This is a genomic window from Enterovibrio gelatinilyticus (assembly GCF_028683095.1).
Lineage (GTDB): Bacteria > Pseudomonadota > Gammaproteobacteria > Enterobacterales > Vibrionaceae > Enterovibrio > Enterovibrio gelatinilyticus.
Genome location: NZ_JAJUBC010000009.1, coordinates 115,344 through 173,014, shown reverse-complemented (window position 1 = coordinate 173,014; position 57,671 = coordinate 115,344). Strand labels below are relative to the sequence as shown.

The window sequence follows — 57,671 nt, the reverse complement described above, 5'->3', positions numbered from 1 at the left end:
TGGCCTTTCTACCGTATTGTTGTGGTATCGCTTCCTTAAACCGCTAGACAACATTCGTCGTGTGATTGTAAGCAAAGTGCGTGACAAGCAGTTTGAATTCAAACTCGATGTAGAAAGCCAAGGTGAGCTGAAAGATCTTGCAGCAGCACAGAATGAGGTGTTGGGCGAAATCGCACAACGTTTTGAATTTAGTCGCCAGATTAAAGCGTTTTCTGATCTCATCCGTGGCTGCTCAGATACCAAAGATCTGGGTTTACAAGTCGCAAACTTTTACTCGCAACGCCTTGAATTGCCGTACGTGGCTATTTATGTTCAACGAAACGAAAAGCTTCACTTAGTGGGTGGCGTGGGGACCGACGAAACCACTAAAGAGATGGACGTGGAGTCAGTGTCTTTCCATCGCACCATTATGTTAACGAAAGAATTTCTACGCATTCGTAATGAGAAAGACAAGTTCTCATTGATGTTGCCAGCAGGTGAGTTGCGCTTGGAAGAGATGTACTTCATGCCACTTGTGGTTAACAACGATATGGTCGGTGTGCTTGAATTAGGCTCAACCCGTTCGTTCACCGATCAGGAAATTGATTGGTTGCTGGAAGCGCAGGAAGACTTGGCGGTAGGTATACAGCTTACGATTAACTCCGAACTTCAGTTAGAAGCCGAGAAGCGGGTATCTGAACAGCTCAAGCTCAACCAACAAATTATTAATGCGATTCCTAACCCTACCTATTTTAGGAATACCGATGGCATCTACATTGGCGTGAACGATGCGTTCACTGACTTTCTCGGATTGTTTTATGTCGATGTGGTGGATAAAGCGCCGAGTGAACTGTTCCCTAGTGATGTAGCGAGCATGTTCCGCGAAAAAGAAAGTGCATTGCTAGAGAATCCAGGGTCGAGTGTTTATGACATCGAATTGCCCAATCCCAGCGGTGATATACGCATATTGACGGTATACGAAGCCACATACTTTGGCAGTGATGGTGAGCCTTTAGGTATTGTCGGGCTGTTTGTTGATGTGACAACGCAAAAACGCTTGGAGTCGGATCTGATCTCCGCGAAAGATCAGGCCAACGAAGCCAGTAAAGCCAAAGGCGAGTTTCTTGCCAACATGAGCCATGAAATCCGTACGCCAATGAATGCCATATTAGGGATGTCACATCTTGCGTTATTAACAGATTTGAATGATAAGCAGCGTAACTATGTTGGCAATATAGAGAAAGCGGGTAAGTCTCTATTAGGCATCATCAATGACATTTTGGACTTTTCGAAAATTGAAGCTGGGAAACTTTCCGTCGAACACATTGGCTTCCGTTTCAGTGAAGTTCTGGACAACATCAGCAATATTATTTCGGTAAAAGCGAAAGAAAAAGATTTGGAATTGATATTCGATATTGATCCCGATTTGCCCGATGATTTGGTGGGTGACCCACTGCGCTTGGGTCAAATTATCATTAATTTGACGGGTAACTCCGTTAAGTTTACTGATAGCGGCGAAATTATCATACGGGCGAAAAAAATCTCCGAATGTGATGAGCTTGTTGAAGTTCAGTTCGATATTCAAGACTCAGGCATTGGTATGTCTGAAGAGCAGTTGAGCCGTCTGTTCCAATCGTTTTCTCAGGCTGATGGTTCTATCACCCGCAAATATGGTGGTACGGGATTGGGTTTAACCATCTCTAAGAGCTTTGTCGAATTGATGGGTGGACGTATATGGGTCGAAAGTGAACCAGGCCATGGTTCAACATTCTCATTCACTATTCGCTGTGGTCGCAGTGAAGCCAGTATCAAAGAGCAAGTCGCGAGAACCACGGTTCTTAATGACAAGCGCGTGCTGGTAGTGGATGACAACCAAGCTTCTCGAGACATCATGTATGCGCTACTAGATAATTTGGATTTGCGTGTCGCTGCGGTGTCAAATGGTGAAGAAGCGGTATTTGAAGTGCAATCCGCCGATGAAAGTAATGATGGTTTTGACGTGGTGGTGATGGACTGGAAGATGCCAGGCATTAACGGCGACGAAGCGACATTACAGATCCAAGCGTTAGACGTTAAGAAAACGCCGAAGGTGATTTTAGCCAGCGCTTATGGCGAGGATGCTGGGTTGATTGGGGATGATATCCAAAACATATTTGATGCCTCCTTGGTGAAACCGATTAACCCATCTTCGTTATTCGATGCACTAATGGAAGCGTTTGGGCAAGAGGAGCTGAAACTTCTCAGCAGCCGAGATGCTCATGACGAAATCTCTGAAGATATTGATTTCACAGGCTTGAATATCTTGCTGGTGGAAGACAACATGATTAACCAAGAAGTCGCCAAAGGGATACTAGAACAATTTAACCCATCCATTGAAGTTGCTGACAATGGCCAGATTGCGCTCGATATGGTGCAAGAGCAACGGTTTGATATTGTGCTCATGGACATGCAAATGCCAGTGATGGATGGTGTGACAGCGACTAAGAAAATCCGAGAGATAGATTCTCTTTCTGATATGCCCATCGTAGCAATGACAGCCAATGCAATGGAGCGAGACGTTAAGCAATGTAAAGAAGCGGGTATGAATGACCATGTTTCTAAGCCAATCGATGTTGATGAGTTGATATCTACTATCCGTCGTTGGACATCTGCATCAAAAGAAACAGTCAAAACGTCAGTTGTGATGAATGCGCCTAAACCTGAAACGGTTGAAATCAATACAGAATTGGGTGATATCGATCCATTAGTGTTGGATGCAAATGAAGGCATACAACGTATCGGTGGCAACGCCAAGGCATATTGGAAGGTGATTGGTGCGTTTACCGAAACTAAGCTGGCGGTGATAGACAAAATTCGACAAGCGTTGAGTGATGGAAATCGAGAAGACGTTGAAATGTTTGCGCATTCATTAAAGGGCGCGGCAGCTAACGTTTCCGCGAAGGGATTAGCGGTGATTGCTGGTACATTGGAAGATCAGTCGGGCTCTGATCTTAAAATGGATCCGGTGCTCTTAGACAAAATAGAAATGTGCCTGAAAGAAATTAAAACTTACATACCCGTTGAGAAAGAGAACAAGGTAGAAGAACAAGCAACTTTTGCTGGTTATACGCCGAGAGAGTTTCGCATCGAACTGGAGCAACTGAAAATCCTACTAAACAATTTTGACACGCAAGCCGTTGATTTTATTTCAGGGATCAAAGAAAGCTCGAAGAGTATGAATGTCGATCTTGAGTCTGTTGAAGATGCTATTCGTAAGTTTGAATATGAGGTTGCTGCGAAAAAGCTTGAGACTGTATTGGCAACTTTAGGTGTCGATGAAGAGGAAGATACACCTACGTTGTTTTAAAAGACAATGTGTTCAGCTAGATGAAATAAAAGGCCGCAAATGGTGACATTTGCGGCCTTTCTTATGTTTGTTTCACTGGCTATCTGACGTGTCGACTACACGCCAATATTGCCTATTTTGTCAGAGAACGACTACGCAGTTCGAAGATAAGTTTCTCAGCACTACATTCAAACTTAAGTCTGACATTCAATGGGTTGTGCGAAAACTCCGCCTCTTCATCGAGATCGTGAATCACTGCGTCATTGACTTCTTTTGCTAGTGCAAGGTATGCACCAAATTCAGCAAGGGCAGCAGCTTTATTTGTTGCAAAGATTTCGACTTCAGCAACGTCGTCACCTTCGCTGATCACGTAACCCATTTCAGCGGTTACACCGCAAGCATCACATACTTGAATTTCTTCCTGGCTCATTGATCACTCTCTCGATGTTAGGGATGAGTATCGTCATCACCTGATAGGTTTTACGTAATATTACTACACATGACAGTTCATTTTGTAGGGTTTTTTCAGCAGAAAGAGAAAGTAAAAATCAGACGAATGTTTGCCTCGAAAAATAAAAAACGGGCCGACTGGCCCGTTCAACTTATTGATGTTTAACAATGGTGAGTTGTTAGTCTTCCCATTGCACCAATTTATCCGAGGGCCAACTGGCACCAATATCGTGATATTGCTTCTCAAGTAAGTGGCGACGAATTTTCAGCGTAGGTGTTAGTAAGCCGTTTTCAATGCTCCACGCTTCCTTAATCATCAATACACCTTTGATTTTCGCGTGTGATTCCAATTCTTTGTTGATCGTCTCAATCACATGCGTCACTCGGCGTTCATAGCGTTCACGATCAAAGTTCGGAAACTGATGCGGAAGTGCAAGCAGAATTGGGCCTGGCATACCTGATCCCACCAAACACATCATTTCTACGTTACTTAGCTCAAATAAACGCTTTTCAATCGGAACAGGGCTAACAAACTTACCTTTGGCTGTTTTGAATGTATCATTCTTGCGCCCTTGGATGGTTAGGTAGCCATCCTGATCAATATCGCCGATGTCGCCTGTGTGAAGCCAACCGTCGATAATCGTTTCGGCGGTCGCTTCTGGGTTTTTATAATACCCAGCAAAAAGCCCCTGACTTTTTGCCAAGATTTCACCATCTGCTGCAATGCGCAGTTCAATGCCAGGGCCTGCATTACCCACCGTGCCGATTTTGTCTGCTCTGAACGGGTAATTTAGCGTGGTATAGGCAAAGGCTTCTGTCATGCCCCAAGCCTCGGTAATGTGCAGACCAAGCTTTTCATACCAATCTAGTAGCGCTGCAGAAACGGGGGCCGAACCACAACCTAATACGCGGGCTTGGTCTAAGCCCAAATTCTGTGCGATCTTCTTCTTGATGAGCCCTGATACGACGGGGATTTTAAGCAACAGATTCAGCTTGGCTGGTGGAAGTTTTTGTTGAATGCGTTGCTGGAAGAGTGTCCACAATCGAGGCACCGAGATAAACATAGTCGGGCGATGCATTTTCACGTCATCAATAAACGTGTCTAAAGACTCAGGGAAGGCGGTGCAAATACCTGAGAGCAAAGCAGTACCGAGAATGTATACGCGCTCAGTGATGTGAGCGAGAGGCAAGTAGGAAAAGAGTCGCTCTCCGTCCTTCATGCCAATGTGATTGATCAGTTGCTGAGATGACCAAGCAAATGCGCCGTGGGTGAGCATGGCGCCTTTCGGTAAGCCTGATGTTCCTGATGTGTAAACAATCGACATCAGGTCATCATCTTTGTGGTCAGGGTTTACTTCAGCACGGCTATGTTGCGCAATCAAATCCCCCCAGTCATAACCGCAATGAATCGTTGGATAGGGAAGCGCTATGGTCGGTAGCTTACTGCGGGTTTCTAGCGTCTCTTTTAACGCCTTAGTGTCATCCAGCTTGCCCACAAATAACAATTTGGCTTCTGAGTGGTCAATACAATGTCCAATGGTGTCGCTGCCTGCGGTAGGAAAAATAGGAACGCTGACATAGCTTCCAAGCATTAGTGCAAGATCAGTGATAAACCATTCAGCACAGTTCTTAGAGATAAGCCCGACTTTGTCACCAGGCTCCAATCCCATTCCCCTTAACGCCGACACCATTCTTAAGGCTTGGTCGACGACATCAGAATACGTGAAGTCCGTGAACTGGCGATTAATGATCTGGCGGAGAAAAATCTCATTAGGGCGTTCTTCAGCCCAGCGCAGTGCTTGTTGGTAAGGTTTTAATTGAGCCATAAAGGACCCCGTATAGCTGTAGGGAATAGAGTGATAGTTATAATTCTATGTTATCGAAGTGTTAAATTAAGGATTTTGTTGCGCCAACGTCAAGTGATTCATTCAAACGCTTGTTCAAATTTTGATGTAGGTAACGCTCAATGCTTTGAATGCTATTTTTAAGTGTAACAATAGCATTTTGCTTTCAGTACGTTACAGGATCGAGTGATTGGTATTTCGACAAATCTAACCCATTTCACGCTTCTCGGAATTTTGGCTTACTTTCACTCAAAAAATAGACACATGTACTATCTTTAAGATCGTTAGCTTAAGGGTTGGTGGTCGGTAACTCTTTTGTGTGATGCAGAATCAAGACATACAGTAAAGCGACATCAATATTAAAAGCGCTCGCGGCAATCGTCGCAATGTCTTGGTTTCTTATGAGTTACAGAAGCCATGAAACAGGGATATAACGATGCCAAAGAGAAGCAAAGAAGACACGGAAATCACCATTCGCTTGATACTAGATGCTGTAGTCGATCAACTGGTCACGTTGGGGTATGACAAGATGTCATACACGACGCTTAGCCAGCAGACGGGCATATCACGCACAGGGATCAGCCATCATTTTCCCAAAAAGACCGATTTCATCACTCGGCTCGATGATAGGCTGCTTGGAATATTGATCGATCGACTCGATCTTGAGGGTGACAAAAGAACTTTTATCGAAAGCTGGTTGACAGCACTTCGTTCGGATAATCGTTTTACCGCGGTACTTCGTCTCTTTTTCCTGCACACTGTTTCGTCAGAGAATGCCGTCGAGTTCACAAGTCACGCGAGTCAGAAGCTGCATGATGTTTGCTGCAATCGATATGGTGAAGAATTCGAAAAAGAATTTGAGTGGTTACTGGGTAAATCACTTCTTACCATGGCGTGACGGTTTCTTCTGCGATAAACCGCGAGAACACTGCTTTTAAAAGGCGTCCCGAGTGGGCGTTTTTTGTTCATCTGTCTTTATTAATGCGGTGTTTTTTTACGAGAAATGCACTCATTGTTGATCTGAGACAGTAAAAGGCTAAAAAACAATTAATCGTTCAAATAAAAGTTGAGTAGCTCAAAAATAATTGAATAATGGGGATTCTGAATGTTCCGTATCACCCATTTGCCAACGAGATTTTTCATGAGCAATTCACTAGTACTCGTCCTGAACGCAGGCAGTTCCTCTCTTAAATTCGCATTGATGGATGCACAAACCGGCGAGGCGATGTTATCTGGCCTTGGTGAGTGCTTCGGCCTTGACGATGCGCGTATTAGCTGGAAGCGCGAAGGACAAGACAAGCAAGAAGTTATGCTTGAGCAAGGTGGTAGCCACCACGAAAAAGCGGTGGGTCTCATCGTTGAATTGGTCGAAAGCATGGATGTGGGTAGTCGACTGGTTGCTATTGGTCACCGTGTTGTGCACGGTGGCGAGAAATTTGCTACTGCAACCCTGCTTGATGAAAGCGTTGTGGCAGAGATTGATGCACTGAGCGACCTAGCTCCGCTGCACAACCCTGCGAACGTCATGGGCATTCGTGCCGCAATGAAAGCATTCCCAAGCCTGCCACAAGTGGCGGTGTTTGATACTGCATTCCACCAAACCATGCCTGAGAAAGCCTTCACCGGCGCAATCTCTAACGAGCTTTACAAAGAATACGGTATTCGCCGCTACGGCTTCCACGGCACAAGTCACTTCTTCGTTAGCCGTGAAGCTGCGAAGCAATTGGACAAGAACATTGATGAAGCAAACTTCATTTCTGTTCACTTGGGCAATGGTGCTTCAGTGTGTGCTGTACGCAACGGTCAGTCTGTTGATACCTCAATGGGCTTTACTCCGCTTTCTGGTTTGATGATGGGCACGCGTTGTGGTGACCTAGACCCTGGCATCATTGAGTTCCTGCTGAAAAAAGGCTGGAGCCAAGAGCAAGTGTTTGAAGCACTGAACAAGAAATCGGGTTTCTTGGGTGTATCAGGCCTGACTTCAGATGCACGCGGCATTTTGGAAGCGATGGAAAATGGTCACGAAGGCGCGAAACTGGCGTTTGAAGTGTTCACTTACCGTGTTGCCAAATACATCGGCTCATACTTGATCCCGTTAGACAGCCTAGATGCGATTATTTTCACCGGTGGTATTGGCGAAAACTCGTTGCCTATCCGTCGTCAGATCCTGAGTAATCTGAAACTGCTGGGCTTTGTCGAAGACGAAGCAGGCAACGAAACTGCACGTTTCGGTAACGGTGGCATCATCGCTAAATCAGAAATGATGGACGCAGTGGCGATCGTTGTGCCAACCAATGAAGAATTTGTTATTGCTTCTCAAGCTGCTGATTTTGCTGAGTAATCATTATACATATTTCTGAATAAAAAAGGCCGCTGATGAAAATCAGCGGCCTTTTTAAGCTATAAAAATCAATTTCTTGATGGGTATGTCCCTTTTTCATTAACAGCAATACACGCTTTTAACACTAACGATGGTTGACTCACGTTAAAAGGCTGCCCCACACCCTGAACTGCATCATCTGTATGCCCGCTAAAATTCCCACTGGCGGAAGGGACGCTGACTTCAACATAGCGTTTTCCATCAGGTTCATTGCTAGTAAAAATTTTCGGGCCGGAGGCAGTAAAATTGGCACCGCTCGTTGAGCTTTTTCCGTTACTAACCGCAATCTGCCCCGAACCGGTAAATTCGATACGTGTAGCTTGCTCATCGACTGAATGAGCATGAGTAGGAAGTTGTGCTGTATGGATTGCAGTCGTCTCGTTGCCAAATTTTTCACCCCATGTTCTAGGTGTATTCCCCGGAGATGTCCCCACATTTACTGGCGTTCTTCCCCTTAAATCGGGTAATAGAAACGTATTCACACCATCTCCCCCGTATAGTGTTCCAATGAGCGAATACAGCGCTGGATGAGAACTAATTTCCATCTCTTGCCCTTTGGCTTCCACATAGTCGGGTTTCGGACAATAACTATTTGCTGTAAAGCATACTGCACCAATAAATGGATCAGGCGAACATGCGAAGCTAGATGTGGTTGCAAAAAGGGCAGTGGAAGCCATTATTAGCTTTAAAAAAGAAGTCGAAATATTTTTCATTCTAAATCCATATATTTCTATGTTAAAAAGTGAGTAATATATAAGTCAAAACTATTTACTGGCGAGCTGGGTAAAGTCCCTTCACCGCAATGCATGCTCGAATCACTTCAAAGGGCTGTTTTAAATCAAGTGAAGAGCGGCTATTGTCGAGTTTAGTTTCAACCTTGGCTATCCCATTACCTTTTCGAATATCTACGTTTAGATTTCCCACAATTGCTTGTGAGGCGTCTGCTGTATAAATGCCGATAGGTGGGTTAGGAAATGCCGGATAAACGTTTCCGTTGGGTGAGGAAACGTCAGTTATTTTTTCAGATAGAAGTATTCTTTCTGTACGGGATGAGATGTTGTAAGTGCCGCTAATGGAATGTTGATGAGGTGGTATCTGTTGCGAAGAAAGTTGAATTCTCTCGTTACCAAAATATTGTCCACGTTGCCTATTTACGCTGAGCCCTGGGCCTAATCCCTCGCCAACGGCGACTCGCCCTCTTAAGTCGGGTAGCTTAAAGGTAGTACGACCATTCCCACCGTATTGTGTGCCTATTAGTGCGAAAAGGGCGTTGTTATCTGCAATGGACAAAAGTGCCCCGTTTGCATCATCATACTTCTCTGGGCAGAAGTTTGCTGCAGTAAAACATACGGCCCCCAAATAGTTTACGCTCGGACAACTATAAGATGATGCTGAGTATAAGCACAGGCTTATTGCCACAAGGTTGAATGCCGTTTTTTGAAGTTTCGTCTTCATTCTATTTTCCTGCCTTCCCGTATTAATTTCTTTAAGCCAATAAAAAAATTTGTTTTTGACTGTATATGGTGGTTTTCATTTCTGGCTTATTTGTTTGCTATTTTTTGCGAGGATACTCCCCGTCATAGCTAATACATGCGGTGAGCGCGATAGAGGGTTGGCTAAGCTCAACGGGTAGATGTCTATTGTTAAAATCACCAACGTTTATTAGATCTGAGGCTTTTTCGCTATGGCTACTAAAGAAAGGAACTTGGGCGATGCTTCCCTGCTCATCGCTATAAGTGGGCGCACTTGAGAAATGATTCGCGCCATCTTGGGTTGCAGGCTGGCCCGTTTCATAAATGGGGAGCGTTGACTGGCCGGCACTGATCTCAAAAGGAATTCTGCTGTTATGTGTGTGTTGAGAAACTTGTCGGTTAGTCAACCACCACCATTCGTAACCTCCTGGAGAGCCTTGGTAATATGCATCGGTTGCTGGACCCTCTCCTTGGGAAATCGCTACTTTTCCTCTTAAATCGGGTATGCCGAAAGCAAAGTTTCCCCAACTGCCATAGGTTGTCCCTAAAAGAGAAAATAGTGCTGTATATTCACCAACAGAGAGCAGGGCGCCGCTCAGGTAATGAAAGCCTCTGGGACAGAAGTTGGAGGCCATGTAGCAGATTTCGCCTATCGCAGTGTTTGCTGAACACGCTTGTGCGGGTATGGGTATGTAGGCAGATATGATGAGTGCCATCATTGCTGGTGTTGTAATTTTATTTATTTTATTCATGGTTTTTAGATGATTTCTTTGACAAGTTGTATGTATACCCTAGTCTGAAAATGTATAGAAATTTGTATATTTTTTCTATTTTGGTGATCTACGACAGGCTGCTACTTAGTTGGCATTGAGCATTTTTCTACTACTAGTGAAAGGAATATCTAACATGAAGGATCGTGTGGGAATGAGGGGGTTATGCTCGTTGATTGGCGCTTTGCTATTGAGCTTCTCTGCTCAGGTTGTGGCGTATGAATCCGTCATAGTTATTGATGCCAACGTGCAAGACCCTGAGACCTTATTTGAAAAAGCCCCCAAAGAAAGCCATGTCATCCATTTAAAAGCTGAAGACACCTTTCTAACACTTAGCCAAAAACTCTCGAAATACAAAGATATTCAAACGTTGAGCCTCTATTCACACGGCAAGCCTGGTGAATTTAGTCTCTTAGGAGACAGTGTTTCATTGTCATCTGAAGAGTCTTATTTTGCGTTTTCGAAAGTGGTCGATGAATATCTTGCTACTGATGGGGAATTACGTCTTTTTGGGTGTGAGGTTGCGAAAGGCGCAAAGGGTAAGACCTTTGTTACGCATCTGGCGAATAGTACCAACCGCACTATATTGGCTTCAGATGATCTCACTGGTTCAAATAAACTAGGCGGTGATTGGGAATTAGAGTACGTCGCAGGTACTGCTGAGCATTCAATTGACATTGAGCATTCTGAACAATACGCGTATTTACTTGCGCCTAGCGAAGGTACAACGACTTTCACGCAACCTGGTGAGTATACACAAGGCGATTCTCCTTTTTCTAAGACCTATAACAACTACACCTTTACCGTCGTAGGCGGTGCGAGGGCGTCCATTAGCACTTATTTCGATGAAGTTAGCATGGGTATTAATAACGATCTCACGCGGCTTCAGGTTGCTTCAGATGACGGCACCGAGTTCAAGTTAGATACCTTTAGCTTTCGAACGTACCTCCTTGGATCCCAAACTATGCGTGTTCAAGGGCGTAAAGACGGAGCGAATGTCAACGGCGCATTTAAAGAGGTGACGTCACCGAGTGATTCCGATACCCATAGTGACATTAGTTTTGCGGATGTTCGTGCGTTTTCGAATATTGATGAAATTTGGATAACGTTTCCCAATGATGACAGCGCTGTAAACAGCGTTCCAACCTTTTACATCAAAAGTATCACCATTGGGGCAGCAGTAAGTGATGAGACGCCGCCGACGATACAGAATGTTGTTATTAATAATAACAGCCACAAAGTCGGGGACGTTGTTGAGGCTACTATTACGGTTGATTCTGATGATGATGACTATTCAACGGGAAATGGTGCAATTTCCGGAACAGTGAACGGTTATTCGCTCAGTGGCCTAACCAAAGTCAGCAATACCTCATATAAAGCATCCTTTACGATTACAGACGGAGGAACAGACAGAGCGGCAGGGGATGATATACCTGTTAGCCTTACGTTGACGGATTCAAGTGGCAATCAAAGCACAGCTTACAGCACCAGTATTTCTCAGGCCAACGATGCCATTTTTGCCAATCAACCGCATCTTGCTGTATCTGTGAACCCAGTTTCAATCGCTGAAGCAGGAGGCACCAGTACGGTCACCGCAGCGATATCGGGCACACTCAACAGCACTTGGCCAGAAAGCCTCACGGTGAATCTTACCTATGGCGGCACCGCGACGCTAACTTCTGACTACACCAAATCTGATTCGATTACGATTCCTGCAGGACAACCATCGGCAGCCGCAACCATCACAGCGGTCGCTGACAGTGTTTATGATGCTGCACAGAATGAAACCGTTACCGTTCAAATCGCCAGTGCGTCAGTCACTAGCGATATTGATACCCAGCAACATACCGTCACCATCACGGATGCGCAGAGCGGGCCCACCGTGAGCTTTTCGGGCAGTGACCAGTCTGTTGCTGAAAATGGTGGAACGGCAACCATAGGTGTGCAACTGAGCCATGCCACTTATGAAGATGTGACAGTCAACCTTAGCTATTCGGGAACGGCAACGTCGGGTACCGATTACGAGGTACCCAGTGCGTCGATTACTATCCCTGCGGGAAGTTCTTCTGCCAATGCAGTCAAGGGCATTGTCACAACAGATGATAGCACCGAAGAAGTTAATGAGTCTGTCCTAGTCAACATTGTTGGTGTGTCAGGTGGGGGCGCAACAGAAAATGGCACGCAGTTACGTCAATACACATTGACGGATGATGACGACGAAACGCCACCAACATTTAGTTCAGCATCTTCATTAACGAATTTGTCTGCGACGGGCGCTACGTTAAACGTGAGCCTTAACGAAGATGGCAAGGTTTACTATGCCGTTGTCTCAAATGGAGCTTCATCACCTAGCGCTTCCGAGGTTAAAGCCGGTCAGGTCGGGCCGCTTTCGTCAGCCTTCGCGGTGGGCACGATCACCACATCGAGCCTCACTGGAAGTCGTGCGATTTCGGGGTTGGCAGATGGCACAGATTACGACGTCTACGTTGTTGCTGAGGATCTCTTAGGCAATTTACAGACATCGCCGATTGCTCTTAACCTTTCAACAATAGATGTTTCTCCAAATATTAGCACCATTACGCTGTCTGGTTCTCCTGCACCAAACGCGAGCAGTATTTCCTTCGTTGTGACTTTTGGGGACAGCGTCACCAATATTTCCACTGACGACTTTGTTGCGCGCTTGGACGGAAATGTTGTTGCCGGACTGACCGTAAGCGGTGTGTCTTCAGCGCAAGGCAACAGCGTGACTGTGACGGTCTCGGCGAACCAAGTGAATGGCACAGTGCGACTAGACCTTAACGGTGGCACGAATATTCTTGATGAAAGCGGAACGTCACCGAGTGCTTATGCCTCCGGGGCGACACATACACTAGACACCGTCGCTCCTACCATTACCTCTATCCTTCGCCAAACTCCCGCCAGTGAGTTGACGGCGCAGGATTCATTAGTTTGGCGAGTCACCTTCTCTGAAGCGCTTAGCAACATCGATATCACTGATTTTGTGGTATCAGGAACAACGGGCACTGTTAGTCACGTATCCAGCACGTCAGCGACAGTGGTTGATGTCACCGTCTCAGGCGGTGATTTGGCAACGGCCAACGGTACTGTCTCTCTTAGCGTTTCGGGGGCGAATAACCTAGCTGACTCTAGCGGAAATGGATTGGGGTCGGTCACTGCATCGAACAGTCAAAATTACTTGCTGGATAACACTGCTCCGAGTATTACGATTCAAAGTGCTTCTTCGGCGTTAATCGCAGGTCAAACAGCGTCTGTTTCATTCAACTTGTCAGAAGCGAGCAGTAATTTCATCGCGACAGATGTTGTTGTTGAGGGTGGTGCGCTGTCGAACTTTGCAGGTAGCGGAATAAGCTATACAGCAACGTTCACGCCAGGTGCAAACCAACAAACCACAGCAAAGGTGAAAGTTGCAGCCAATAAATTCACTGATGCTGCTGGAAATGGAAACACCGTAGCGACGGATTTGCCGTTCACTGTGGATACCCAACAACCCACTGTCACAATATCGAGTTCTTTGCCGACGCTGGATGAAGGTGAAACAGCGGCAGTCACGTTCGCGCTTTCGGAGAGCAGCAGTAACTTCGGGTTAGATAAGGTGGCAATCACTGGTGGTCAACTCAGTTCTTTTTCGGGAAGTGGCACGACGTTCACAGCGACCGTGGAAGCAAGTAGCGTTGATTATGTCGGAATATCTATTAGTGTTCATATGGATGAATTTAGTGATAGTTCGGGCAATGGCAACGTTGCGGCGTCACTAACGATTACTCCGACCACGACAAACAATGCACCGACTATTTCGGGTACACCTTCAGTTACCGCAGATCAAAATAGTGCTTACTCCTTTATTCCGACTGCATCAGATGCGGACGACAATCCCATTAGCTTCTCGATTGTGAATAAACCTGAGTGGGCCGATTTTGATGCCGAAACGGGGAAACTAAGTGGCACTCCTTCACAGGATGACATTGGTGCTTACGCTGGGATTATCATTAGCGTTTCTGATGGAGCCGACTCAACGAGTTTACCAAGCTTTGATATCACGGTGAATGATGTCAATGACCAGCCTGAAGCGATAGATGATTCCTATGTGATTACCGATGGGTTGGAACAGGCACATTCTTTGGATGTTCTTGGCAATGACAGCGATCTTGACGGAGACACGCTGGAAATCGTTTGGGTTAGCTCTCTGGCAAAGGTCAGCCACACTGTAGATCGCATAGAAATAACGGCTTCTGAGGCTGGAACTGTGATTGTTCAATATGGCATCACAGACGGAAAAGGTGGCGAAGCGACTGCCAAAGTCACTGTCACCTTTGATAGTACTGCAACCGGACTACCCACTATCGCGGCGCCAGCAGATGTCGTGGTTAATGCAACAGGTCTCTATACTCGTGTGAAATTAGGCACAGCAAAGGCATTTGATACTTCAGGTCAGCCATTGTCAGTATCACTGAAGGATAAAGGTGCCAACTTTGTGCCCGGAATAAGCTCAGTGTCTTGGGTGACGAAAGATGGGAATGGCAATGTCGCCATGGATACGCAAACGGTCACTGTTCTTCCACTGGTGAGCTTACAGAAGGATAAACAAACCACTGAGGGAACAAGTCACAAAATTAGAGTGCTACTTAACGGTGAATCTCCGATTTATCCACTAGTGGTGCCTTATGCGGTTTCGGGCACTTCCGATAGTGCGGACCATGACTTGCTCAGTGGTAACGTGACAATAAACAGTGGCACAGAAGCCTACATAACATTTGATGTGTTTTCTGACAGTTTGAACGAGGGGACAGAAACCATCGTAATTAAGCTCGATGATTCCGTGAACATTGGGAGCAAAAATGAATTTGAGCTCGCTATTAGAGAAGAGAATATTGCCCCTCAAGTTACGATTGAGACCATGCTGAATGGCGAGAAGGTAAGTACTATCCCAAAGAGTGCAACGGCACTGACGGTAAAGGCTGATGTGGCTGACCCGAATCAGGGAGATTCTCATTCTTACGCTTGGACCACTACGAACGACAGTCTTGCCACTGTGATTGCGGGGCAAACCGACCAGTCCTCGCTGAGTTTTACAACCGAAAACTTAGCACTTAATGTTTACCCGTTGGCTGTTACTGTAACAGATAATGGCTCTCAACCAGAAAGTGTCACAGTTCACACGTTTTTGGAGGTTGTGGAAAGTTTAGCGTCGCTGACCAGTCAAGATAGCGATGGTGACTTAATTCCCGACGACCAAGAAGGGTATGGAGATAGCGACAATGACGGTATTCCTAATTACCTTGATACGAGTTCTGCCTGTAATGTGGTACCACAAGATGTGAAAGAGAGTGGTCAATTTTTACTGGAAGGAGAGCCGGGCGTTTGTCTGCGTAAAGGTATTGCTGTGCTGTCGAATCAATCTGGTGCCGCCCGTTTGTTCTCGAATGAGTTAACGTTGGACAGTGATGCGACGAATGTGGGTGGGATTTTCGATTTTGTTGCGCATGGCCTACTAACTGTCGGACAGAGCTTTAAAATCGTCATCCCACAGCGTCAACCTATTCCTGCAGACGCTATCTATCGAAAATACAAATCTGACTTAGGGTGGTCTTCGTTTGTGATGGACAGCATGAACTCAGTTTCGTCAGCCTTGGGAGAGATGGGATATTGTCCGCCTCCGGGGGACTCCCAATGGGCTGAAGGGCTGACTGAAGGAGATTGGTGTGTCCAAATCACTATTGAGGATGGTGGTCCAAACGATGAAGACGGTATAGCAAACGGCAGTATTATCGATCCGAGTGGTGTGGCTGTGTCGGGAACAGGCAATGCGATGCCAGTCGCGAATGATGATAGTGAGACGCTGGGGAAAAACAGCGAAGTCACTATAGATGTATTGAGTAATGACACAGACGCTGATGGTGACGCTTTAAGTATATCCAGTGCCGTAGCCGATTTGGGGGCGGTTCAAATTACTGATGGGAAGCTGATGTATACACCTGTGACTGATTTTCTTGGAGATGACACTATTAGCTATAGCGTGACGGATAGCAATGGTGGAACAGATAATGCCGTAGTGAATATCACAGTGGTCAATAGTATTGCCCCATTCGCAGCCAATGACCAATATGAGACCGATGATCGCACTCCAATAACCTTTAACATATTGGACAATGATAGTGACCCTGACGGGGAGGCGATAAAGCTAGTATCGGCCACTGCAACTCAAGGCGAGGTTGTGGTCAATAGTGATGACACCGTTACGTACACACCCAAACAAGGATTTGAAGGTCTAGATACGGTAACTTATTCCATTTCAGATATTTATGACTTGCAAGCTAACGCCAATGCGGTAGTGAAAGTGAGCTTAGCTTATGACACGAATGTGGTTAATTCTTCTGGCGGTGGCAACGGACTGTGGGTGCTAATACTTGGTGCGGCGGCATCATTGTACAGACGTTTGAAAGCGAGGCACTACGTTTTCTTATTGTCTTTGGTGGGCACAACGGCACAGGCAAACTGGTTTGTTGATGGCCAATTTGGCGTTAGCCGAGCGCATGATAGAGAGAATATCGTTTCAAATACTGAATACGCGACTGATGAAAAAGGAGCGTACTATTCAATCTCACTGGGTTACGAGTTCGAGCCAGATTGGGGCGCGAGTATCAAGTATCTTGATATGGGAAATGCGGGTGCTATGTTGTCGTCAACAACGACAGCACCAGAGGACTATCATCAGCAGGTTGCGGGCGTCTCTCCATTGCTTGTTGAAGGCATAGGTATTGAGGGAGATTACGTATTTTGGCGAAGCCAAAAGTGGTTTGCTCAAGGGCATGTTGGCGTATTACGCTGGAAAACTGAGATAAAAAGCCAATATCAAGAGTCAACGCTGTACACGAGCTTTGATGGAACTGACCCTTATCTCGGTGTGAAGTTTGGCTTTAATGCCACCGAAAGGTTGGTGCTTGGCCTCAGTTTTACTAGATATTATATCGAAGAAAACGATGTCGATGTTGGTGCGTTGGTGTTGCGTTACCAATGGTACGAAGACTAATGAGAAAGTTCTCTAACAGGTTGTATGCAGTTATTCTAAAAGTGCCTGTCTCTCTCCTGTCATTAGCTATGTCATCAACAAAACTTGCTTTGTCAGTGAAGAAATTTCAGAACGTGTGAATAATGCAGCAAAAGAGATCAACTACACAGCACCTTCGGCATTGGCACGTAGCTTTAAAACTAATCGTACTAACATCCTCGACATGATTTGTTACCACGTCCACCAATCCATTTTTTGGAGAAGTGGTGAAGGGAATGGAACGAAGCTGCTATCACGTTGGTTGTAACCTCAAAAGCGGCTAATTTTGCTAAGTAATTAGTAGAACAGAATTGCTATAAGAAAAGCCGCTGATGAGAGTCAGCGGCTTTTTTTGTTTCCTCGAAAGTCTGTTATCTCAATAAACTCGTTGTTAGCAAAATGCGCGATCTGCCATTTATTCAACTAGCTGAACGCAGGTGTGTGCAGCGATACTGCGATTCAACATCGTTATTTATTACGACGAGAATACGCGTCTACAGAGTGCTCGCTGCCTACTTATGTGGGTAATGAATAACATTATGGAAAACAGCATTTACTTCGCCGATGTTTTTGTAGCCATGAACCTGATTAGCATTGAAGCGTACGGCTTGTCCTGCACGTAACGTATGCCATTCACCATCAAACAATACCGCCATTTCTCCAGAAACACACAGAATGTGTTCGGTAACGCCAAGGTTGTGAGGGTCGGACTCATGCTGATAATGGGGTGCGAGGGTTAGTTCGAATATCTCAAAACCCAGTGCCGGTTCGAAAGGAAATAACAAGCTGACAAAAAAACCAACATTGTATTCCTCACGCCTTAATTCGTTCGCATCTCTGAAAAGACTGGTGAGTTCATTATTGGAACTGGTAGCGATAAAACTGGAAAATGACACATCGAACCCCGATGCTATTTGCCACAGTTTTGCAACGGTTGGGCTTGATTCGCCGCGCTCAACTTGACCCAGCATTGCTTTGCTCACTCCAGTAGCTTTCGCTGCTTTATCTAAGCTCCACCCTTTTTCTTTACGAAGACGCTTTAGGTGTTCACCGACTTTTATTTCTGTTTGCATATTTTCTCAACAAATAACTTGTGCGTTATAACGCACGGATGCTAGGTTGATTAAGTAGACGTTATAACGCACACAGGGACGAATTAACATGACTAAGCTAAAACTTTCCCATGTAAGTACGGGTTTTATCGCCGTTTTCATTGGTTATGCGAGTGCCGCAGCGATAATTTTCCAAGCCGCGATGAGTGCTGGTGCCACTGAAGAGCAGGTAGCTTCATGGTTTTGGGCGTTGGGGATAGGCATGGGTGTAACCACCATAGCGCTCTCATATCGCTATAAGAAACCTATCGTCACTGCGTGGTCTACACCTGGCGCGGCATTGTTAATTACATCCCTCGAAGGGCTGACAATGAATCAGGCAATTGCCGTGTTTTTGTTTAGTTCTGCGTTAATTACGATAATCGGATTAGCGGGAATATTTGAAAAAGTATTGAAACAGATACCAACAGCGATAGCGTCTGCCATGTTAGCGGGCATTTTACTGCAATTTGGATTGGGCTTATTTACGTCACTGGTTGAAGAAGGTCAAGTTGTCTTTGTCATGCTGGCGGTGTTTATAGTGGCAAGGATTTGGTTAGGTAACTTATTGATTCCAATTATTTTCATCGTTGCGCTGGGAATGTGTATTGGTATGGAGAAGCTAGATGTCAGTGCGGTGACGATGGGTTTAACCGTTCCTGTATTCATGACTCCAGATTTTGAATTTTTCTCGTTGGTCAGTGTTGGAATACCTCTGTTTATCGTGACCATGGCCTCGCAGAATTTACCGGGATTTGCGGTATTGAAAGCGAATGGTTACCGCGTTGATTCGTCCAAAGTGATAACAACCACAGGTGTGACAGGTCTGTTATTAGCGCCGTTTGGTGGCTTTGCTTTTAATCTTGCCGCAATCACTGGCGCAATTTGTATGGGGCCAAATGCGGATGAAAACCCAAAGACACGTTATATGGCCGGGATTTCGATGGGTGTGTTTTACCTTTTAGCGGGCATCATGGGCATGTCATTTGTTTCTCTATTCAGTGCAGTTCCCGAAGCGATTGTCATTGCGATTGCAGGTCTTGCGGTGATGCCTACACTAATGAACAGCTTAGCAGTGTCGATGTCAGACACTGAGTATCGAGAGCCAGCACTGCTTACGTTTCTGTTCACCGCGTCTGGAACGAATTTATTCGGTATCGGCAGCGCTTTCTGGGGGTTGTGTATCGGGCTATTCTGTTACGGGTTATACAATTGTAAGGCTAGCGCGGATCGTAAATGTGGCCCTTCGTCGGTTAAATAGCGGGAACCAATTCAAGTATTGAACGCAATATTATCGCTTTTATATCAGTACTTTACCGCTTAGAAATATGCGTTTTGATTTGCTCTCACCATCTCTCTTGTTCTTGCTCTGACATAAAAGAACATCGCAATGCGATGTTTAATGGCATGCTTATCCAATATGATTTCGTGAACATTCAGGACTCAATGTCTCAATTAATGGATGAGAGTTGGCTATCTTTATCGATGCTTAATAAAATCAAGATACTTTGATGTTTCATTTTTCACGTTCCAATAAAGAACAAACGACAAACGGAAGGGTAGAATGAAGGAAACACAATCAACGCTTATTCGTGGTTTTCATATCCTTGAAAAGATTGTGAAAGCAGACAAGCCGCTCTCTAGTGTTTATCTTGCCGAAGAGTTAGATCTTCCAAAACAAACCGTTCACCGGATCGCACAACAGATGGAAGAAGAGGGACTCCTGCAGCGAGAGCCTGATGGCAAGCGTTTCACCGCTGGTCCTCGTTTACGAGATTTAGCCAGAGACACCCTAAAGAATTCCTCCATCAATGTGCACCGCTATACCATTCTTAAAGAGCTGTCTGATGAAATCGGGGAAACCTGCAACCTGACCATTCTGGACGGCTATGAAATTTTATATTTAGAACGTGTCGAAACCAACTGGCCTTATCGTATTCACTTACCTGTCGGTACGCACTATCCGTTACATTGCACGGCATCTGGCAAATTGTTTCTTTCAGACATGAAACCGACCGCACGTAAACGTCTGCTCAAAAGCATGAACCTCACGCGTGAAACGGCGCAAACCATCACAGATATCGATCAGTTAGAAACCCATTTGGCGAAAATCGCCAAAGATGGGGTCGGTATGGATTCAGGAGAGTTTCTTGATGATATGGTCGCGCTTGCTGTTCCTGTGATTGATAACGATAACCGTGTTGCGTTTACCGTGGCAGTGCATGCGCCTTCTGCTCGAAAAAAGCCGGAAGAACTTAGACAGTATTTACCGCTGTTGCGTCGCGCAGCTCAGCGTTTGGCGGTGGCTGAATTCGGTATCACCGACGAGTAAGCAGCAAAGGCGATTTGATCGCCAATTGCTGTGTTTTTAAGGCGTGATTCTCAATATCTAATGTGGGATAGCGTTGTCTTCCAAAATCATGTCTGATGCCTTTTCTGCGATCATAATGGTGGGTGCATTGGTGTTGCCAGAGGCGATCTCCGGCATGATCGATGCGTCTACCACACGCAAACTCTTCACTCCATAAACCTGTAGTCTTGGGTTCACGACGGCCATGTCATCAATGCCCATTTTGCAGGTGCTTGTCGGGTGATAAATGGTTTGGCTGTATTCTCTCGCCGCGACCAGCAATTCTTCATCGGTTTGGTATTTCTCTCCAGGTACATATTCACTCAAAATATGCTCAGAAAGCGGTGGCGTGCTGGCGATATTTCGGGCCACTTTTATCGCATTGATGATCACGGTTTGGTCGCGTTCGTCCGAAAGGTAGCGGGGCTGAATGGCAGGATGCGCAAGGGGATCCGTAGAAGTGATTTTTACACTTCCTCGGCTGTAAGGGCGAAGTTGACACACTGATGCAGTAAACGCAGAAAATGGGTGTACGCCATCTCCCGGCTTATCCGCACTGAGCGGTTGCATGTGAAATTGAATATCTGGGCGTGTTAAATGAGGGTCTGATTGGGTGAAAATGGTGACTTGGCTTGCCGCCAGCGTCAGTGGGCCAGTGCGATTAAAGAGATATTGCATCGCCACCATGACGCGTTTTACGAGACTGTTTAATTCATCATTGAGCGTTCGTTCGCTGGTTTTGAATACCAATCGGACTTGAAGGTGATCTTGCAAATTTTCCCCTACGCCTGCTAGATCATGTAACACCGGAATATTGAGTTCATTGAGCAGAGAAGCTGGGCCAATGCCAGAAAGTTGAAGCAGTTGCGGTGATCCGATGGCGCCTGCGCTCAAAATGACTTCACGATTTGCCATGATTTGACGTTTTACATTGTCTTTAAGCACTTCAATACCGATGGCAGTTTTGCCTTCAAACAGTACTTTTGACACATGGTGATGGGTAAGAATATCTAAATTTTCTCTGTGTTTAGCGGGGCGTAGAAAGGATTTTGCCGTACTCCAACGAAAGCCCTTATATGCCGTTTGTTGGAAGTATCCGACGCCTTCTTGAACGTCACCATTGCAATCAGGATTGTAGGGGATGCCTAGCTTAATTGCTGAGTTAATAAAATGGTCAGCAATGGGGCGACGTAATCGTAAATCACTGACTTTTTGCGGACCGTTTACGCCGTGATAATCATCCGAGCCGCGTTCTTGGTCTTCTGATTTTTTAAAGTAGGGTAGAACTTCTTGATAAGACCAGCCTTGGTTCCCCAACGCTGCCCAATGGTCGTAATCTTCCGCTTGCCCGCGAACATACAACAAACCATTGAGTGCGCTAGAGCCCCCAAGCACTTTTCCTCTTGGCCATTGTAATTGGCGTGAATTAATACCGGGATCAGGCTCGGTGACATAACACCAATCTGTTTTTGGGTTATGCATCGTTTTGAAATATCCCACCGGTATATGCAACCAAGGATTGTTGTCTTTCCCGCCAGCTTCTATCAAAAGTACCCGAATGGAAGGGTTTTCGGACAGCCTGTTGGCGAGTACGCACCCTGCTGATCCCGCACCGACCACGATAAAATCGTAATGATTTGAAGATAATCCCATCTTTTTTCCTTCTCCCTGTTTGCTAGTAGATGTCATGAATTCAAGGCGACATCCTCTTGACTCAATCCAAACTTGGAAATTCTCAAACATTAAAATATGAGACTAGTTATCTCGATTTTCATAGTCAAGGCTTGAATTTTGGTTTTTCTATGCCATAAATGGAATGGTCCGGTTCGAAAATTAACCAGCCATTAACATTTTGGTGGTTGGAGAATGATGACGAACGTAGGGCAAATCTATCGACTGAACGTTGGATTGCTTGGATTACAGAGCGCGATGAGTGAACACAGACCGCTCTGTTTGAGAACGCAAATGTCGGCATGCCAGCGTAAACGTTTGAGCGAAAGCCAACACAAAGGAGTGCGAGCATGAGCAAAAATCGGGAGATACTCACGAGAAGGGACTTTATGAAGGTGTCCGCCCATTTTGGGATGACATCAACCCTGATCGCCGCGGGTACATTGGGAGTAGGAGCCACCGTATCTACGCTGGCGAGAGCCGCCGAGAATACCCAAAACGAACGCTATTCTGCACCGCCAAAATTCCAATTGAAATTTGGTGCGTCAGGTTTTAACGAGAAAAACCTCGATATTCAAAAATCGGCACAGCTTTTTTTCGCCAGAGACCTTGAACAACGGACAAACGGCGCGATTCGCGTTGAGTTTATTGGTAGTAACCAAATCTGTGGACAAACCAACTGTGTGAAAAAAACACAGCAGGGCATTGTCGACATGTATTCGGCGTCGACCCAAAACTCCGCAGGGGGCGCACCGTATCTCAATGTGCTGGATTACGCTTACATGTTCCCATCCCGCGCGTCTCAATTTCATTTTTTCTACAGTAAGAAAAGCGAACCGTTATTTAGAGAGCCCCTCCGCCAGCGTCATAAATTGCAATTCTTGTTTACTCACTGCGAGTTACGAGGCATTCAACTTGGCTTGAAATGGAAAGATAAGCCATTAGTGACGTCCATCGATCAACTTGCTGGGACAAAAAACCGTGTAACGGGCACGCAACTCGGGCGAATCGCCATGCAGTTGATGAACCTCAACCCTGTCCCGATCGCTTGGGAAGAAACGTTGGATGGCTTGAAACAGGGCTTGATCGACGGTGCTGAAACATGGATGGGCGCGGTGGCGTACGCCGGTATGGCACCCGTGGTATCACAATGTGTTGATCTCAAGTTCTTCTCTGGCACAGAACACACGGCGATGAGTTTGCCTGTGTTCGATAAGCTGGGCTCAGATCTTCAAGACGATGTGATGGAGTCAGCGTATGTTGCGCAAATCTTCACCCAAGGCATGAATGAAGCGGCGCTTACTGACATTGTCGGTGCGACGAACCCACCAAGACCAGGCACCATTTTCGCAGAAAACAACACCCGTGTTGCGACTTTGTCTGACGCTGAACTGCGCAAAGCCGAGGAAATGTGTTCGCCAGAGTTCAACCCCGAACCTTGGGAACAATGGCGCGATCGCTTGAACAAGTGGTCGGGTGGTCACGATACCTACCAAGAAATCTACGACATTGCGCGAGAAATTCCTCGCGACACGCAAGTTGTCAATGTGCCACCACAACGCTGGTGGACGAGCTAAATATCGTCGTGCAGTGCCTGTTTGCTGATGTGAAAACGCATCCGCAAACGGGCCTGCGCGTATCTTTATTCAATGATCTGTGAGGTCAGCATGAAACCGCTACATACCTTGCTCAAATGGTTAGATGAAAACACGGAAAAGGTCATCATCTTGATCACCTATTCAAGTATGGCTGGCATTATTTTCGTAGAGGTTGTTCGGCGGTTTTTGTTCAACCAACAAGTGCCATGGAGCACCACGGTGCCCGTGCTACTTTTCCTCTGGGTAACCTGGTTCGGTGCCTCATACAACATAAAGAAACGTACACATTTAGCCTTAACAGAAATTCGCGCGCGGCTTTCTTATCGTCTTCAATTTTGCTGTCTGGTGTTAGATGCGGTGCTTTGGATCGCCTTCGCTGGCATCGTGATTTATCACGCCACCAATCAAACCTATATCGCTTACGACAACTTCGCGATTGTGGGGGGAACGGATGATGTCATGGAGTGGTGGTTCTATCTTGCAACACCGCTTGCGTGGGTACTTATCGTGATCCGCGTGCTGCAAAACTTAGCCAAAGACATTAAGCAATATCAGCGTAAAGAGCCGTTTGTGCTTCAAGCGTCGTTACTGGATTAGGAGCAGAATATGGAAGACGGCACACTTATCACGCTGATCTCTCTTGGCGTAACACTGCTTTTTATTATCGGCGTTCCCATTTTTCTCGTGATTGGTTTTTGGGTTGTGGGTTGTAGCTTGGTCATTGATTTTACCCTTGCCAACATTGGCGTGACCTTGTTTGAAGGGTTGAATTTCTTTGGCTTATTAGCGTTGCCGCTGTTCATCATGACAGGGGATTTGATCAATGCGGCGGGCATTGCCAAACGCATGTCGGATTTCGCGTATTCCATATTGGGATGGGTGAGAGGCGGCTTGGGCATGGCGACCATCGGCGCGTGCGGCATGTTCGCGGCCATTTCCGGTTCGAATGCGGGTACAACAGCGACGATCGGTTCCATCATGCAACCCGAAATGGCAAAGAACAATTACGATGAACGTTTCGCTGCTGCCACCGCTGCGGCAGGGGGCACGGTGGGGATCATTATCCCGCCGAGCATCATCTTTATCGTTTATGGCTTCTTACTGGATCTCTCCATCAGTGACCTGTTCGTCGGTGGCATGCTGCCGGGATTACTCATGGTGATCGCCATGCAATTGGCGTGTTACATCGTTTGTAAGAAAAACGGTTGGGGCAATCTCATCAAGTTTGAACCTAAGCGTATTCTGAAAACGGGCTTGAAAGCTTACCTTGGCATCATTGCTATCGGCATTGTGATATACGGCATTTATTCGGGTGCGTTTTCTCCGACGGAAGCGGCGGGTGTGACGGTCGGGTTTTGTCTGATTGCGGGTGTGCTGATCACGCGCCAAATCAAGCTGCGTGAACTGCCGAACATCTTACTTCGCTCCGGGCAAATCACAGGCATGCTAGCGCCCTTGATTGCAGTGTCTGTGGTGATGCAGCAGTTGCTTTCCTTGTTGGGGGCGGGCGAAGTGGTGCGAGGGTGGATGTCAGCGATTGGCGATCCCACCTTTGTGTTGATTGCCTGCATGATGTTGGTGCTGCTGGCAGGAACCGTGTTGGAGAGCCTGCCAAATACCATCATTCTCGCACCCATCCTCGCCCCGATTGCTTACAGTGTGGGGGTCGATCCTATCCACTTTGCGGTGATCTTCTTGGTCGGTGATGCCATTGGCTTTATTACGCCGCCGTATGGGTTGAACCTGTATGTCGCCAGTGGAATAACGGGGATACCGTACTTCACCATTGTGAAATATGTACTGCCGTATCTGTTTGCGCTCATGGTCGCGTGGATGATCATTGCATTCTGGCCGCCACTCTCAACCTATTTGGTGCAATTCTCGGCGGTCGGCTAGACAGCTTAGATTTCAGAACTAGCAGAAATCATCTATAACGAAAAACGGCGCTTTCTAACAGCGCCGTTTTTGTTTCTGGCCAGTATTCGGGCGTATATGATCATATTTATTTATCTGGAAGGGATTCGGATGAATGATGCAACTTCTTGTATTATTGGGAAAACCTTTTTTATTAAGCGTTTATCATCCCATTCGCTTGTTTTAAATATTGCGACAATGCAGGCTATTATCTCTTTGTCATAATTAAGTATAGGCACTGAGATATTTATCTTTCCATGACTGATCTCTTGATTAGTTATGCAATATCCATTTTGCTTGAACTTCTGCACTTCATTCTTGATGTCTTCTTCATTTGTGATTGTCAGTGGCGTGAATGGTTTTTTGGCTTCCTTCTCCAAAATTGAGTCAACCTTGTTATCATCAAAAGTGGAAAGGAATATCCTCCCCGAGCTTGTACAGTAAATGGGCACCGTAAAGCCTGGATAATCGTTAGGGTAGGCTTCCGTGATGCTTTGTAGTGGAATGAGATAAACCACTTTTTCTTGGTGATAAACACTGACGCCCACGCGTGCATCCAAGTTCTGACGCAGATTGATAATATGGGGATTTATAGCACTCACCAAATTATTCTGACTGAGGTAACTACTTGCTGGAAGTAGCATTTTTAAGGAGAGTTCATATCGCTTTGAGGTTGGACTCTTGGTCAAATACCCCAGTTCTTCAAGTGTGTAAACATATCGTTGTACCGCACTTTTCCCCATTCCAGTAACTTGAACGAGTTCGGTCAAACTCATGCTTTGCGTTCTCACGTCAAAAGCTTCAATAATTTCAAAGGCTTTCTTAACCGAGCCGACAAATAAGCGATTCTCCATCTACTAAATCCTCAGAAATAAGACATTTGAAAGCAAGATCTGGTTTGCGATCGTAACCTGATCGTTATAGGGTTGTTAACGAAGTAACACAATACACAACTTAGTATTGCAATGCAATATATATGGAGGTAAATATCATGAAGTATCTATTCGCTACTCTTTTTGCTGCGCTTTCTTTTGTCGCCAATTTCACTCAAGCTGCTGAATGGCCAACGAAGACAATTAAACTTACGGTTGGTTATGGGGCGGGTGGAACAACGGACACAGTGTCACGAGTGCTATCCACTGAACTTGAGAAAAGCCTTGGTGAGAAAGTCACCGTCATTAATAAACCGGGAGGTGGCGGATCTGTCGCTGCGGCGTTATCGAAAGCACAGCGCCCAGATGGTTATTCCATTTTTACATTAACGACAGGCGCTGCAGTATTGTCCCCTCATATGCAAAACCTGCCATACGATCCTTTAAATGACTTTTCTTTTATCTCTCAAATTGCCCAGTGGAACCTTGGAATAGTGGCCCCCAAGGATGCTCCTTACTCTTCCATTGAAGAGCTTGTCGAATATGTAAAGCAAAATCCAGGCGAAGTGAGTTATGCAATAGCGGGTGCAGGCACTCCACAACACCTTGCTATGGAGCGTCTCGCGCAACAAGAGTCGCTGAAGTGGAAAGCCATCCCGTTTAAAGGTGGTGCTGCAAGTGTCACTGCGCTGTTGGGTGGGCACGTCGATTTGATGGCTGGAGCAACAGAGTGGTTGCCTCAAGTCCGCTCTGGCGAATTTAAACTGCTTTCAATCATTACCGACAAGCGAATGGCTGAGTTCCCAAATGTACCAACCTTGATTGATGCAGGGTACGAGATCTCTGCGCCTTCTATTTTGGGTATTGCGGGTCCAAAAGGGATCCCAGATGAAGTGGTAGAGCGACTTGCCAGTGCAATAAAAGTCGCGACAGAAACCGAGGGTTTCAAGGCGATTATCGAAAAACTGGCTATGCAGGTGAACTATCTCGACTCGAAGGAATTTGAGGAGAATGTGACAGAAACGTTCCACGAACAAGGCGAAATCATTCAGCTTTCTGGGCTAGGGAAATAGCCCAGTATTAAGCGAGGGGAAGGTTAGAGCAGGAATTCAGGAAGGAATGATGAATCAAAAATTAAAGGACAGATTGTCAGCAGTGGTGCTTGTCATTATTGCTGCGGGTATAGGTGTCATATTAATACCAGAACAGGTTGAAGATACTCAATCTATCGCTTTGTCACCAAGGTTCTTCCCGTACTTTGGTTGTGCGTTGGTCGGTATTGGCGCAAGTTTTCTGTTTATAAGCAGTTTCGATAAAGCCTCTAGTGAACAAGAAACGGTAGCCCCAAAGCAGAATGTTAGAACTTGGCTTCGACCTTCTCTCTCTGTTCTTGTGATAGTCCTATTTATCAGTGTATTTGAGAAATACGGTTTCATCCTTTCTGTATCAGCAATGATGTTTCTGCTCTTTCTTATCAATGGAGTACGACGACTAGCGACGCTAATCATCATACCTATGCTGGTCACCCTCGCTCTCTATGCACTGTTTGTTGTTGGGCTGGGAATGTCCGTTTAAACCAAGGAGGGTTGTATGGAAGGCGAAATCTTTCAATCTGTTATTTCAGTTTTTTCTGTAGTGAATCTTGTCGCTATTTTTGTTGGCGTCGCATTTGGCATCTTTATGGGGGCAATACCCGGGCTAACCGGCACCATGGGTATTGCGTTGATTATCCCGCTCACCTATGGATTTAGTCCTCTAACCGCATTTTGCGTTTTGTTAGGGGCGTATAAAGGGTGTCTTTTTGGGGGGAGTATCCCAGCCATTTTATTGAATACGCCAGGCTCTCCCGCAGCAGCAGCGACTGTTTTGGATGGCTACCCTTTGGCTCAAAAAGGAAGGGGAAGCGAGGCGATGGGGATGGCGCTGTGGGCTTCCGTTATTGCTGATGTTATTGCTACTGTCATATTAGTTCTGGGCGCAGTCTCCCTTGCCAAATTGGCGACGAATTTTGGGCCGCCGGAATTTTCAACCCTAGTACTTTTTGCGCTTCTTGTTGTGGCTGGTGTGTCAGGCAATTCACTTTCGAAGGGGTTGATAGCCGCTTCATTAGGCTTTCTTTTTGGGACTGTCGGGCTAGATCCGATGGTTGCCACACCAAGGTTTACCTTTGATAACGTCAATTTGATGAACGGTATTTCTCTGATGGCGATGCTGATCGGTTTATTCGCCGTTTCTGAGCTCCTGATCCAAGCAGAAAATTTGGTTGAGAAACAGACAGCGAAACAAGCCAACGGCAAAGCCAGTTCATCTATTTCATGGTTTCAAATCAGGGGGAGCTTAAAGACCATCTGCAGAGGCTCATTCATTGGTGTTGTGCTGGGGGCGATACCCGGGTTGGGAGCAACGCCCGCGGCGTTTCTGTCCTATTCCGAGGCAAAAAGGAAATCGGCGACACCCGAGAAATTTGGCCAAGGAGAGTTAGAGGGAGTCGCTGCCGCAGAGTCAGCGAACAATGCTACCTGCGGTGGTGCTTTGATTCCTCTGCTCGCATTAGGTGTGCCAGGAGATGTGACAACTGCTGTCCTGATGGGAGCCTTCCTGATACATGGCTTGGCTCCTGGTCCTGCGCTTTTTAGTGAAGATATTTCGTTGATTTATTCACTGTTCGTCGTGCTTTTTATCGCATCACTGTTTCTACCTCTTGTTGGTAAGGTCGCGATAAAGCTGTTTTTTCAGATTACGAGAATACCCCAAAGTGTCTTGTTGCCCATCATCGCTGTGTTTTGTGTTGTTGGCGTTTATGGGTTCAACAACAGCACGGTCGATCTTTGGATTATGTTGGGGTTCGGTTTGCTGGGTTACGTCATGCGAAAGCTCGATTTTCCTCTTGCCCCAATGATGATTGGCTTTGTTCTTGAGCCAGTGGGTGAACAAGCAGTGCGTCAGGCGCTCACCCTGTCTGAAGGGAATTGGCTCATCTTCGTCTCTACGCCACTTTCTGTGTTGTTTTTAGTTTTATCTATCATATCTGCGGTGGTGATTTTCCGTCGTAACACAAATAAAAATGGAGTTTAACCGTGAGTTTGTCTCAGTCATCGTCTTGGAATATCACTAAAAAGGTCGTTCGTACTCACCGTGGTGTGGTGACCTCACAAAGTCGCATAGCTTCAGAAATCGGTGCTCAGGTTTTAAGAAACGGCGGAAACGCTGTTGATGCTGCAATAGCAACATCGTTCGCTTTAGGCGTCGCAGAACCTTGGATGAGTGGTATCGGTGGTGGCGGCTTTATGGTGGTTCGTTTAGCCAAAACGGACGACGTTAAGGTGATCAACTTCGGTATGAAATCACCTAAGAATCTTGATGTCGAAGACTATCCTTTGGTTGAAGGTTCGGCGACAGATCTGTTTCCTTGGACACGCGTCCATGAAGACAGGAATGTTACTGGTGCGTTGGCGGTGGCTATTCCCGGTCAAGTTGCTGGAATGGGGCTGGCAGCTGAGCATTTTTCATCACTTCCTTGGAAAGAACTCATTCAACCATCAATAGACCTTGCTAAGAAAGGGTTAGCCGTTGATTGGTACGCGCAGCTGATTATTTCTTCCGTAACTAAAGATCTGGTGCTGTATAAAGCCTCCGCCGAGACTTTTCTGGATTCCGGTCTTTTCCCTAAATCTTCTGCTTGGACTTCTCATTCATCAAACGTCTGTGATCAGTCTAGCCTTGCTAAAACGCTGAAGACAATAGCAGAGGAGGGTCATCAAAGCTTTTACCGCGGGGAGTTAGCAAGAACCATTGTCAATGAACTTATCGCAGCAGGTGGCAAGCATTGCTTGGAAGACTTTGAAAGCTACACGGCGACTTTGCAGACTGCAGATAAATACAGTTATCGCGACCATACCATATTTGGTACGCCGTCAATGACTGCCGGACCAACCTTAAAACGCACTCTTTCACTTATGGAGAATTGGCAGCCAGAGGGCAATTCTCCTGACTCAAAAGCCTACAAGGTATATGACACTGCCATTAGGTTGGCCAACGAAGAGCGTTATCGTTTTATGGGGGATGAACGTAAAGAAGTGGCGCCTAGTTGCACGACACATTTTAATGTTGTTGATTCGGAGGGGAATTGCGTATCGGTCACGCAGACACTGCTTTCAATTTTCGGCTCCAAGTTGATGCTGGGGGACAGTGGCATTCTTATGAACAACGGCATTATGTGGTTTGACCCAGAGCCCAATATGCCGAACTCTCTCGCTGCGGATAAATGGTGCTTGGCGAATATGTGTCCCACTATTCTCAAACGCAGTGATGGTCTTTACTTCGCTTTAGGGGCATCGGGCGGAAGAAAAATAATGCCAGCAGTCGCGCAGCTATCCTCGTTTATCTTGGATTATAAGGTGGATATTGAGAAGGCAATGCGGATGCCGAGGATAGATACTAGCCTGAGTGATCTCACGATTGTCGATGACACTATGGATGAAAGTCTCGTTGAGGATTTAAGGGGATCACTACGACAGGTCAAATTAGCCCCACGGACTATATATCCGTTCAATTTCGCTTGTCCGAGCATCATTTCGAGTCAAGTTGAAGATGGCCGGCTTGAAAACTCTGGGATGACAGAGGTGATGTCAGCCTGGTCAGATTCGATCAAAGAGTGAAGGGTGTGATTGGTGAAAGGGGATGACTGAATTTTTACAAAAGCTGAATGACGGCGATCTGATAGCACTTGTTGTCCTCTTTTTGTCTTTATTTCTTTATGAGCCTATAAGTAAAGCGATATTTGGGAAGAATATTTCCAGTCAAATGATGTTATGGAGAAAAGCGTGGGCAACACAAATGCTCTGGCGTCATGAGAGAATTACGGATGTCAGTTTGGTTAGAGGTCTTATTCATAATGTATCTTTCTTTGCGACAACGACTGTTTTTGTCATCAGTGGCTTAGTTGCACTGTTGGGTACGAGTCACTCAATCACCGAAAAAATAAACTCTTTTTCTTATTTGAATGGAACGACAGAGGAGGCTGTGGTTTTAAAAATAACGAGTTTATTGATAATTATGGTGATTGCATTTTTTGAATTTGCTTGGTCTATGAGTTTACACGCGAATTCTTTGCTTATGCTTGGTTCAGCGCCAGAGCCAAGTGAGAAAGACTCAAAAGCAGCGAGCCTTGTTGTCAACAAACTTTCAGAGATGAGTGTCTTAGCGTCATACCATTTTCAATATGGTGTAAGGGCGTATTATTTTGGGATGTCATCTTTGGCCTGGATTATACACCCTTATGTTTTCTATGCTGTATTTCTCATTGTTATTCTTGTTATTTTAAGAAGAGAGTTCTTTTCAAGAGCCTTTAATATAACGTCAATGGAAGACATTGAATGGCCTTCGTCAGGTTCTTCAACGGAGAGTCGCTAAGGGCAGAACGTCGGTTGAATGGAGGAGATATTATGTTTATCAGCGAACCACGTTTACACTGATCAACTCAACTCAACTCAACTCAACTCAACTCAACTCAAGCGAGGCTAGTTGACTGTGGGGCAGTCATCTCTTCCCCACAGAGTCAATGATCATCGCCCCAGCTTTCGTCTTCTATCTTTGCAAATGCCAGAGAAGCCCTTTGCAGTGCGGGCAAGAAATGTAAGGCCTGTTCAGCTTTTAGTCGCATGATGGGAGCCTGAATAGCAACAGCGAGGTTTGACCTTCCGCGTTTAGACGGCACTAGAACGGCTACACACAATAATCCAGGCAAGAATTCTTCATTGTCGATTCCATAGCCGCACGCTTTGACGTTTTCTAATTCTTTCTCCAGAGATGACATATCAATGATTGTTTTCTCGGTGAAAGCTGTCAGTTCTGCGTTACTAAGCAGTCTACGGCGCTGGGAAGGGGCCATATTTGCTAGAAACAATTTACCTGTTGCCGAACAGTGAACTGGTACCTTAGAGCCTGGATGCAAATGGAAACGCAAAGGTGCTTCTGTTTCTACACGGTCTACGTAAATGACTTCACCACCAGACAAAGAGGTGAGGTTGCAGCTTTCGCCAACCTCATCCCGCAATTGGCTTAACACTTGGTGTCTGGCGCTGTGAGTTGTTGAATTTAACAACACATCTTCAGCCAGATGACGTAATCTCGCGCCGCTTCCATAGTGGCGCTCGTCGCCGTCACGTTGAATGATACCTGCGCTTTCAAGCTGCTGAAGCATTCTATGCAGTGAAGGTTTGGGAATATTGGTTTCTTCGGTGAGATCTTGCAATGAGAAGAATTCGTCTTTTTTTGCAATAATTTCCAGCAAAGAGAATAATCGTAATGTTGGTGTATCACCGTCTAAAACGGCCAAATCGGATTTTTTACTGTTTGTCATGGTTATCCCTTCCTCCATACCCGCCATGTATATCAGAGTTTCGGAAAATGACAATAAATCATCTTGGAAAATGAAATCTGTTGCCATTTTTGCCATGTATTCACGTAGATATTCGCTGGTTAGCTTACTTTTGCGAATTCCGCCGTTTTACTCGTGTCTCCCTAACTGACGCCGTAATGTGCGTGATGACGTCGTTAAACGTTGCACTATCGGGCTCGAAATCAACATTTAAGGTTAAGTTTTTAGGGTAGAAGCGACTGAGGTCGGCACCAACACCAATTGCAGCAATGATGTCACCCTGTTTTTCCCTTTGTGCGATGACCTGCCTGAGGTGGTTGTCTAAATAGAAATCATCATTGGTCAGGTTAGTCGCCGTGTCCATGGGACTACCATCAGATATCACCAGCAATACATGTCTTGAGGCATCTATTTGATTCGACCTTGCCGATGCCCATTCAATCGCTTCGCCATCAATTCCTTCACGGAAAATGTCTCCCTTCATCAGTGCGGCAAGGTTTTTAGAGCCCTGACGCCAATGTGTTTTGGCATCTTTAAAGATCAAATGGCAAACTTCGTTCATTCTGCCTGGCATCGCCTGCCTGCTGGTCATTAACCATTGTTTGTAAGGTCGCCCACCATTCCATGCGTGGGTTGTGTATCCAAGAACCTCAGTAGGCACGCCAGCAATGCCAAGCGCCCTGACCAGCCCATCAACGAGATGGACAATATTTTCCATGTGCTGTTTCATGGAGCCTGAGCAGTCAATGAGTATGGTGACAGCGCTATCAGGACGTTCAACGAAGTGTTCTTTAATAAATACGCGCTTTTCCATAGGGGATGAGACAACCTGTGGAAGGCGACCGCCATCGATGTATCCTTCTTCTTCCTCGAATTGCCAACCGTCCCGTGTTTGTTGGTTTAAACAAAGCAGCAGTCTTCTAGCAATTTCCCGAAGGTTAAGTCCCAAATGAGCAAAACGTTTATCAAGGTGTGATCGAAATTCTGCAAGCTGTACTTTTCTCACCAAACTGCATGCTTCAACCTCGGAATCAAACTCGCGGCTAAATATTTGATATTGATGACGATGTGCCACAAAGGACTTGCTGTTTCCTCCTGTGGCTGAAGAGTAGGTGTTTTCAGTATCAATGTCTGCGTTGAGTAATAGCGGAAATGCGCTGAGTATTTGATGTGTTTTATCTTCGTCGTCCTCATCTCGCTGGCATTCGTTCACCATGTCGGACACTTTTTCGGCCAGTGATAATGCATGCCGCCCAAAGTCTCTTTGGTTGTATTTGTTGCGACGAAGACCGGATAATTCTGTACCTAGGCTGGGCACAATACCGGCGCGGGTCGCTTCAATTAAGTCTTCAATCTCTGGGTCGATAGGCATTGAAAAAAGGCGTGACCGAACAATTTGAATCACGGTGAATAGTAAGATACCGAGCTTTGACTCCATGAGGCTTGCATGCAATGCCAGTCTGCTCCATGCATCAAAACGATGGCGAATATTTTGTTGGGTACCCAACTGGCTGCCGTCGCTGAACAAAGCCTCGGTGCGAAATTGCTCCAGTAGGTCGAATAACATTCGCGCCAAAGATTCGGCTGGCATTGTTGATTGATAAAGATCTGCATCACTGAACAAAAGGCGTGATGAAATAGCGTCGGCCCGCCCGCGCTGTGCTTGCGCATCATGGGAAAGATCATCAGCCTGTAAGTGAGCGGCTGAGATCGGCATATACACCGCACCATTGTAAAAATGCTCACCACGAAGCTTGAGCTCCGAGTTGCCTGTTTCTGAGCGGATGGTTGCTAGCGTGAGCTCCCGTCTACGCTGTTGGGCGCGGGTAAAAGGTGCGGGTTCGGAGTGGTGAGCGCGACTCATCTTTCTGTGCCCGTTAAAGCGGAGTCTTCCTCTAAGATTTCCTCATTGAAACAACGTTGATAAAGCTCGTTGATGATTGGCCATTCGGCTTCATCACATTTGTTTAGGAAGGTGAGGCGAAAGGCAACTTTCGGGTCTGTGAAGATTTCGCAATTCTCCGCCCATGTAATCACTGTTCGTGGCGACATTAACGTTGATGTATCACCGGTTGAAAACGCTTGGCGCGTGAGGTTCGCAAGTTCAACCATTTGTGCCACCAGCTTTCGTCCGCGCTCAGTATTGTTGGACGGAACACGAGCTAAAACTATTTTGGCTTCTGCTTTCGGTTCGAGGTAATTGAGTGTCACGACGAGGTTCCATCGGTCGATTTGCGCTTGATTTAGTACCTGAGTGCCATGATAAAGGCCCTGCAAATTACCTAAACCGACAGTGTTGGCTGTGGCAAAAAGACGAAATGAAGGATGCGGCTCTATCACTCTGTTTTTATCTGTCATGACGAGCTTTCCATCTTTTTCAAGCAAGCGCTGAATGACAAACATCACGTCAGGCCTTCCGGCATCATACTCGTCGAGGATCAGCGCGATAGGTCGGCTCGCTGACCAAGGTAGAATGCCATCTTGGAATTCAGTGACCTGCTTTTCATCTCGAATAACCAAAGTATCTTTTCCTACCAAGTCCAATCGGCTGATATGCCCGTCAAGGTTGATTCTCATGCAAGGCCAGTTAAGCCGGGCTGCAATTTGCTCAATGTGGGTGGATTTACCCGTGCCATGTAGCCCTTGAATCAGTGTTCTTCGGTTGTGAGCGAAGCCCGCGAGAATAGCCGTGGTCACTTCTGGATTGAACACATAGTCAGGGTCAATTTTGGGTACCAATTCACTGGTATTAGAAAACGCGGGTACAAGTAAATGCGTATCGATACCGAATACTTCTTTGGCAGACACCAGAATATCGGGCCCTTGTAACATTGTGGTCTCCATTGCTCCTCCTTCAATAATCCTTTCAGCAAGCGTTTGTGCCTCCTGCTTTACCAACGACACCATTTCTCGGTGGTGAGACTTACGAAATAAAACATTCCGCTATTAAATTTATTTATTGACCAATCCCAAAACATGGCATTAACTGGATGTTAAATTCCGTATAACGAAACATTTAATTCCATTTTATGAAATTTGGCAAGGAGAACATAATGAGTGAATCATCAGGGCGTACTGTTGTTGAAGGTCCAACTAAGATGACGCCATCAGAAGCATTTGTGGAAACACTGGTCGCAAACAACGTCACAACGATGTTTGGCATCATGGGATCTGCGTTCATGGATGCGATGGATATCTTTGCGCCTGCTGGGATTCAGATGATCCCAGTGGTGCATGAGCAAGGTGCAGCACATATGGCAGATGGCTATTCACGTGTGTCTGGAAATCATGGGGTGGTGATTGGTCAGAATGGCCCAGGGATCAGCAACTGTGTTACCGCGATTGCGGCGGCTTACTGGGCGCACAGCCCTGTGGTGGTGATCACACCAGAAACAGGAACCATGACCATGGGCTTGGGCGGATTCCAAGAGTGTAATCAGCTGCCAATGTTTCAGGAATTTACCAAATACCAAGGACATGTCACTCATCCAGCAAGAATGGCGGAGTACACGGGTCGCTGCTTTGACAGAGCCATGAGCGAGATGGGTCCAACGCAGCTGAATATTCCGCGCGACTATTTTTATGGCGAAATCACTTGTGAAATTCCAAAACCTGCCCGCTTAGACCGTGGTCCCGGCGGTGAGAAAAGCTTGAATGAGGCCGCTGATATTCTCGCTGAAGCCAAGTTTCCTGTGATCATTTCCGGTGGCGGCGTGGTAATGGCTGATGCTGTAGAAGAGTGTAAAGCGCTGGCTGAGCGTTTAGGTGCGCCAGTGGTAAACAGCTATCTGCACAATGACTCTTTCCCGGCTTCACATCCACAATGGTGCGGTCCACTGGGCTACCAAGGCTCAAAAGCGGCGATGAAATTGATCGCGCAAGCAGACGTTGTTATTGCTTTGGGTTCCCGTCTGGGGCCATTTGGCACCTTGCCACAACACGGTCTCGATTATTGGCCGCAGAACGCCAAAATCATCCAGATTGATGCTGACAACAAAATGCTGGGATTGGTGAAGAAAATTTCAGTCGGTATCTGTGGTGATGCGAAAGCGGCAGCGGTGGCACTGACCGAGCGCTTAAGTAGCCGAGATCTGGCATGTGATAGCAATAAAGAAGAGCGACTTGGCATCATGAAACAGGAAAAAGATGCTTGGGAAAAAGAGCTGGACGAGTGGACGCATGAAAAAGACGCTTTCAGCCTCGACATGATTGAGCATAACGCAAATGAAACGCCATTTTCCGGTGGCGAATATCTCCACCCCCGCCAAGTTCTGCGTGAGCTAGAAAAAGCCATGCCTGAAGATGTCATGGTTTCTACAGATATTGGCAACATTAACTCCATTGCCAATAGCTACTTAAGATTCGAGAAGCCCCGCAGTTTCTTCGCGGCAATGAGTTTCGGTAATTGTGGGTACGCGTTCCCAACCATCATTGGCGCCAAAATGGCGGCGCCAGACAGACCTGCTATTTCTTACGCTGGTGATGGCGCTTGGGGAATGAGTCTGATTGAAACCATGACCTGTGTGCGACACCACATTCCCGTAACGGCAGTGGTTTTCCATAACCGTCAGTGGGGCGCAGAGAAAAAGAACCAAGTTGATTTCTACAACCGTCGCTTTGTTGCGGGTGAGTTGGATAACGAAAGCTTCGCAGAAATTGCACGCGCTATGGGGGCGGAAGGTGTCACTGTAGATCGTTTGGAAGATGTTGGCCCAGCACTTAAAACCGCGATCGACAAACAGATGAACGAAGGGAAAACCACCGTGATTGAGATCATGTGTACACAGGAGTTGGGAGACCCATTCCGTCGCGATGCGCTCTCTACCCCTGTTCGCTTCCTCGAAAAGTATCAGGATTACGTTTAACCGGATGTCGCGAAGTCGACAGCACTGAGAGAGAAAACTCAATAAATAGAGAGTGAGTGTTTGGCCGAGTGCGCTCGGCCAGAGCTCTCTTAAAAATTAACCCGAGACAGATTTCAAATATAACAAGGTTCAGCTTAAAGCGCTGACCGCGGATGAAAAAGGAGTTTTAACGTGAACAATTCTATGACTCAGCCAAACCCTGATTCCATCACCACCGACTTTTTGGATGCATTTTCGAAAGCGTGGAATGACCATGATGTTGAAGCACTAATGACATTTATGACGGATGACTGTGTTTTTCTTACGGCCGCCGGTAGTGAACTGCAAGGCACCACTATTTCGGGGTTTGATGCCGTCCGCGATGCATTCGAACAAGTGTGGAAAACCTTTCCTGATGTGTGTTGGAAAGATGCAGAGCACACGATTTTGTCCGGGGACAAAGCCATCACTGAGTCTACTTTTTGCGCGACAAAACCAGATGGCAGCCGGATAGAAGCGCGTATGGTGGATGTGTTTACTCTCCATGGCGGCAAGATTGCAGTGAAAAATGCCTTCCGCAAAGACAGACCTGCCTTAGTGGTTTGATTGTTGTTGGGATTCTTTAGCAATTGATATCGGAGCAAGCAATGGAATCAGCCACTCAAGAGATATCTGGTGTCGAAAATGAGCTCTCCCGTTCCCCGACTCCAGCAACTGATGCTTATGACCCAGCCTACGATCCCCTTGTGGATACGACGCCGGGCAAGGGTAGGGATTATTCTCCTTCATATTGGATTGGTACGGCAGGTACGCCGCCGGAAGACGATGGCCCGCTCCCCGGTGATACTGATGCCGATGTGGTGATCGTCGGTTCGGGGTTTACCGGACTGACCGCAGCTATTTTTCTGGCAGAAAACTATGGCATTAAAGCGACTGTTTTAGAGGCGAACCGCACCAGTTGGGGATGTAGCACCAGAAATGGCGGACAGGCTCAATGCGCTTCTGGCCGGTTAAAGCGCTCACAGTGGATTGAGCGATGGGGGTTAGATACGGCGCTTCGCATGCATCAAGAGTGTGTAGATGGCATGGAAACGTTCAAATCGCTGATCAAAGACATCGATTGTGATCCCCAGCCGGGCGGACATCTCTATATTGCCCACCGTACGAAGGTGATGCCAAGACTAGTAAAAGAGGCTCAACTGCTTCGTAAAACGTTTAATTATGATGCTCAAATCTTTGATGCCCAGACGGTCAAAGAGCAATACGTCAACGATGTGGAAGCTGCAGGGGCGTTGCATGAACCTGAGGGGATTGGCATACATGCGGGAAAACTGGCCTTTGGTTATTTGAAAAAGGCACGTGCGTTAGGCGTGAAAGTGCACCCCGCCAGTCCAGTTACCGGGTGGGAGACACGAAAGGGCATCCACTACCTGCAAACACCGCATGGCACGGTAAAAGCGCAAAGCGTAGGGATTGCAACGGGGGGCTATACCTCTCAATCCCTGCATCCTCAGCTGAAAAACCGTCTGTTGCCCATACTGTCGAATTCCATGGTCACCCGGCCTTTAACACCGTCAGAAATAGAGGCGTGCAATTTCAGAACAACGCAGATCATCACAGACACTCGTATCCTTCGGCATTACTACCGGTTACTTCCGGATAACCGACTACAGATTGGCTCGCGTAGCGCCATTACCGGTTTCGAAGCGCCCAAGCAGAAGTACGAGAACAAGTTGTACGCGGATATGGTTCGAAAATTCCCCGCCTTGAAGGGTATCAGTATCGACTACTCATGGTGGGGCTGGGTTGATGTGAGCCATGACATGATGCCAAGAATCTTCCAGCCAAACGAATCCGAGACCCTCTATTACGCATTGGGTTATGGCGGCAATGGCGTGATGTACTCCGCGCAGGCGGGCAAGCGGCTAGCGCAGTGGATTGCGGGTGATACCAAAGATCTCAATCTTCCTATTTTCCAGTCAAAGTTACCTTATCCAAATGTGAGGGAGCTTGTTGAATCAGAACACTTCGCGCCGTTTCGACGGCTCGGGCAGCGATTCTTATACCGTTGGTATCACTTAAAAGACGAAGTGCTTTAGTGACATACGCAAATGCATTCGAATCGCAACTTGATAAGCGCTCGCTGCAGCGCACCTGCTTGATGGAGCCAAGCATGAAGCCAAACCCGCTGTAAACGGAGAATTCAGTTGGTTTGGGACAATAACACCGAAATCTAGCGCAACGTTTTGCCGCCTGCATTGGGTGGCTGGCACCCGAGGAAAGTCAGAACCAATACATTAATTAAAGAGGTTAAGAGCATGAAATTAATTCGTAGTAACGTCCTCGCTATTGTCACAGCTTTCAGCTTGGCGCTGACAGCCCCGCAGTTATACGCTCAAACATTTAAAATGGCGCTGGGTGATGGTGCTGGTGGTACACAGTGGGAATTGGGTAAAACGTTTGCTGAAAAACTTAGTGATAAAACGAATGGTAAAGCGAAGGTTGACCTTTTTCCCAATGGCCAATTAGGTACCGAGCAAGACACAGTTAACAATGCAGCTATCGGCTTGCTTGATTTCTCTGTATTAGCCATCAACAACGTGACGCCTTTTTCTCCAACCGTTGGCTTGTTGACGATGCCTTATGTGATTCAGTCAGCCGAAGAGGCGAGACTGCTGACACAAGGCGATATCGGCAAAGAGCTTGTGGAGAACACAATACGTGATGCAGGCGTCAGAATTATTGGTTGGGCTTATTCGGGTTTCCGCGTTCTCACTAACTCTAAACGGCCTGTCAAAACGCCTGAAGATCTAAAAGGTCTGGTGATCCGTGTTCCCCGCAATGAAATCATGATTGCTTCCTATCAGGCGCTGGGTATTAACCCTACACCCATGGCGTGGTCAGAAACCTTTACCGGCCTTCAACAAGGTGTGGTCGACGGTCAGGATAACCCTTACATCACTATTTCTGCTATGAAATTCAATGAAGTACAGAAGTATGTAACCAATATCCGTTATATCTTCTCGATGGAGCCTCTTATCATCAGTGAGTCGGTCTTCCAGGACCAATCACCTGAAATGCAAAAGGCGATTTTGGAAGCTGGTCAGGAATCCACGGTGCATAGCTTTGAGTTTCTTCAAAATACGGAAGATCGTATCAAGAATGAGTTGGTAGCAAAAGGCATGGAAATCGTCGAGCCGGCTAATAACGAAAAGGAATGGATTGAGAGCGTAACAACCGTTGTTTGGCCTAAGTTCTACAGCAGCATTGGTGGTAAAGAAAAACTGGATAACGCACTGAAACAGCTCGGTCGATAATGGAAATATCCGTCGGGCACGGAATGTGTCCGATGGGTTAATGATTGAACTCACCTTTGAAGCCTGAACGTTGAGAATAAGAGCATGTCGATAATGTTAACAGTGCGTCGTCACCTAAACAGAATTGAAGAATACATCTGCTGCTTGTTTCTAGCGGTGTTTGTCACGCTGTTGTTTACGCAGATTCTAGTACGACAGTTTTTTCAATACTCCATCCCTTGGGGAGATGAAGTCGCGACCTATTTGTTTGTTTGGTTTACCTATTTAGGTGCTGTTGTTGCAGCGAAAATGTCTGCTCATAACCGAGTCTCTTTTCACTTTAGCTACTTTCCACCCATTGTGAAAACCGTCTGCGAGACGATCGCCGATCTGCTCTGGATTGCCTTCAATCTGTATTTTGTTTACCTGAGTTATGACTTTGTTTTCAACAAGATGAACTTGTTTTGGAAGTCTCAAACCACCGGTATCCCAATGAAGTATATCTACATGATTCTACCCATCGCGTTTTTACTGATGTCGATACGGATTCTATGGAATGTTATCGATCGTTTGAAAGGTATTGAACATGATGACCCAGAGGCAGAAGAGATCCGCAAGCTCAGCGAAGAAAAGATGGATAGTCCCAAGTAGCCATAGGCTCGGCGGTAACAAGATAGTGATAAGGGATTTGAACTTATGGAAGCTTATTTAACACTCATCTTATTTGGTGGTTTTTTAGTTCTGCTGGTGCTTGGTGCACCCATCACCGTTTCATTAGCCGGCGCGTCGATGGCAGCCTACCTGATTTTGGACAAAAACCCTATCGCACTGGTGCAAATCGCATTCACGTCTGTAGGGAACTTTCCACTGATGGCTCTGCCATCTTTTGTCTTGGCGGGAGCCTTGATGGAAGCGTCCGGTATATCACGCCGATTGGTCGATATTGCAGAAAACATGGCAGGTCCGGTGACTGGCGGGCTGGGAGCAGCAACGGTTTTTGCCTGTCTTTTCTTCGGCGCTATTTCCGGCTCAGGGCCAGCGACCACGGCAGCAGTGGGGATGTTGATGATACCTGCAATGGTAAAACGCGAATATGAAGCGAGCTACGCGTCAGCGGTGACAGCCGCAAGCGGCGGCTTGGGGATAATCATTCCTCCGTCCATTCCTATTGTCATTTTCGGTATCTCCGCGATGGGGTTGATGGCACCGCCAGAAGCGATATCCCTGCATGGCGAGTTCGATACTGTCTCCATTCCTAAGTTGTTTATTGCAGGTGTTATTCCCGGACTAATTATGGCAACAACCCTGATATTGACTAACTACTACATATCAAAACGTCGAGGCTACAAAGGGTTGATGGAATCCTGGTCTCTTCCTGATATCAACCACTCGCTGCGTCGAGGTGTATGGTCCATCCTCGCGCCATTTCTGATATTGGGTGGCATCTATAGTGGTATTTTTACGCCAACTGAGTCGGCTGTGGTCGCGATTTTCTACTCGTTGTTTGTGGGGTTCTTTTTACATAAAGAACTGGAATTTAAGAATGTGCTTAAGTCTTTGACCACCACAACATGGATAACTGGCCGGGTTCTGTTGATTCTCTTCGCTGCCACGGTTTTTGGGCGTCTTCTTATCGAACAGCGAATTCCGGTTCATGTGGCTGATTCGCTATTGAGTGTGACTGACAACATGTATCTGGTTTGGGCCTTGACCATCATGCTACTGCTTTTTATTGGCATGTTTATGGAAACCCTGGCGGCCATCATGATCATTGTGCCCGTTCTACTGCCCATCATGTACATGCTGGGTGCAGATCCCACGCACGTTGGCATCGTAGTGATATGTACTTTGTCGATAGGATTTGCGACGCCGCCACTGGGAGAGAACATTTTTGTTGCGTCCGGTATCGGGGGAGCGAGTGTCGAGCAAATTACCTCAAAAATTCATCCCTTCGTTCTTGCCTCGGTGCTTGGTGTGTTTGTTATTGCCTTCTTCCCACAACTCACCCTATGGCTTCCTTCGCTAGTGGGGCCATAAAGAAGGGGCACATTGACATAAGCATTGTATAGAGATGTCTGGGCGTATGGATATTGGGGTTTGAAAAGTGATGTTAAGAGAGCTGTAAGCGATGAAAGCTTTAAACAATATTATTGAGAAAGCGAAGACGTTGGATTCAAAAATTGTGTTGTGTGAAGGCGATGATAAACGGATTCTCATCGCCGCCGCTCAGGCTCAACAAGGTGGAATTGCAAAGGTCGTTCTGGTCGGTGAAAGAGAGAAACTACAACTGGCCGCTGACGAGGCTAACGTTCAACTTGACGACTTTGAAGTCATTGAACCCCATTCTAGCCCACTCACCGCTTCGTTGTCTGAGCTGTATCTTACCCTTCGGGCAAAGAAAGGTGTGACGCCACAGCAAGCGTTGCAGGAAACGCTTAAGCCACTCAATTTTGCCAACCTCATGGTAGCCAAAGGGCTCGCTGACGGCTCAGTCGCTGGGGCAGTGCACACGACGAAAGATGTCGTTCGCAGCGCAATACAAATCATTGGATTGGATGGAACCAGCACGATTGTGTCGAGCTTCTTTCTCATGATGCTGTGCCAACCATTCCATACCATGAAAGGAGGATTGATTTTTTCAGACTGTGGGCTGGTGATTGACCCCTCTGATGAAGAACTGGCGAGCATTGCTATTGCAGCAGCGAAGAATGCAGAAACCTTACTTATGGAAAAACCGAAAGTCGCCATGTTGTCTTTTTCAACCAGCGGCAGTGCGCAGCACGAATCGGTCAGCAAGGTCGTCAGGGCTTCTCAACGGGTAAAGCAGCAGTTGCCGGACATTGCTATCGATGAGGATATCCAATTGGATGCGGCGATTGTCGCGGATATCGCGAAGAAGAAACTGCCTAACTCCAACGTGAAAGGGAAATCTAACGTCCTCATTTTCCCAAGTCTAGAGGCGGGCAATATTTGCTACAAGCTGGCAGAGCGTGTCGGAGGAGCGGTTGCAATCGGCCCTTTGTTGCAAGGCTTGGCAAAACCAGCGAACGACTTATCAAGGGGCTGCAGCGTGGATGACATTGTTAACGTTATCGCGGTGACGGTCGTGCAAAAAGAGCTAAACAACTCAGTTGGCTACTCCAATGCGAGGGAATTATGAATCAGTTTAACTATATAGACTCACTATCTGCTTTTACGGCAGCGATTGAAGAGACTTCCGGCTCAAACGAAACAACGCTATTCAGAGGGCAGCCAAATATCCGCTGCAAATTGCTCCCCCAAGTGGCGCGCGGTCACACTAAAACCGCCGAAACAGAGGCCAAGATGCTCGCACATATCGCCAAGTATGGTTGCGACTATATCGATGTTGATAACCCTTCTACATGCCACCTGCTTATGAAAGCGCATAACGCGGGCTTGGAAACCCGTTTGTTGGACTGGACGATTAACCCTTATGAAGCGCTATGGTACGCCTGCCATAGCTCAGGCTCTCAGCCTCTTGTCTATGTGTTGAACACAGAAGATATTCCCCAGTTGGATATGGACGATGACCCCTTTGCGATTACACAAACACACATCATGCCTGTATACGGGAAAGCAGCAGACAAAAACAAAAGGCTAACTGTGCACGCCTCCACGCTTGTTCAGGGGCGCCCTCAATTCACTGCATTGGAGGAGGAAGAAGGAATGGCTGTCGCGTTGACTAAGCTCCCGATCATGCCAGACCTCAAAGTTAAGATTATTCAAGAGCTTAATGAGTTCGGCATCAATGAACATTCGATATACAACAACCTGTTCGGGCTTTGTCGCCACGTGAACTTAATGTACGACAATAATCCATTCGGTTGGATGCCGATGGATAACCGTTCTGCTGGCGCTGAGATGCAGGGCGAGGCAGCTGAGAATTTGCAGCAATTTGAGCAAAAGTACGTGTCCGATTTCGACTTTGATTGATGGGCAATACTGGGCCTTCTAAATGGGTTCCATACGAGTAGAAGCCCAACCAATGAAGAGTTTGTGATTGGTTCGCCAGCAGGAGAGTTTGCTAAGTAAGACGCGAACACCGATTTGAACTAGAAAAAGCCGCCGATGGAAGTCAGCGGCTTTTTTGTGCAAGTTGCCCCGTCCTAAATGAGGTCGGCATTTTTGCAACCAGAAACAGGAACTATGTTGCCGTCAGGCTTTTCCAAATTTTAGAAGTGATAGGCGATGGTTGCTCCAACCAGCCACTGGTTAGCGCTGTCAACAATAGGAGAGTCAGCAACGTCGCTGCCTAAACGTGTGTATAGCGTTGACTGTGTTAGGTTCCAGTTTTCACTGAGAGGGTAAATGAGCTTGTACCCTAACTCATAAGCCACACTGCTATCGCCTGTGTAGGCTGGGCGATTGGCTCGTGCTTCGTTTGGATTGACACCAAAGTAGTAGTCGACAAAATCTTTACTTTGCAGCATCACGCCGGCGAATGAGACCAAATCAGCATTACCGATGGTGACAATGTCAAAGTATCTTGCGCCGGCTATATATCCTTTATAGGCGCCCGACACATCGTGTTGGAAGTAGGTCGAAATCACGCCTGTCCCGAGTCTAAAGTCGACGTTTAAGCCGAGGTCGACACTTAAGTCTCGGTCATCCATGCCTTTTAGAAAGTCAGAGGTGTCATGGTCATATGCTATCCCGGGGCTGGTCAATAGGACTCCAACGTTTACCCGATCACTGTCTGTACCGTATACGCGATAGTTCGCGCCACTAAAGTCGACGTTAAAGTCTTCACCGTGGTAGCCAAAATTCAACACAGGAACAACTGAATCATCCTGTTCCTTGTAGAGGTCGCTGATGCCACCAATGCCTGCCTCCGCTATCCATGTGTTTTGTTTGGTGTATATATTGCCGTTCAATATATACGTGTCGCCCGCAGCCTGAACAGCAGAGGCTGCGGCAAGCGTTGAGAATAAAACTGCAATGTTTTTCATGATTCTGTCCTTGTTTGTGCGTCTAATGAACACCGTACAAAATCAATCAGACTGACAAAAGGATCAGTGTGTCATCAGTTGGTGATTACTTTGTGCTTACTTTGTCACTGATTGTCAGTGTCATGGTTTGGAATGGTAAGAACGAGTTTGGCACCGCCCGTGGAACCCTCTTCGAAGGTCGCCTTACCGTCATGTTTCTCAATGATCAGTTTAACGATTGCCAGCCCCAATCCGTGTCCCATGTTTGATTTGTTTCTTGAGGGGTCAATGCTAAAAAAGGGTTCAAAAAGGCGTTCTCGAAATTGTTCTGGAATACCGGGGCCATCGTCTTCGATGGTGATCTTAATGATTTGGGCATGCTGAGAACAACGCACTATCACGCTTGATACTGAGTAGCGCAGGGCATTGACTAGCACGTTTTCAATTGCTCGCTTTAGCAAGGTTTTGTCAGCCCAAAACGAGATGTCATGGTCAATCTTTGCGTCTATTTGGCGATTTTGAGGGTTAGGTAGGCGCTCAACCAAATGCGCTATAAATGGCTGGGCCGGAATATCCTCTTTGTTGATTGGTACGTCCTGACGACCCACTTTCGCGAAATACAGCAGTGCGTCGACCAACTGCTCCATCTCTTCTGTGTCTTCGATAATGCTCGCGAGTTTTTGTTTTAGCGCGGGTGACGTGGCCTCTTCATGAAGAATTTCTGCTTGCCACTGAATGCGAAAAATCGGTGTTCGAAGGTCATGGGCGACGGCCTGGGTGAGAGAGCGATTGCTGGTAATGAGTTGGGATATTTTTTCCGCCATTTCATTAAAGCTTTCGTTCATTTTTCCCACTCTGCTACCGCTGTTGGTGGGTGCTCGAACGTTTAAGTTACCCTTGGCGAATTCTGCGGTTACGTGTTGCAGGGCGCGTGTTCTGCGACCGATAAACCAGATAAGCCAGCTTGAGTAAATTAAGAAACCGAACGCAGTGAAAACAAAAAACAGTGAATCACTAAATTCAATTTTTTGTCTGACTAGGTTTGTGTCATCGGGGGCAATATGAAAGAAAGTGTCCGAGTGAGCAAAGGTGAGCCAAAGTGCCCGATTGTCGTCATAAAAGGAATAAGGGTGAGGCGGTGGATCCTGTGCGAAGTAGTTTTGTACCTCTTTAGGCGCAACATCTGTAGCCACAATATTCAAAGTACTGGCGGTGGATTCGGCATAGTTGGCAAGCAGTTGCGCAGTAAACTCGCTGCCCTGCGGTTCAGACAAGGTACTGAGGACATGGTGAAGTGCTGCAGCCTGCATGTCCTCCAATATATAGTCATAATCCGGATTGAGCTGGTATACAAAGTAGTCAAAAGCAAACAGACTGACAATAAAGAGAAAAAACAGTCCGATAAATGATTCAATATAAATTCGCCACATAGTTAAACGTTGTCTTGAAAGTCGTGCCAAGCATCAGGCACAAAAAGGTAGCCTTTTCCCCTCACGGTAATGATGCGACACGGAGAGGAGGGGTTGTCTCCGAGTTTTTTGCGCAAACTGACCACTTTGTTGTCAACGGTGCGATCCAGTCCATCGTATTCAATGCCTCTCACCGCAAGGGTGAGAGTGTCTCTGGATAACACCTTATCCGCTGATTCAGCAAGCAACCATAAAAGGTCAAACTCACTGTCTGATAAGGGGATATGCTTCTCTGCCAAGGCACATCGTTTACGAGATTTATTCAGTGTTAAGCTGCCATAAACCAAAGTGTTGAGTGCGATTGATGGCGAGTGTTCTGCTGTTTGGGTTTGCGTGTCTGTTCGACGTATCAACGCGCGCAACCGAGCCAGTAACACTCTCGGCTTTATCGGCTTGGTAACAAAGTCATCCGCGCCGATTTCGAGTGCAGCCACATGGTCAAAATCATCATCACTGGCTGTTAACATGAGTACTTTGCCAGAAAAGTGCGGGCGGATCTGTCGGCAGATTGTCAGGCCATCGATATCAGGCAACATGAGGTCCAACATCACGATGTCGGGTTGCTCCGATAAAATAGCTGCAATTGCTGTTTCTCCTTGATCAAATGCCTGAACATCGAAGTCTTGTTCCCTGAAATAAGAGGACAGGAGCTGACGAAGCTTATCATCATCTTCAACAATAAAAAGACGGGGAGTAGGTGTCATTTGACGTCCTTAATGCGCATGTAAACAATATGATCTATAAACTGTTTTAGCACAGCCTCAGCCATAAAGGGGTTATGAATTTTGAATGAGTAAACCGAAAGTGTTGGCAGGCCTGCGGGAGTTCACTGCATTGCTGTAAACAAAGGGCGATATAGCGGCCTTGAACCACATAATATTGCCGATTTACTGCTTGAAGATGCGCATCATTTGGTACAAAAAGCCTATGGTTGGATGCTCAACGTGTTGTCGCAAAAAGAGCCACAACCAGTTGTGGAATATTTGATAAAAAACCATGCTCGAATGCCAAGAACGGCCTTTCGTTATGCGTTGGAAAAACTGGACAAGGGCACCCGCATGAAGCTTATGTCACTCTAGGTTAATTACTATTTCAACAATCAACAATCAACAATCAACAATACGGCAGTAATGGAATTAGGCGATTTTGGGTGAAAGAAAAAGGGACAACGTTTTTGTTGTCCCTTTTTTGTGTTGCTTAGAAAATCTAAAACACGTCGCGTTCTACAAGCCCAACGTGTTCGCGATGCGTTGACCGTAGTCTGCATCGGCGTTGCAGAAGTGCTCGGTCATTTTGCGTTGAACATCTTCAGAAGCTTGAGACAGCGAACCACAGATAGTCTCAATCAGACGCGCTTTTTCATCTTCGCTGAACAAGCGGTACAGGTTACCTGCTTGTGCAAAGTCGTCTTGATTGTAGCGACTGTAACGGTCTGCTTCGCCGTCTAAACGCATTGGTGGTTCTTTAAATTCAATGGCTTCAACCAAATCATCTTGTTGGTTAGGGCCAAAGTTTGGTGACACATTTTGACCTGTCTGATGACCAGAGTAAGGGCATTGCGTGCCTGCCATCGCGCCAGCACGTTGGTAATGATTTGCCTGTGTGGCATGCGGGCAGTTTACGGGTAGGTGGTTGTAGTTTGCACCTAAACGGTAACGCTGTGCATCCGCGTACGCGAACAGACGCGCTTGCAGCATCTTGTCTGGAGACGCACCAACACCTGGAACCAAGTTGCTTGGCGCTAACGCCACTTGCTCAACTTCAGCGAAGTAGTTCTCTGGTAAACGGTTAAGTTCTAACTCACCGATTTCAATCAATGGGTAGTCGCTGTGCGGCCATACCTTTGTCAGATCGAACGGGTTGATGTGATAGGTGTTCGCATCCGCTTCCGGCATGATTTGAACGTTCACGCTCCAACGCGGGAAGTGACCGTCTTGAATAGCTAAAACCAAATCACGCTGGCTTGAATCTGGGTCAATACCGCGCAGAATCGCGGCTTGATCATTGGTCAAGTTCACTACGCCTTGTTGGCTCTTGAAGTGGAACTTCACCCAAAAGCGCTCACCTTTGTTGTTCCAAAGAGAGTAGGTGTGTGAACCATAGCCGTGCATTTGACGATAGTTAGCTGGAATGCCGCGATCAGACATCAACACCGTCACTTGGTGCATACATTCTGGGTTTAACGACCAGAATTCCCACATGGCCTGAGCATCTTTCAGGTTGGTATGTGGGTTGCGTTTTTGAGTGTGGATGAAATCTGGGAATTTAATACCGTCACGCAGGAAAAACGTTGGCGTGTTGTTGCCGACGATATCGTGGTTACCACGTTGGGTGTAAAAACGAAGGCCAAAACCGCGAGGGTCTCGCTCTGCGTCCGCCGAGCCCATTTCGCCACCCACCGTTGAAAAGCGAACGAACGTTTCTGTTTGTTTGCCTTCGCCGTTGAAATGATCAGCCAGTGTGAATTCAGCCAGATCACGGGTCAGCGTGAATGTACCGTATGCACCAGTGCCTTTGGCGTGAACAATACGCTCTGGAATTCGCTCGCGGTTAAAATGCGCTAGCTTCTCGATAAGATGCCAATCTTGCAACAATACTGGGCCGCGCTCTCCGGCGGTCAGTGAGTTTTGATCATCGGCAACAGGTGCGCCATTCTGGCTGGTGAGGTAACGTGTATTGTCCATTTCTTTCCCTAAACATGTTCATGCTCGATGCACAAACAAGAATCAATATCATTCCAGTATGGAGAGTTATAAACGAATATTGGTTATTAATATTGATTTAAATCATATTAATAGTGATAGATGTTATCTGGGTGATTTTTTATTGGGGGATATGTTGGATCTGCGTACAGATGTTGTATGGGGTTTTAGCGTATGGGCGGACTGGAAAACCTAACAGAGTATTCAATCTGACTCGATGAAACCTTGGTAACGCTTCCATGTTTCAACCTGGTTCATTATGGTAACCTTGGGTCAGGTGCTAACCTGTGTACTTTAAGTGACCTGTATGTCTGACAAGAGAATTTAATCGTGAACAGCGAAGTGAAGATCGACGTTAAAGGTCGTAAAAGTGTGGTCAACACGTGTACTGAACCCTGTGCCATCGAAAAGGGCATGCGTCTAATTGGTGGAAAATGGAAGGGAACGCTGATTTACCACCTGAAAGATGGACCCGTACGATTTAATGATTTGGCCCGTTTGCTCGGCGGGGCGAGTAAAAAAATGATCGACCAGCGCTTGAAAGAGCTGGAAGCAGAAGACATGGTCGTGCGTAAAGTGATCAGTGATCGCCCCATTGCGGTGAGCTATGAATTGACCGAGTTTGGTCGTAGTGCTTTGAAAATACTTGATGATTTGAGAGTGTGGTCCGAGCAGCATGGAATTCAACTTCGAAAATAACACCCGCCAGTCAGCAATGTGCGGACTGGCGGGTTTCTTCTGCACGCTCTACATTTCGAATGGTATTACTGCATCAAATCCGAATGGTCTCGTCGCTATTTTCTCGGTGTCGTCGTCGATTTACGCACAACCAGCCTAGGTTGCAGCAATACCTTGCGAGGGAAAGCACTGTCACTGTCTTTACGGATTTGGCTCAACAACATACGCACAGATTGATCGCCAAGTTGTGTTTGTGGCAATGAGACGGTGGTTAGAGGAATACGGAACCAATCCAAGTAGGGCATATCATTAAAGCCCGTTACAGAAATATCGTTTGGGATGATCTTCCCTACAGCTTCTAGCTCTTCGATACAGCCTAATGCCAGCAAGTCGTTTGCAGCAATCACTGCTGTCACTTCAGGGTGCTCTTTCAACAGGATCTTAGTTGCATCTTTACCAGCGAGTTCGCTAAATGCTCTCGCAGAGATCACTGGCGCATGATCAGGGGAGACATCAAACATATCTGCGATAGAAATAAAAGCATGACGACGGCTTAATCCACTCGAGATCTCGTTTGGACCCGCAATGTGAGCGATATGGCGATGACCAAGCTTATAAAGATGCTCGAACAGTTGATAGATTCCTTCACGATCATCAACCAGCACCTGATCTGAGGCGAGGTTATCTATAACACGGTTAACCTGCACCAATGGTTTGCCGTGGTCGAGACAATAATCCACCGTGGGGTCTTTGCGAAACGCCGATGCGAGAATAATACCGTCCACGTTACGTGCGATTAGGCGCTTCACTTCTTCAAGCGCAAGTTCTTGATTATTTTCTGTATAAGCAAGCGTAAGAGTGTAGCCAAGCTTGTTAGTCAGTTGCTGAATTTCATGAACAAGAGGCGGGAAAATTGGGTTGAGGATATCGGGGATCATCATACCAATAGTCTTCGTTGCTCCCCGCTTTAGTGCCGTCGCCATGGGATTGGCGGTATATCCCATTTCTTCACTTTTCTTTTCCACCAACTCGATAACACGGTCGGAGACCAAATGTTGTTTTTCTGGGCTCAAAGCCCGTGACACCGTTGATGGGCTTATGCCGAGTGCAGCAGCTACGTCTTTGACAGTTATGCGTTTATTTTTATCGTTATCCAAAACTCTTCCCTAAAACAGGGTTGCCTGACATGAATGAAACACGGCAACTTTGCTTTAACATTGTATCAACCTTTGCATTGACAGCTAAGTTACTATGTGCTGCAATCGTTTGCAAGTTGGTGATTTTTTGCGCGTGCAGCCGATCATGGTTTTAATTCGCCGCAATTAATCGCCTATTATTTGCTTAATTAATGCAAACGATTGCAATAAATGGAGTGGTTGCTGCTATGAGTATCGTGAAACCAACGGAACCGGAAATTATTCGAGAATCTGATATTGAGCCAGGCTGGGATTGGTCTAAGCGTATTCCATCGCCGGGTAGGATGAGTGTTGATTTTGAACAGCGCGTGAACTTCAATCGATTGCATCAGTATCGCTTGGGGCGCTCGCGTAAAGCCTTAGCAGAGTCGGGTTTGGGCGCGGTACTTTGTTTTGACAATAACAACATTCGTTATTTGACCAGTACTGTCATTGGCGAATGGGCACGAGACAAAATCGCGCGTTATGCCTTGTTTACGGGTAACTCTGATCCGTACTTGTGGGATTTCGGTTCCGCGGCAAAGCATCATCAGCTTTATCAAGGGCTTATCGACCCTGACCATTTCAAGGCAGGTATGTTGGGTTTGCGTGGTTCGGTGGCAAAAGAAGCGGGCCTGTTCAAGCAAGCAGCACGGGATATTAAAGCACTGCTGGTGGAGGAAGGCGTTGCAGATATGCCTCTCGGCATCGATGTGTGTGAGCCGCCAATGTTGGAAGCGCTTCAAGCTGAAGGCTTAGATGTTCGCGATTGTCAGCAAGTGATGTTAGAAGCGCGTCAAATCAAATCCATGGACGAAATCGTATTGCTCAATATGGCGGCAGCCATGGTAGATGGGGCTTATCACGAATTGGCGGTGAACTTAAAGCCTGGCGTTCGTGAAAACGAAAGTGTCGCCAACGCAAACAAGTTCCTTTATGACAATGGCTCAGACGATGTAGAAGCCATTAACGCCGTCTCAGGTGAGCGCGGCAGCCCGCACCCACACAACTTTACCGACCGTATGTATCGCCCCGGCGATCAGGCGTTCTTTGACATCATCCACTCGTTTAACGGCTATCGCACCTGTTACTACCGCACATTGAACGTTGGCAGTGCTAGCCAAGCCCAGCAGGACGCGTACAAGCAAGCCCGTGAATGGATTGATGCCGCCATTGATCTCATCCGCCCTGGCATGACTACAGACAAAATCGCCGCAGTATGGCCAAAGGCCGAAAAATTTGGCTTTGCCAGCGAAATGGAAGCGTTCGGATTGCAGTTTGGTCATGGTTTGGGTTTGGCGCTGCACGAGCGCCCAATCATCAGTCGTCTTGTTTCGATGGAAAACCCCTTTGAGCTTCAAGAGGGCATGGTGTTTGCGCTTGAAACCTATTGCCCGTCTGCCGATGGCAATGGTGCGGCACGCATCGAAGAAGAAGTGGTCGTCACAGCTGAGGGTTGTGAAATCATTACGCTTTTCCCGGCGCAAGAACTCTTCATCGCCAATAAATACTGATTTGTCAGCTGTTGTGGCTCATTTCTCCAACGTTATCGGCTTCTCATGTAGGTGCACTGCCTGTCGAAGCCTCTGTCTTGGATAAAGGCACCACAACCGCTGCAAACTTTTACTCAATAGCTCAATAGCTCAATAGCTCAATAGCTCAATAGCTCAATAGCGCATAGCACCGTTGGGCGTACCTAAGAATAATCCAAAAGGAACAGACTATGTCGGAAAACAGTCTGGAGACACGGCTGTCACTCTACCGCACCATGTTGCGGGCGAGAGGCTTTGAACAGCGTGCCTCCGATCTCTTTCTTCAATACCTTGTGAAGGGCACGAACCATCTGGCATTAGGTCAAGAGGCCGTGGCAGCGGCATTTGGTGTCGCAATGCAAAAAGGCGATTATACCTATTGCACCTATCGCGGACACACTCATACCTTGGTACGAGGCGCTGATATGACGGCGCTATTCGGTGAGTTGATGGGGCGAGACTGCGGTATTTTGCGCGGGAAAGGTGGCTCTATGCACTTAACCAGTGTTGAGCATGGTGCCATGGGTTCATACGCCATCATTGGTGCACAGCTATGTATTGCCAATGGCAGCGCATGGAAGAGCCAATACAAAAAAACCGGCGAAGTCAGCGTGGTGTTCTTTGGGGATGGCACCACCAATATCGGTGCGTTTCATGAAGCACTGAATTTTGCCGTGATATGGAACCTTCCTGTGGTGTTCGTGTGCGAAAACAACCTGTACATGGAATACACCCCAATTGGCAGCGTCACAGCGGTTGAACATCCCGCCGCAGATCGTGCCAGCGCCTATGGGCTGGAGAGCATTATCGTCGATGGCAACGATGCCGATGCCATGTTTGACGTTGCGTCAACGGCGATTGAAAAAGCACGCAGCGGTGGTGGCCCTTCTTTGATTGAAGCGAAAACCTATCGCCACCAAGGGCATTCTCGTGCAGACCCAGGTAAGTATCGCCCTGCTGAAGAAGTGGCGCGTTGGCTTGCATACGATCCCATTCCTCTTTATCGCTCACGTCTTGAAGGTGAAGGCATTGAAGAGCGTGTGCTCGAGAAAATCGAAAGCGAAGTGAGCAAGGAAGTGGATCATGCAACCGAGGCGGCGAAAGCATCTGCGACGCCTGATACGTCATTGTGTTTTACAGATGTCTGGGCAAATGGAGGTTTCGCATGGCGCAACTAATGAGTTATCGCGAAGCAGTCGCAGCAGGGATTGCACAAGAATTACGCAGAGATAATGACGTGGTATTTCTTGGCGAAGATGTTGCTGCCGCAGGCGGTGTTTTTAAAGCTACTGTGGGGCTGTTTGAAGAGTTCGGCCCAGAGCGTGTGAGAGACACGCCGATTTCTGAGCAAGCCATTTTGGGTGCGGCAATGGGGGCAGCCATGACAGGCTTGAAACCGATTGCGGAAATCATGTTCTCAGATTTTCTTGCCGTGTGTTGGGATTTTGTCGCCAATGAAATACCGAAAGCACGATACATGACAGCCGGTCAGGTGTCGGTGCCATTGGTGATCAGAACCGCGAATGGCGCAGGCTCGCGCTTTGGTGCGCAGCATTCTCAGAGTGTCGAAAATTGGGCGATGATGATCCCGGGTATCAAGGTCGTCGCCCCTTCTAACCCTGCCGATGCAAAAGGCTTGATTGCGGCTGCGGTTCGCGACCCAGACCCAGTGATTGTGTTTGAACATAAGTCGCTATACGCCATGAAAGGCGAAGTGCCGGATGGCGATCATGTGGTTAATCTCGGTGAAGCTAACGTGCTTCGCAAAGGCAATGACGTGACCATTGTGGCGCTGGCGGCTATGGTGCCAAGAGCCCAAAAAGCAGCGGAAATTTTAGCCAAAGAAGGGATCGATTGCTCGGTGATCGACCTGCGTTGCCTTGTGCCGCTGGATACCAAAACGATTTTAGAAGATGTCGCAAGAACGTCTCGGCTAGTGACGGTAGAAGAGAACCCGCAGCTATGTGGCTGGGGGGCTGAAATCGTCTCAATCGTGGGCAAAGAGCGTTTCTTTGATTTGGATGCGCCACCCACTCGCATCACCACGCCGCATATCCCTCTGCCCGCCGCAGATAACTTGGAAGACCATGTGATCCCGTCGGTAGCGCGTATCGTGGCTGAAGTGCGTGAGGTGGTTGAGATATGATTGTTGATGACATCACGCTGCCCACCGGATTAAAAATCGGTGGCGAGTGGCGACATACAGGGCGGGCAGACATTCCCGTCTACAACCCTGCTAACGAATCTTTGTTAACCTCGATTGCGAGTGCAGATTCACAAGATGCCAAAGACGCAATTGATGCGGCTAGTCGAGGTTTTGCTGAGTGGCGAAAAACCTCGCCACGTCATCGCTCTGAAGTGCTTCGTCGTGCTTATCACCTGATGCAGGAACGAAAAGAAACGATTGCTCGTATCATCACGCTTGAAGAAGGCAAAACGCTTAATGAAGCGCGGGGTGAGGTGAATTACGCCTCGGAATTCTTTCGTTGGTTTGCCGATCAAGTCGTGCAGATGAATGATGCATTATCCTCAGCGCCCAATGGTGATAAAGCCATTATGGTGACCCATCATCCTGTTGGTGTTGCGTATCTGGTGACGCCGTGGAATTTCCCCGCTGCAATGGCGACGCGAAAAATTGCGCCAGCGTTGGCTGCAGGCTGCTCAGTGATCTTAAAGCCTGCGACTGAAACACCTCTCACGGCGTTGTATGTTGCCGCGTTACTCACGGAAGCTGGCGTACCGGATGATGCTATTTCTGTGTTGCCATCAAAAAGCGCACGCAGTATTTCTGAGGTCATGTTTGCCGATGAACGCGTAAGAAAAGTCTCGTTCACCGGTTCAACGGAAGTGGGGCGCGTGTTGCTGCATAATGCGGCAGAGCGCGTGGTAAATAGCTCCATGGAATTGGGTGGCAATGCACCGTTGTTGGTGCTGGATGATGCGGATTTTGATACCGCGGTTGAACAAACGCTGGTGGCCAAAATTCGCAATGCGGGTGAGTCCTGCATTGCTGCAAACCGAATCTATGTCGCGCGTCAGCATTACCAAGCATTCAGCGAAGCGCTGGCGGCGAAAATGGGCGCACTGATCATGGGGGATGGCACGCAAGACGGCGTGGATATTGGCCCATTGGTTAATCGTGATACCCAGAAAAAAGTTGCTTCACTGGTCGATGATGCCGTTGCAAAAGGCGCGAATTTACTGACGGGTGGTGTTCAGCCAAGTGGTGCTGGATATTTCTACCCACCGACAGTACTCAATGACATTCCCGAGAATGCCGACATTCGGTATACCGAAATTTTTGGCCCCGTCGCCGTGATCATTCCGTTTGATGATGAACAGGCTGCGATTGATGCCGCCAACAACACTATCTTCGGTTTGGCAGCTTATGTGATGTCTTCTGATGCGGCACATGCCGTCTCGGTCGCTAAGCAACTTGAAGCGGGTGTGGTGGGGATTAACAAAGGAGTGATTTCTGACCCAGCCGCGCCCTTTGGTGGTATGAAGCAAAGTGGCCTTGGTCGCGAAGGTGGCTATGTCGGTATTAATGAATTTACTGAAACCCAATACATCGGCCTTGATTGGCCCGGTTGTTCCCAATAAATCAGGAGGCAGACATGGATATCATCATGCCCCAGTTGGGGGAAACAGTCGCAGAAGGGGAAATTCTTCTGTGGCATAAAGCTGAAGGTGATGTCGTTAAAAAAGGCGACGCACTGTTCGAAATTTCCACCGATAAAGTCGCAATGGAAGTGCCTGCGATGGAAAACGGGGTATTGACCAAAATCATCGCTAACGTTGGTGAAGTGATCCCTGTGGGTGAGCCCGTTGCCTTATTAGCAGCAGAAGGTGACGAGTTGGTTTT

General features: G+C 47.0%; 45 protein-coding genes and 1 pseudogene (2 of these 46 cut by a window edge). 30 read left to right on the top strand and 16 right to left on the bottom strand.

The annotated features are described in order from the left end of the window. On the top strand, positions 1 to 3,325 hold the 3' portion of the coding sequence (locus LRP50_RS09980) for a hybrid sensor histidine kinase/response regulator (RefSeq protein ID WP_337992910.1). 728 nt of this gene lie to the left of the window's left edge; the window shows 3,325 of its 4,053 coding nt (coding positions 729–4,053); the start codon falls outside the window, past its left edge; its stop codon occupies positions 3,323 to 3,325. A gap of 112 nt (positions 3,326 to 3,437) precedes the next feature. Here the strand turns inward: LRP50_RS09980 and LRP50_RS09975 are convergent, their stop codons facing one another. Further along, entirely contained in the window at positions 3,438 to 3,734 is a 297-nt protein-coding gene (locus LRP50_RS09975) for a DUF406 family protein (protein ID WP_274164313.1), read from the bottom strand. 199 nt (positions 3,735 to 3,933) lie between these two features. Further along, positions 3,934 to 5,580: an AMP-binding protein gene (locus LRP50_RS09970; RefSeq protein ID WP_274164312.1), complete on the bottom strand. Its 1,647-nt coding sequence runs from the start codon at positions 5,578 to 5,580 to the stop codon at positions 3,934 to 3,936. Positions 5,581 to 6,034: 454 nt separating this feature from the next. On the opposite strand from LRP50_RS09970, the gene LRP50_RS09965 reads away from it, so the two are divergent. Beyond that, complete coding sequence (locus LRP50_RS09965) at positions 6,035 to 6,496, top strand: TetR/AcrR family transcriptional regulator (RefSeq protein ID WP_274164311.1); 462 nt, start codon at positions 6,035 to 6,037, stop codon at positions 6,494 to 6,496. A gap of 243 nt (positions 6,497 to 6,739) precedes the next feature. Continuing rightward, on the top strand, positions 6,740 to 7,939 hold the full coding sequence (locus LRP50_RS09960) for an acetate/propionate family kinase (protein ID WP_274164310.1): 1,200 nt from the start codon (positions 6,740 to 6,742) through the stop codon (positions 7,937 to 7,939). 68 nt (positions 7,940 to 8,007) lie between these two features. Here the strand turns inward: LRP50_RS09960 and LRP50_RS09955 are convergent, their stop codons facing one another. The 3 genes from LRP50_RS09955 to LRP50_RS09945 form a co-directional block, all read right to left on the bottom strand. Next, complete coding sequence (locus LRP50_RS09955; RefSeq protein ID WP_274164309.1) at positions 8,008 to 8,691, bottom strand: phage tail protein; 684 nt, start codon at positions 8,689 to 8,691, stop codon at positions 8,008 to 8,010. A gap of 55 nt (positions 8,692 to 8,746) precedes the next feature. Continuing rightward, positions 8,747 to 9,433, bottom strand: coding sequence for a phage tail protein (locus tag LRP50_RS09950; RefSeq protein WP_274164308.1), 687 nt, complete (start codon positions 9,431 to 9,433; stop codon positions 8,747 to 8,749). 97 nt (positions 9,434 to 9,530) lie between these two features. Further along, the gene (locus tag LRP50_RS09945; RefSeq protein ID WP_274164307.1) at positions 9,531 to 10,202 is read right to left on the bottom strand and encodes a phage tail protein; all 672 of its coding nucleotides are present in this window, start codon (positions 10,200 to 10,202) and stop codon (positions 9,531 to 9,533) included. A gap of 154 nt (positions 10,203 to 10,356) precedes the next feature. On the opposite strand from LRP50_RS09945, the gene LRP50_RS09940 reads away from it, so the two are divergent. Further along, on the top strand, positions 10,357 to 17,268 hold the full coding sequence (locus LRP50_RS09940; RefSeq protein WP_274164306.1) for an Ig-like domain-containing protein: 6,912 nt from the start codon (positions 10,357 to 10,359) through the stop codon (positions 17,266 to 17,268). 61 nt (positions 17,269 to 17,329) lie between these two features. Next, positions 17,330 to 17,558, top strand: a pseudogene (locus LRP50_RS09935) (LacI family DNA-binding transcriptional regulator); the annotation flags it as partial. Positions 17,559 to 17,798: 240 nt separating this feature from the next. Here the strand turns inward: LRP50_RS09935 and LRP50_RS09930 are convergent. Beyond that, positions 17,799 to 18,359, bottom strand: coding sequence for a helix-turn-helix domain-containing protein (locus tag LRP50_RS09930; RefSeq protein ID WP_274164305.1), 561 nt, complete (start codon positions 18,357 to 18,359; stop codon positions 17,799 to 17,801). 88 nt (positions 18,360 to 18,447) lie between these two features. Between LRP50_RS09930 and LRP50_RS09925 the strand changes: the two genes are divergently transcribed. Beyond that, on the top strand, positions 18,448 to 19,638 hold the full coding sequence (locus tag LRP50_RS09925) for a benzoate/H(+) symporter BenE family transporter (protein WP_274164304.1): 1,191 nt from the start codon (positions 18,448 to 18,450) through the stop codon (positions 19,636 to 19,638). A 303-nt stretch (positions 19,639 to 19,941) separates the two neighbouring features. Further along, positions 19,942 to 20,709, top strand: a complete 768-nt coding sequence (locus LRP50_RS09920) for an IclR family transcriptional regulator (RefSeq protein WP_274164303.1) — start codon at positions 19,942 to 19,944, stop codon at positions 20,707 to 20,709. 57 nt (positions 20,710 to 20,766) lie between these two features. On the opposite strand, the gene LRP50_RS09915 is transcribed toward LRP50_RS09920, so the two are convergent. Then, on the bottom strand, positions 20,767 to 22,380 hold the full coding sequence (locus LRP50_RS09915; protein ID WP_274164302.1) for a GMC family oxidoreductase: 1,614 nt from the start codon (positions 22,378 to 22,380) through the stop codon (positions 20,767 to 20,769). Between the two features lie 431 nt (positions 22,381 to 22,811). Between LRP50_RS09915 and LRP50_RS09910 the strand changes: the two genes are divergently transcribed. The 3 genes from LRP50_RS09910 to LRP50_RS09900 all read left to right on the top strand — a co-directional run bounded on the left by LRP50_RS09910 (position 22,812) and on the right by LRP50_RS09900 (position 25,892). Then, positions 22,812 to 23,975: a TRAP transporter substrate-binding protein gene (locus LRP50_RS09910; RefSeq protein WP_337992911.1), complete on the top strand. Its 1,164-nt coding sequence runs from the start codon at positions 22,812 to 22,814 to the stop codon at positions 23,973 to 23,975. A gap of 90 nt (positions 23,976 to 24,065) precedes the next feature. Further along, entirely contained in the window at positions 24,066 to 24,593 is a 528-nt protein-coding gene (locus LRP50_RS09905) for a TRAP transporter small permease (RefSeq protein WP_017010819.1), read from the top strand. 9 nt (positions 24,594 to 24,602) lie between these two features. After that, the gene (locus tag LRP50_RS09900) at positions 24,603 to 25,892 is read left to right on the top strand and encodes a TRAP transporter large permease (RefSeq protein WP_017010818.1); all 1,290 of its coding nucleotides are present in this window, start codon (positions 24,603 to 24,605) and stop codon (positions 25,890 to 25,892) included. A 110-nt stretch (positions 25,893 to 26,002) separates the two neighbouring features. Here the strand turns inward: LRP50_RS09900 and LRP50_RS09895 are convergent, their stop codons facing one another. Further along, positions 26,003 to 26,764, bottom strand: a complete 762-nt coding sequence (locus LRP50_RS09895) for an IclR family transcriptional regulator (RefSeq protein ID WP_274164300.1) — start codon at positions 26,762 to 26,764, stop codon at positions 26,003 to 26,005. A 137-nt stretch (positions 26,765 to 26,901) separates the two neighbouring features. Here LRP50_RS09895 and LRP50_RS09890 point away from each other — a divergent pair, with 137 nt between their 5' ends. Genes LRP50_RS09890 through LRP50_RS09870 form a run of 5 tightly spaced genes read left to right on the top strand, consistent with a single transcriptional unit; the run spans position 26,902 to position 32,194 of the window. Beyond that, positions 26,902 to 27,855: a Bug family tripartite tricarboxylate transporter substrate binding protein gene (locus LRP50_RS09890; RefSeq protein ID WP_274164299.1), complete on the top strand. Its 954-nt coding sequence runs from the start codon at positions 26,902 to 26,904 to the stop codon at positions 27,853 to 27,855. Positions 27,856 to 27,904: 49 nt separating this feature from the next. Further along, complete coding sequence (locus tag LRP50_RS09885) at positions 27,905 to 28,357, top strand: tripartite tricarboxylate transporter TctB family protein (protein ID WP_274164298.1); 453 nt, start codon at positions 27,905 to 27,907, stop codon at positions 28,355 to 28,357. Between the two features lie 15 nt (positions 28,358 to 28,372). Continuing rightward, complete coding sequence (locus tag LRP50_RS09880) at positions 28,373 to 29,857, top strand: tripartite tricarboxylate transporter permease (protein WP_274164297.1); 1,485 nt, start codon at positions 28,373 to 28,375, stop codon at positions 29,855 to 29,857. A gap of 2 nt (positions 29,858 to 29,859) precedes the next feature. Further along, the gene (locus LRP50_RS09875) at positions 29,860 to 31,440 is read left to right on the top strand and encodes a gamma-glutamyltransferase family protein (RefSeq protein WP_274164296.1); all 1,581 of its coding nucleotides are present in this window, start codon (positions 29,860 to 29,862) and stop codon (positions 31,438 to 31,440) included. A 22-nt stretch (positions 31,441 to 31,462) separates the two neighbouring features. After that, complete coding sequence (locus LRP50_RS09870; protein ID WP_274164295.1) at positions 31,463 to 32,194, top strand: DUF599 domain-containing protein; 732 nt, start codon at positions 31,463 to 31,465, stop codon at positions 32,192 to 32,194. Between the two features lie 145 nt (positions 32,195 to 32,339). Here LRP50_RS09870 and LRP50_RS09865 read toward each other — a convergent pair whose 3' ends face one another. The 3 genes from LRP50_RS09865 to LRP50_RS09855 all read right to left on the bottom strand — a co-directional run bounded on the left by LRP50_RS09865 (position 32,340) and on the right by LRP50_RS09855 (position 36,005). Continuing rightward, on the bottom strand, positions 32,340 to 33,143 hold the full coding sequence (locus tag LRP50_RS09865) for an IclR family transcriptional regulator (RefSeq protein ID WP_274164330.1): 804 nt from the start codon (positions 33,141 to 33,143) through the stop codon (positions 32,340 to 32,342). A 124-nt stretch (positions 33,144 to 33,267) separates the two neighbouring features. Beyond that, positions 33,268 to 35,025, bottom strand: coding sequence for a cobaltochelatase CobT-related protein (locus LRP50_RS09860; protein WP_274164294.1), 1,758 nt, complete (start codon positions 35,023 to 35,025; stop codon positions 33,268 to 33,270). Beyond that, entirely contained in the window at positions 35,022 to 36,005 is a 984-nt protein-coding gene (locus LRP50_RS09855) for an AAA family ATPase (RefSeq protein ID WP_274164293.1), read from the bottom strand. Before LRP50_RS09855 ends, LRP50_RS09860 begins: the two co-directional genes overlap by 4 nt. A 209-nt stretch (positions 36,006 to 36,214) precedes the next feature. Here LRP50_RS09855 and xsc point away from each other — a divergent pair, with 209 nt between their 5' ends. The 8 genes from xsc (at position 36,215) to LRP50_RS09815 (ending at position 45,255) form a co-directional block, all read left to right on the top strand. After that, positions 36,215 to 38,026, top strand: a complete 1,812-nt coding sequence (gene xsc / locus LRP50_RS09850) for a sulfoacetaldehyde acetyltransferase (protein WP_274164292.1) — start codon at positions 36,215 to 36,217, stop codon at positions 38,024 to 38,026. 183 nt (positions 38,027 to 38,209) lie between these two features. Then, a complete protein-coding gene (locus LRP50_RS09845) occupies positions 38,210 to 38,611 on the top strand; it encodes a nuclear transport factor 2 family protein (RefSeq protein WP_274164329.1) in 402 nt (133 codons plus the stop codon). 41 nt (positions 38,612 to 38,652) lie between these two features. Further along, on the top strand, positions 38,653 to 40,104 hold the full coding sequence (locus LRP50_RS09840) for an NAD(P)/FAD-dependent oxidoreductase (RefSeq protein ID WP_274164291.1): 1,452 nt from the start codon (positions 38,653 to 38,655) through the stop codon (positions 40,102 to 40,104). A 219-nt stretch (positions 40,105 to 40,323) separates the two neighbouring features. After that, the gene (locus tag LRP50_RS09835; protein ID WP_274164290.1) at positions 40,324 to 41,322 is read left to right on the top strand and encodes a TRAP transporter substrate-binding protein; all 999 of its coding nucleotides are present in this window, start codon (positions 40,324 to 40,326) and stop codon (positions 41,320 to 41,322) included. Positions 41,323 to 41,406: 84 nt separating this feature from the next. Continuing rightward, positions 41,407 to 41,952 (top strand): TRAP transporter small permease, encoded by a 546-nt coding sequence (locus LRP50_RS09830; RefSeq protein ID WP_274164289.1) that lies wholly within the window; start codon positions 41,407 to 41,409, stop codon positions 41,950 to 41,952. A 45-nt stretch (positions 41,953 to 41,997) separates the two neighbouring features. Further along, positions 41,998 to 43,338, top strand: coding sequence for a TRAP transporter large permease (locus tag LRP50_RS09825; protein ID WP_274164288.1), 1,341 nt, complete (start codon positions 41,998 to 42,000; stop codon positions 43,336 to 43,338). A 91-nt stretch (positions 43,339 to 43,429) separates the two neighbouring features. Beyond that, entirely contained in the window at positions 43,430 to 44,461 is a 1,032-nt protein-coding gene (gene pta / locus LRP50_RS09820; RefSeq protein WP_274164287.1) for a phosphate acetyltransferase, read from the top strand. Further along, on the top strand, positions 44,458 to 45,255 hold the full coding sequence (locus LRP50_RS09815) for an FRG domain-containing protein (RefSeq protein WP_274164286.1): 798 nt from the start codon (positions 44,458 to 44,460) through the stop codon (positions 45,253 to 45,255). The genes pta and LRP50_RS09815 overlap by 4 nt, the downstream gene beginning before the upstream one ends. A gap of 239 nt (positions 45,256 to 45,494) precedes the next feature. On the opposite strand, the gene ompV is transcribed toward LRP50_RS09815, so the two are convergent. The 3 genes from ompV to LRP50_RS09800 all read right to left on the bottom strand — a co-directional run bounded on the left by ompV (position 45,495) and on the right by LRP50_RS09800 (position 48,423). Continuing rightward, complete coding sequence (ompV, locus tag LRP50_RS09810) at positions 45,495 to 46,271, bottom strand: outer membrane protein OmpV (RefSeq protein ID WP_274164285.1); 777 nt, start codon at positions 46,269 to 46,271, stop codon at positions 45,495 to 45,497. Between the two features lie 104 nt (positions 46,272 to 46,375). Next, positions 46,376 to 47,680 carry an ATP-binding protein gene (locus LRP50_RS09805; RefSeq protein WP_274164284.1) on the bottom strand — a complete coding sequence of 435 codons (1,305 nt, stop codon included), beginning with the start codon at positions 47,678 to 47,680 and terminating at the stop codon, positions 46,376 to 46,378. 2 nt (positions 47,681 to 47,682) lie between these two features. Then, positions 47,683 to 48,423 (bottom strand): response regulator, encoded by a 741-nt coding sequence (locus LRP50_RS09800; RefSeq protein ID WP_274164283.1) that lies wholly within the window; start codon positions 48,421 to 48,423, stop codon positions 47,683 to 47,685. A 129-nt stretch (positions 48,424 to 48,552) separates the two neighbouring features. Here LRP50_RS09800 and LRP50_RS09795 point away from each other — a divergent pair, with 129 nt between their 5' ends. After that, on the top strand, positions 48,553 to 48,798 hold the full coding sequence (locus LRP50_RS09795; protein ID WP_420791217.1) for a DNA alkylation repair protein: 246 nt from the start codon (positions 48,553 to 48,555) through the stop codon (positions 48,796 to 48,798). A 144-nt stretch (positions 48,799 to 48,942) separates the two neighbouring features. Here LRP50_RS09795 and katB read toward each other — a convergent pair whose 3' ends face one another. Beyond that, the gene (gene katB / locus LRP50_RS09790; RefSeq protein ID WP_274164282.1) at positions 48,943 to 50,403 is read right to left on the bottom strand and encodes a catalase KatB; all 1,461 of its coding nucleotides are present in this window, start codon (positions 50,401 to 50,403) and stop codon (positions 48,943 to 48,945) included. Positions 50,404 to 50,751: 348 nt separating this feature from the next. Between katB and LRP50_RS09785 the strand changes: the two genes are divergently transcribed. Further along, positions 50,752 to 51,120 carry a winged helix-turn-helix transcriptional regulator gene (locus tag LRP50_RS09785; RefSeq protein ID WP_274164281.1) on the top strand — a complete coding sequence of 123 codons (369 nt, stop codon included), beginning with the start codon at positions 50,752 to 50,754 and terminating at the stop codon, positions 51,118 to 51,120. 95 nt (positions 51,121 to 51,215) lie between these two features. Here LRP50_RS09785 and LRP50_RS09780 read toward each other — a convergent pair whose 3' ends face one another. Further along, a complete protein-coding gene (locus LRP50_RS09780; protein ID WP_274164280.1) occupies positions 51,216 to 52,256 on the bottom strand; it encodes a LacI family DNA-binding transcriptional regulator in 1,041 nt (346 codons plus the stop codon). Between the two features lie 227 nt (positions 52,257 to 52,483). Between LRP50_RS09780 and LRP50_RS09775 the strand changes: the two genes are divergently transcribed. The 5 genes from LRP50_RS09775 to LRP50_RS09755 all read left to right on the top strand — a co-directional run. Continuing rightward, the gene (locus LRP50_RS09775; protein WP_274164279.1) at positions 52,484 to 53,788 is read left to right on the top strand and encodes a M24 family metallopeptidase; all 1,305 of its coding nucleotides are present in this window, start codon (positions 52,484 to 52,486) and stop codon (positions 53,786 to 53,788) included. A 209-nt stretch (positions 53,789 to 53,997) separates the two neighbouring features. After that, the gene (locus LRP50_RS09770) at positions 53,998 to 54,984 is read left to right on the top strand and encodes a thiamine pyrophosphate-dependent dehydrogenase E1 component subunit alpha (RefSeq protein ID WP_274164278.1); all 987 of its coding nucleotides are present in this window, start codon (positions 53,998 to 54,000) and stop codon (positions 54,982 to 54,984) included. Next, positions 54,972 to 55,952 (top strand): alpha-ketoacid dehydrogenase subunit beta, encoded by a 981-nt coding sequence (locus tag LRP50_RS09765; protein WP_274164277.1) that lies wholly within the window; start codon positions 54,972 to 54,974, stop codon positions 55,950 to 55,952. The genes LRP50_RS09770 and LRP50_RS09765 overlap by 13 nt, the downstream gene beginning before the upstream one ends. After that, on the top strand, positions 55,949 to 57,409 hold the full coding sequence (locus LRP50_RS09760; protein ID WP_274164276.1) for an NAD-dependent succinate-semialdehyde dehydrogenase: 1,461 nt from the start codon (positions 55,949 to 55,951) through the stop codon (positions 57,407 to 57,409). Before LRP50_RS09765 ends, LRP50_RS09760 begins: the two co-directional genes overlap by 4 nt. Before the next feature lie 14 nt (positions 57,410 to 57,423). Then, positions 57,424 to 57,671, top strand: partial view of a 2-oxo acid dehydrogenase subunit E2 gene (locus tag LRP50_RS09755; protein ID WP_274164275.1) — the 5' portion only. Its footprint extends 1,237 nt past the window's final position; 248 of the gene's 1,485 nt are visible here — the first part of the coding sequence; the start codon lies at positions 57,424 to 57,426; its stop codon lies off the right edge, out of view.

Excerpts from the sequence above, each read along its gene's own strand:
- LRP50_RS09975 (WP_274164313.1), bottom strand. The coding sequence starts at position 3,734 with ATGAGCCAGGAAGAAATTCAAGTATGTGATGCTTGCGGTGTAACCGCT.
- LRP50_RS09970 (WP_274164312.1), bottom strand. The coding sequence starts at position 5,580 with ATGGCTCAATTAAAACCTTACCAACAAGCACTGCGCTGGGCTGAAGAA.
- LRP50_RS09965 (WP_274164311.1), top strand. The coding sequence starts at position 6,035 with ATGCCAAAGAGAAGCAAAGAAGACACGGAAATCACCATTCGCTTGATA.
- LRP50_RS09960 (WP_274164310.1), top strand. The coding sequence starts at position 6,740 with ATGAGCAATTCACTAGTACTCGTCCTGAACGCAGGCAGTTCCTCTCTT.
- LRP50_RS09955 (WP_274164309.1), bottom strand. The coding sequence starts at position 8,691 with ATGAAAAATATTTCGACTTCTTTTTTAAAGCTAATAATGGCTTCCACT.
- LRP50_RS09950 (WP_274164308.1), bottom strand. The coding sequence starts at position 9,433 with ATGAAGACGAAACTTCAAAAAACGGCATTCAACCTTGTGGCAATAAGC.
- LRP50_RS09945 (WP_274164307.1), bottom strand. The coding sequence starts at position 10,202 with ATGAATAAAATAAATAAAATTACAACACCAGCAATGATGGCACTCATC.
- LRP50_RS09940 (WP_274164306.1), top strand. The coding sequence starts at position 10,357 with ATGAAGGATCGTGTGGGAATGAGGGGGTTATGCTCGTTGATTGGCGCT.
- LRP50_RS09930 (WP_274164305.1), bottom strand. The coding sequence starts at position 18,359 with ATGCAAACAGAAATAAAAGTCGGTGAACACCTAAAGCGTCTTCGTAAA.
- LRP50_RS09925 (WP_274164304.1), top strand. The coding sequence starts at position 18,448 with ATGACTAAGCTAAAACTTTCCCATGTAAGTACGGGTTTTATCGCCGTT.
- LRP50_RS09920 (WP_274164303.1), top strand. The coding sequence starts at position 19,942 with ATGAAGGAAACACAATCAACGCTTATTCGTGGTTTTCATATCCTTGAA.
- LRP50_RS09915 (WP_274164302.1), bottom strand. The coding sequence starts at position 22,380 with ATGGGATTATCTTCAAATCATTACGATTTTATCGTGGTCGGTGCGGGA.
- LRP50_RS09910 (WP_337992911.1), top strand. The coding sequence starts at position 22,812 with ATGACATCAACCCTGATCGCCGCGGGTACATTGGGAGTAGGAGCCACC.
- LRP50_RS09905 (WP_017010819.1), top strand. The coding sequence starts at position 24,066 with ATGAAACCGCTACATACCTTGCTCAAATGGTTAGATGAAAACACGGAA.
- LRP50_RS09900 (WP_017010818.1), top strand. The coding sequence starts at position 24,603 with ATGGAAGACGGCACACTTATCACGCTGATCTCTCTTGGCGTAACACTG.
- LRP50_RS09895 (WP_274164300.1), bottom strand. The coding sequence starts at position 26,764 with ATGGAGAATCGCTTATTTGTCGGCTCGGTTAAGAAAGCCTTTGAAATT.
- LRP50_RS09890 (WP_274164299.1), top strand. The coding sequence starts at position 26,902 with ATGAAGTATCTATTCGCTACTCTTTTTGCTGCGCTTTCTTTTGTCGCC.
- LRP50_RS09885 (WP_274164298.1), top strand. The coding sequence starts at position 27,905 with ATGAATCAAAAATTAAAGGACAGATTGTCAGCAGTGGTGCTTGTCATT.
- LRP50_RS09880 (WP_274164297.1), top strand. The coding sequence starts at position 28,373 with ATGGAAGGCGAAATCTTTCAATCTGTTATTTCAGTTTTTTCTGTAGTG.
- LRP50_RS09870 (WP_274164295.1), top strand. The coding sequence starts at position 31,463 with ATGACTGAATTTTTACAAAAGCTGAATGACGGCGATCTGATAGCACTT.
- LRP50_RS09865 (WP_274164330.1), bottom strand. The coding sequence starts at position 33,143 with ATGACAAACAGTAAAAAATCCGATTTGGCCGTTTTAGACGGTGATACA.
- LRP50_RS09860 (WP_274164294.1), bottom strand. The coding sequence starts at position 35,025 with ATGAGTCGCGCTCACCACTCCGAACCCGCACCTTTTACCCGCGCCCAA.
- LRP50_RS09855 (WP_274164293.1), bottom strand. The coding sequence starts at position 36,005 with ATGGAGACCACAATGTTACAAGGGCCCGATATTCTGGTGTCTGCCAAA.
- xsc (WP_274164292.1), top strand. The coding sequence starts at position 36,215 with ATGAGTGAATCATCAGGGCGTACTGTTGTTGAAGGTCCAACTAAGATG.
- LRP50_RS09845 (WP_274164329.1), top strand. The coding sequence starts at position 38,210 with ATGACTCAGCCAAACCCTGATTCCATCACCACCGACTTTTTGGATGCA.
- LRP50_RS09840 (WP_274164291.1), top strand. The coding sequence starts at position 38,653 with ATGGAATCAGCCACTCAAGAGATATCTGGTGTCGAAAATGAGCTCTCC.
- LRP50_RS09835 (WP_274164290.1), top strand. The coding sequence starts at position 40,324 with ATGAAATTAATTCGTAGTAACGTCCTCGCTATTGTCACAGCTTTCAGC.
- LRP50_RS09830 (WP_274164289.1), top strand. The coding sequence starts at position 41,407 with ATGTCGATAATGTTAACAGTGCGTCGTCACCTAAACAGAATTGAAGAA.
- LRP50_RS09825 (WP_274164288.1), top strand. The coding sequence starts at position 41,998 with ATGGAAGCTTATTTAACACTCATCTTATTTGGTGGTTTTTTAGTTCTG.
- pta (WP_274164287.1), top strand. The coding sequence starts at position 43,430 with ATGAAAGCTTTAAACAATATTATTGAGAAAGCGAAGACGTTGGATTCA.
- LRP50_RS09815 (WP_274164286.1), top strand. The coding sequence starts at position 44,458 with ATGAATCAGTTTAACTATATAGACTCACTATCTGCTTTTACGGCAGCG.
- ompV (WP_274164285.1), bottom strand. The coding sequence starts at position 46,271 with ATGAAAAACATTGCAGTTTTATTCTCAACGCTTGCCGCAGCCTCTGCT.
- LRP50_RS09805 (WP_274164284.1), bottom strand. The coding sequence starts at position 47,680 with ATGTGGCGAATTTATATTGAATCATTTATCGGACTGTTTTTTCTCTTT.
- LRP50_RS09800 (WP_274164283.1), bottom strand. The coding sequence starts at position 48,423 with ATGACACCTACTCCCCGTCTTTTTATTGTTGAAGATGATGATAAGCTT.
- katB (WP_274164282.1), bottom strand. The coding sequence starts at position 50,403 with ATGGACAATACACGTTACCTCACCAGCCAGAATGGCGCACCTGTTGCC.
- LRP50_RS09775 (WP_274164279.1), top strand. The coding sequence starts at position 52,484 with ATGAGTATCGTGAAACCAACGGAACCGGAAATTATTCGAGAATCTGAT.
- LRP50_RS09770 (WP_274164278.1), top strand. The coding sequence starts at position 53,998 with ATGTCGGAAAACAGTCTGGAGACACGGCTGTCACTCTACCGCACCATG.
- LRP50_RS09765 (WP_274164277.1), top strand. The coding sequence starts at position 54,972 with ATGGCGCAACTAATGAGTTATCGCGAAGCAGTCGCAGCAGGGATTGCA.
- LRP50_RS09760 (WP_274164276.1), top strand. The coding sequence starts at position 55,949 with ATGATTGTTGATGACATCACGCTGCCCACCGGATTAAAAATCGGTGGC.